This window comes from Burkholderia sp. MSMB1078WGS (genome assembly GCF_001528895.1).
GTDB lineage: Bacteria > Pseudomonadota > Gammaproteobacteria > Burkholderiales > Burkholderiaceae > Burkholderia.
This window is the reverse complement of sequence record NZ_LPDI01000114.1, coordinates 57396-113153: the sequence shown is the minus strand read 5'-3', so window position 1 is coordinate 113153 and position 55758 is coordinate 57396. Positions and strand designations below refer to the sequence as shown.

The following is a 55758-nucleotide window of genomic DNA, read 5'->3' as shown; positions in this document are numbered from 1 at the left end:
GGACGTTCCTGACTTCTGCCTGAAGGACACGCGTACAGAGTTCGATGCAGTCGCCGGAAAGTTCGGCGAGGCGCGCGTCGGGCGGCATGCGTTCCGCATCGATATGGAAAGTCACGTTAGGCATCGCCGCGCTTCTTCGTCAGTTGCATCGTCATCGGTGCGTACAGGTCAAGGCCGGCCGGTACGTCGTCGACGAGCGGGGCGGCGCTCCGGGGGAGTACCGCGAGCCAGCGGCGCGCCGGAAACCGCTCCAGTGCAACGGCCTCCATGGCCAGCGGCTTCAGGCCCAGTTCGATGAGCGGGCGGGGGCCGCTGTCGCTCAGCACGAGCAGTTCGTCGGCGTCGACCGCCGGCGCATGATCGATATCGCCGTAGAGATTGCGGTGCCAGTCGGTGATGTGCTGCTGCCAACGCGCGAAATTGCCGCCGCCTTTCCGTCGATATTCATCGCCAGTCAGCACGTCGAGACCGTCGATCGTGTGAATGGCCAGATAAACGGGGCAGCCGCCGCTTATCGCCCTGAAGCGCTGCGACGTGTGAAAGCCGGCGACCGAGATGAGGGCCGGCAGCTTGTCGTCGCTGTAGAAATCGTTCCATTCGGCTTCGCTGGCGGCGTCGGCGAAGCTGCATTCGACGGTATAGATCATTGGATCGTCCTTCGTGACGAGTGAGCATCCTGCACCTCGAATACGGGATATTCAGTGCAGTGACGTAATGCTAATCTGCTGTTTTTCACACAGATATCGACTTAAAGTCAGCCTTCAGTGACATTTGATCAAGCTGACCGTCGAACGCACCCCGACCGGCGAAACCCACGATGCGACGCAAGATTCCGAGCAATTCCGCGCTCCTGGCCTTCGAGGCGGCGGCCCGACACGGCAGCTTCGCCCGCGCCGCCGACGAGCTGGCGCGCACCGAAGGCGCCGTCAGCCGCCAGATCGGCCGGCTGGAGGCGTTCCTGGGCGTGACGCTGTTCGAGCGCGTCGGCAACCGCGTGCGGCTTGCGCCCAACGGCACGCGATACGCGGTGCAGGTGCGCGAGATTCTGGATCGGCTGGAACGGGACAGCCTGTATCTGATGGGGCAGCCCGTCGAAGGCGCGAGCATCGACATCGCCGCGATCCCGACCTTCGCGACCCGCTGGCTGATCCCGCGGTTGAAGCGCTTTCAGGCGCGCCATCCGAACGTCACCGTGCACATCGCCGAACGGATGGAACCGTTCCTGCTGGCCGGCAGCGGGTTCGACGCCGCCATTCATTTCGACCATCCCGCGTGGGCCGGCATGCATCTGCATCCGCTGCTGGAAGAGGTGCTGGTGCCCGTCTGCAGTCCGGCGCTCATCGAACACGCCGGCGCGAATCCGTCGCTGGATGCGCTGCCGCGCCTTCATCGGCGACAGAATCCGGATGCGTGGCAGGTCTATGCGCAGGAAACCGGCATCGTGCTGACCAATCCGGCGATCGGCCCGCGATACGATCTTCATTCGATGCTGATCGAGGCCGCGCTGGCCGGCCTGGGTGTCGCACTGGTGCCGCGCCTTTACATCGGGACGGAGCTCGAGCAAGGGCGGCTGGTTGCGCCCTGGCCGGACGGCAAGGCGATTACGAAAAACTTTTGCCTCGTGCTTCCCGAGCCGATCGAATTGAGCGCGGCGCCGGTGCGGGCGTTTGCGGAGTGGTTGCTGGACGACGCGCGGGACGCGGCGCGTTGATGCCGTTGCGGTGGATTTCGGCAAGTTTGCGTAACGCAAAGGGAGCGCGGCAAAGGAACCGCATCCGCCGGCACGTCGAACCGCTCCACCACCCCGCTAATCCAGGTACGGCTTCAATACGCCCCCGATCCAGTCCATGAAAGCCCGCACGCGCGGCGAAAGATTGCGCCGATGCGCGACGACGAGCGACGCGGCAAGCGGCTCGGGACGCAAGTCCGGCAACACCTCCACGAGCGCGCCGCTTTCGAGGTGATGCGCGAGGGCCGAATAGCCGGCCTGGATCAGCCCGATGCCCGCCAGCCCCGCCGCGTGATAGGTCTGCACGCTGTTGACCTGCATCGCGCTGGGCAACGGCAACCACGCATAGCCGTCGCCATCCGGATATTCCCATCCGGGATGCCGCGCGCCGAGCGTCAGCGTGTAGTGGATCATCTTGTGCCCCTGGCTGTGCAGATCGGCGAGCGTATGCGGCACGCCATGCCGCGCGAGATAGGCGGGGCTCGCCGCATTCGTCATGCGCAGCCTGCCAAGCGGCCGGGCAATCAGCGTCTCGTCGGCGATCGGGCCCAGCCGGATCACGCAATCGAACCCTTCCCGAACGAGATCGACACGCCGGTCGGTGCTGGACAGCTCCAGCTCCAGATCCGGATGCGCGGCCATCAGTTGCGGCAGCGCCGGCACCACGACGCTGCGCGCCAATTCCGTGGGCATGTCCACGCGCAACCTGCCGCGCAGCGACGCGCCGCGCCCCGAGAACATCGACTGCAATTCCTGCACTTCGGCGAGCAGGTCGGTCGCACGCGCATAGAACGCGCGGCCGTCCTCGGTGAGCTGTACGCGCCTCGTGGTGCGATGCAGGAGTGCGACACCCATGTCCCGTTCGAGCGCACGGATGACCGTGGATACCCGTCCCTTCTGAATGCCGAGGCTTTCGGCGGCACGCGTGAAGCTCGCCATTTCGGCGACACGGGCAAAAATCAAAAGCGCATCAAGGTTCTGCATTGTTCATCCGGAAAGTAACGGAACGTTCAATCTGTCGTCGTTTATAACCCGATTGCGGCTCGGTAGAGTGGCTTCCCACGTCGTCTGAACGACAACCCGAACGAAAGGAAACCATCATGGATCAACTCTCCCCGCCGGCAAAAACGGTCGTCGTCTACCACTCCGGCTACGGCCATACGCAACGGATGGCCGCCGCTGTCGCGGACGGCGCCGGCGCCGCACTCGTCGCGATCGACGCCGACGGCAACCTCGCCGACGACGCGTGGCACACATTGGCCGACGCCGACGCGATCCTGTTCGGCTCGCCGACCTACATGGGCGGCCCGAGCTGGCAGTTCAAGAAGTTCGCGGATGCGTCGTCGAAGGTCTGGTTCGAAAGCGGATGGCAGAACAAGGTCTTCGGCGGCTTCACCAATAGCGCAAGCCTCAACGGCGACAAGCTCAATACACTCGAATACTTCTTCCTGCTGGCCGGACAGCACGGCGGCATCTGGGTCAGCATGGACATCAAGCCGGCCAATCTGAAAGCGTCGGCGCGCGACGACCTGAACCGCATGGGCGCCTACATCGCGCCGATGGCGCAAACGCCGGCCGATGCGTCGCCGGAAGAGATGTCGCCGGGCGACCTCGAAACGGCCCGCCGCTATGGCGCACGCGTCGCGGCGATTGCCGGGCAGTTGCGGGCCGGCACATCACGCTCCAACTGACATTCCGACGTTCGTGCGGGGCGCCACCGGCCGACGCCTCGTATTGTGTCCGGCCGATTCCGAAGGGTGCAACAATGAAATACAAGCAATTGGGCCGCACCGGCCTGTACGTCTCCGAGCTGTGCCTCGGCACGATGACGATGGGCGGCAACGCGGATGCCGGCATGTGGGCGGCGATCGGCGCAGTCGGCCAGGACGACGCGAACCGTCTGATCGCCCGTGCGCTCGACGCCGGCATCAACTTCATCGACACCGCCGATATTTACTCGTTCGGGCAGTCCGAACGCGTGGTCGGGCAGGCGCTGCGCGACCTCGGCGTCCCGCGCCACGAGATCGTGCTGGCGACGAAGACGGCCGGCGTGATGGGTGCGGGCCCCAACGACCAGGGCGCGTCGCGCGGTCACATCATGGATTCGGTGCAGCGAAGCCTGGAACGGCTCCAGGTCAACCATATCGACCTGTACCAGATTCACGCGAGCGACCCCGTCACGCCGATCGAGGAGACGCTGCGCGCGCTCGACGATCTGACGCGACAGGGGCTGGTCCGTTACGTCGGCGTGTCGAACTGGCGGGCGGGCAAGATCGGCAAGGCGCTCGGCCTGAGTGCCGCGCTTCACGCCACGCGCTTCGAGACGCTTCAGGCCTACTACTCGATCGCCGGGCGCGACGTGGAGCGCGAGCTGGTTCCGCTTGCCGTCGACGAGCAAATGGGGCTGCTCGTCTGGTCGCCGCTCGCCGGCGGATTGCTGTCGGGCAAGTTCGGCCCCGGCGCGTCGACCGAAGCAGGTTCGCGGCGCGGTCATTTCGATTTTCCGCCGGTCGATCCGGATCGGGCCTGGCCGTGCGTGGCGGAGATGCGCGCGATCGCCGGCGCGCACGGCGTCTCGGTCGCGCGGATTGCGCTCGCGTGGTTGCTCGCCAGGCCGGCCGTCACCAGCGTCATCATCGGCGCCAAGCGGATCGATCAGCTCGACGACAATCTCGGCGCGGTCGACGTCGTCCTGACCGACGAAGAACTGGCGCGCCTCGATGCCGTGAGCGCGTTGCCGCCGTGCTATCCCGGCTGGATGATCGCGCGTCAGGAAGCGGGCAGGATTCCCGGGCCGTTCACACGCACCACGGCGCAATAGGACCGGCGGCACTTCATCGGCGGTTCGGCACGGGCGGTGCCGAAACCGCCCGTGTCGAGCAAGCCGTGCCTGCGATGCGCGCTTGCATCCGGTAGTCCGGTTTCTTGTACAGCGTTGCGGAACGCGCCTCAACGTCCGGACGATAGACTGACATCGATGTTGTCGGTCATGATGTTCCTCTCTTCAGGTTGCGCGCGCGTCACGCCTCGCGCCGCGAAAATACGTCCTTGAACACGGGCATCGCCGTAAAGACGTTCGGCCATCCCGCGTAGAACGCCAGTTGAGTCAACGTCTCGGATGCTTCGGCCAGCGTGAGCCCGTTGTCCATCGCACGGTTCAGGTGATACGGGATCTGCGCCACCTGGCCGTTGGCGACGAGCGCACTCACCGTCACCAGGCTGCGGTCGCGCGGCGCGAGCCCCGGGCGAAGCCACAAGTCGCGAAACAGCGCGTCGGTCGTGTACTCGACCACGCCCGGCGCGACGGCGCCGAAGTTTTCCGCGACCGTCCGTGCGCGCTGCGCTTCGGCCGCCTCGTTCAGCGGCAGCGGCGTGACGTCCGCCGGTGCGAGCTGATCGGGGCCGATGCCGCGTTCGTCATAGACGTGCTTGACGACAATCGACGCGGCGCTCGCGTTGGCCCATCCCGCGTAAAAGGCCAGGTGCGCGATCGTTTCCGATATTTCCGTGGGCTTCACGCCGTGATCCAGCGCGAGGCGGACCTGCAGCGGCATCTCGACGGTCTGGCCGCGGGCGATCAGCACCGACAGCGTCACGATGCTGCGATCGCGCGGCGACAGGTGCGGCCGCTTCCACAGGCCATCGAACACGGTGTGCGTCGTGTATCGCTCGAAGGCCGGGGCGACCGCTCTCAAATCGGGGGAAGACAAGGGTTCCTGCATGGTGTCGGTCCTTTGCATGTGAGTGCACGCGGCGGCGAGCAGGGCCAGGCCCGTCGCGGTAACGAGCCGCAACGGGCGACGCGTGCGATCGTCACCGTGCGCCGTACTGCGCATCGGTGACGTGTTCGAGGATCGTGCCGCTGTACGCAACCGCGATGTCCGCGCTGGCCGGCATCGAGGCCAACGCAGCGGCAGCGGGCGCGTTCATTGCGGCTCACCGCTGCCGAGGTATTGCTCGTCCGTCACCTTGTCCAGCCAGTCGACGTTCTTGCCATCGAGCGCTTCCTGAATCGCGATATGCGTCATCGCGGTGGTCGACGTCGCGCCGTGCCAGTGCTTGTGGCCGGGCGGACACCAGATCACGTCGCCCGCGCGGATCTCGACGCGCGGCTCGCCGTCGCATTGCGTCCAGCCGCAGCCGGCGGTCACGAGCAGCGTCTGGCCGAGCGGATGCGTGTGCCACGCGGTGCGTGCGCCCGGCTCGAACGTCACGCTGGCGCACGACACGCGCGCCGGCGGCGACGGTGCGTTCAGCGGGTCGATGCGGACCGTGCCGGTGAACCATTCGTCGGGGCCTTTGATCGAGGGCTGCGAGCCCGCGCGCTTCAGTTCCATGATGTCTTCCTCTATCGAAAAAGGTGCCGCATGGATCGCTCCAGCGGTCGGCCATCCCACTTTAATGACTCGCGATTCATGCGACTAGATGGCAAAATCGGCATGGACCTATGCCGTGGTGCATGAATCAATGGAAGACTTCAACGATCTGGTGGCGTTCATGGCCGTCGCGCGCGAGCGCAATTTCACCCGTGCGGCCGCGCAGCTCGGCGTGTCTCAATCGGCGTTGAGCCGAACGGTGCGCGCGCTGGAAGCCCGCATGGGCATTCCGTTGCTGACGCGCACGACGCGCAGCGTGTCGCCGACCGAGGCCGGCGAGAGGTTGCTGGCATCGATCGCCCCGCGCTTTCAGGAAATCGAGGCGGAACTGGAATCGCTGCGCGCGATGACGGACCAGCCAGCCGGCAACGTCCGGATCACCGCGACCGACTATGCGGCGAACGAGTACGTGTGGCCGCGGCTGCAACCGCTGCTACGTCGATATCCGGCGCTCAAGGTCGAGCTGGTGAACGACTATGGACTGACCGACCTCGTCGCCGGCCGCTACGACATCGGCGTGCGGCTCGGCGACCAGGTCGCCAAGGACATGATCGCGCAGCGTATCGGGCCGGACATGACGATGTCGATCATTGGTTCTCCAGATTACCTTGCGTCCCGCCCCACGGCGAAGACGCCCCAGGACCTGACCCGGCACAACTGCATCAATCTTCGGCTGCCGACCAGAAACGCGCTGCTGTCGTGGGAATTGAGCAAGGGGCGCCGCCACTTGCAGGTCCGCGTCGAAGGGCAGTTGACGTTCAACAACGTCTATCAGATGGTCGACGCGGCGCTTGCCGGCTTCGGGCTCGCCTATGTGCCGAAGGATCTGATCGCGCATCACGTCGAAGCCGGACGGCTCGGCTGGGTGCTGGAGGACTGGTTTCCGACGTTCGTCGGGCACCACGTCTATTATCCGAGCCGGCACAAATCGTCGCGAGCCGTGGAACTCGTGGTCGACGCGCTCAGGGCCGGGTATCGACGCGCCACACGATCGGCATGAGCCGTGACGCCGGTATATCGACAGCGCTCCGCCCGTGACGACATCGATCCTGCGTCGCGCATCACTTCGGAAACACGCCTCGGCTCATCGCATCGAGCTGCCGGACGATCTCGGCGCGCAATTCGGCCGATACGTCGACGCTGTCGAGCAATTCCGAAATCCACAACCCGTCGGCCGCGAGCCGGCAAATCATCAGCATCGCGGCCCGCTCGAGCGGCACCGGGTCGGGCCGCGTCCATTCGCGCATCGGCACCGACCATCGCGCGCGCGTGTCCGTCTCGGTGATCATCGACGCGACCAGCACGCGCAGCACGTCGGTACTCGCGGCCGGATTGGCCGCATCGAGCACCGCATGCAGATACGCGCGCGCCGCCGCGCCGTCGCCGTCGGAATCCGCCGCGAGCCGCGCGGCCAGTTGCGCGCCGAACCGCTCGGTCGCCTGCCCGAACAGCGCGTCCAGCAGCCCCTGCTTGTTCGCGAAGTGATATTGCAGCGCGCCTTTCGTCACGCCGGCGCGCTCGGCCACTGCATCGAGCGTCAACGCGGCCACGCCGTGATGCGTCGCGATCTCCGACGCGGCCGCCAGCAATTGCGCGCGCACCTGATCCGGCGCTTTTTTACGCCGCACGCCGGTCGGGGCGGTAGCCGGCGGCGCCGCTGATCCTTCAGAGGCCCGTGCAGCGGGCGTTTCAGCCGGTTCGACGGGCGCGGACACGTCGCGCGGCGCGGGTTCGAGGCGTTTTTTCATGGTGCGGATGGTAGCACCGCACGTCTCGATATAAACATTCCGTCTGGATGGTATGATCCGCCGCATGAACAAATCGGCCCCCTCCCCCTGGTCCACGCTCGACACTGCCATCGCCCGTGGACGCGACGCACTCGTGCGCCTTCAGCAGCCCGACGGCAGTTGGTGTTTCGAACTCGAATCCGACGCGACGATCACCGCGGAATACATCCTGATGATGCATTTCATGGACCGGATCGACGACGTGCGCCAGGAGAAGATGGCGCGCTACCTGCGCGCGAACCAGCGGCTCGACACGCACGGTGCATGGGATCTGTACGTCGACGGCGCGCCGGACGTGTCGTGCAGCGTGAAGGCGTATTTCGCGCTGAAGGCGGCCGGCGACAGCGAACAGGCGCCGCACATGGTCCGCGCGCGCGATGCGATCCTGAAGCTCGGCGGCGCGGCACGCTCGAACGTGTTCACGCGCATCCTGCTCGCGACGTTCGGTCAGGTGCCGTGGCGCGCGACGCCGTTCATGCCGGTCGAATTCGTGCTGTTCCCGAAGTGGGTGCCGATCTCGATGTACAAGGTCGCGTACTGGGCGCGCACGACGATGGTGCCGCTGCTGGTGCTGTGCTCGCTGAAGGCGCGGGCGCGCAATCCGCGCAACGTCTCGATCCGCGAGCTGTTCGTCACGCCGCCGGACGAAGAGCGCCAGTACTTCCCGCCCGCGCGCGGCATGCGTCGGCTGTTCCTCGCACTCGACCGCACGGTCCGCCATATCGAACCGCTGATACCGAAGCGCCTGCGGCAGCGCGCGATCCGGCATGCGCAAGCGTGGTGTGCGGAACGGATGAACGGCGAGGACGGGCTCGGCGGCATTTTCCCGCCGATCGTGTACAGCTACCAGATGATGCAGGTGCTCGGCTACCCGGACGACCATCCACTGCGGCGCGATTGCGAAAACGCGCTGGAGAAGCTGCTGGTCACGCGGCCGGACGGCAGCGTGTATTGCCAGCCGTGCCTGTCGCCGGTGTGGGATACCGCGTGGAGCACGATGGCGCTCGAGCAGGCGCGTGGTGTCGCGGGGCCGGAAACCGGCGAGTCGGCCGGCGCGCTGCGCGAGCTCGATGCACGCATCGCCCACGCATACGACTGGCTGGCCGATCGGCAGGTGAACGACCTGCGCGGCGACTGGGTCGAGAACGTCCCGGCCGACGTCGAGCCGGGCGGATGGGCGTTCCAGTACGCGAACCCGTATTACCCGGACATCGACGACAGCGCGCTCGTCACCGCGATGCTCGATCGGCGCGGCCGTACGCGCCGCCACGCGGACGGCACGAACCCGTATGCATCGCGCGTCGCGCGCGCACTGGACTGGATGCGCGGGCTGCAATCGCGCAACGGCGGCTTCGCAGCGTTCGATGCGGACTGCGACCGCATGTACCTGAACGCGATCCCGTTCGCCGATCACGGCGCGCTGCTCGATCCGCCGACCGAGGACGTATCGGGCCGCGTGCTGCTGTGCTTCGGCGTGACGAAGCGCGCGGAAGACCGCGCGTCGCTCGCGCGCTGCATCGACTACGTGAAGCGCACGCAGCAGCCCGACGGCAGTTGGTGGGGCCGCTGGGGCACGAACTACCTGTACGGCACGTGGAGCGTGCTGGCCGGCCTCGCGCTCGCCGGCGAGGACAAGTCGCAGCCCTATATCGCACGCGCGCTCGACTGGCTGCGCGCACGGCAGCATGCGGACGGTGGCTGGGGCGAGACGAACGACAGCTACATCGACCCGAAGCTGGCCGGCACGAACGGCGGCGAGAGCACGTCGAACTGCACCGCGTGGGCGCTGCTCGCGCAGATGGCGTTCGGCGACTGCGAATCCGATTCGGTGAAACGCGGCATTGCGTATCTGCAGTCGGTGCAGCAGGAAGACGGCTTCTGGTGGCACCGTTCGCACAATGCGCCGGGCTTTCCGCGCATCTTCTACCTGAAGTATCACGGCTATACCGCGTACTTCCCGCTGTGGGCGCTCGCGCGTTACCGGCGGCTGGCGGGCGCCGCCGCGGCGGCGCCGGCGGCCGTCGAAGCGGACGGCACGGCTATCGCTTGAACGACCACGCGCTCGATCGCGCTGCGCGCGTCGAAACCCGGCGGAAACGAGACGAACGATTCGTCGCGCAGGTCGGCCCGCCGCGCGACGCACTTGTGCGCGCGCCGCTGCCCGCGCGGCACGATGCAGCACATCGCGCTTTGCGCGAGCCGCGCGACGGACTCAGCGACTTCGACGTGGTGCGGTCTTGCACGATCGGCCGGATCAGACGAAACCCTCTTCGACCAGCGTGCAGCCGTGGGCCGTGATCTCGTGCCGCTGGCCCGAGCCGCCGACCACGCGGCTCCAGCTCTCGGACACGAGCACCGCGGCATCGCCGTCGGTGCGCAGCGCGTAACCGAATCCGCCGTACATGCCAGGCACCGCGAACCACATGCGCCCGGCTTGCGCGTCGAATTCGAGCAGCGGTTCGAGTTCGGGAAAACGCAGTGCGTCGACCCGCAGGTGCGCGATGCGGCCACCGATCATGTCGTGGAAATGACGCTGGATGGCGCGCAGCGTGCCGTCGGGCACGACGCGCCGCGGCTGCGGCGTCAACAGCGCGACCAGATGCCGATGCCCGCGCGACGCGGCAATGTCGACCGCACGCTCGCCTCGCGCATCGCGCAGCATGCGCCATGCGCCGAGCCGCAGCAATTCCGCGACGACCTCCTGCGGCGCGCCGCCATACGCGGCCTGATGCAGCGGCGCGTATAGCGACGTGCCTTCCGGGCGCGTCGCGTTGACGAGCGCGGGCTGTTGCGCGACACGCTCGATCAGTGTCGCCCATGCGCCGTCGCGCGCCGCATCGGCCAATGCGTGCCTGCTCGCCAGTTGCGCGTCGTCGAGCACGTCGGCGCCCGTGATTCCGTCCCATGCGATGCTCAATCGGTTCTCCTCCGTCGCCCGGTGCGTCGCCCGCCGCGCACGCGATTGCCCGCCCATCATAAGCATTTCCCGACGCGGCGGGCGCGGCGACCTTACCGCCCGTCGCCGAGCGATCCGAGGATCCGGTAGGCGACCTTCACGCGGTCCTCGATCGGCACGCTGCCGTTCGCAAGCATCACGATCGCGATCCGCTTCGCGGGAACGAACGCGACATACGTGCTGAAGCCGCCAGTCGAACCCGTCTTGTTGATCCAGGTCGCAGGGTTTGGCGCAAGCGGCGGCTGGATCGCGCTGGCCGGCACCGCATCGAACAGCATCTTCGGCGCATTGCCCGCGAGCAGCGTGGGCAGCGCGACCGGGTACGGATACTGTTCCCAGATCAAATCCTGCGTCAGCGGGCCTGCGCGGAAGTAGCCGGTATGCGTGCGTTCGATCGCGCGCTGCAGGCGCGGCGCGGTCTGGATCATCCCCATGTTCGCCTGCACGAAGCGCAGCAGGTCGGCCGCCGTGGTCCGCACGCCGTACGCCTGCTGCCACAGCATGCCTTGCGTCATCCGGGTCGGCTTGCCGTCCTTCGTGTAGCCCTGCGCATAGTCGGCCATGCGCGCGTCGGGCACGTCGATGTAGGTATGCGTCATCCCGAGCGCGGGAAAGAGCCGCTGCTCCATCAGCGTCGCGAAATCCTGGTGCATCGCCTTCGCGGTGAGCCAGCCGAGCATGCCGATCGCGACGTTCGAATACTTGCGCTGCGTACCAGGCGCATAGTCGGGCCGCCACGCGTCGAGATAGCGGATCAGGCCCGCGTCGTCGCGAATGCTGTCCGGTACCTGCAGCGGCGTCCCGCCGGGCGTGTGCGTGCCGAGCTGGAGCAGCGTCACGACGCCGAACGGCTTGCCCTGCACCTCGGGCAGATATTTGGCCACGGGGTCCGCGAGCGACAATTCGCCGCCCTCCTGCGCGTCGGCGGCGAGCGTCGCGGTCAGCGTCTTGCTCACCGAACCGATTTCGAACAGCGTGTCGCCGGTCACCGGCTTGCCGGTTTGCTTCGACATCACGCCGTAGTCGAACACGTAGGGCTTGCCGCCGGCGACGATGCCGACCGCCATGCCGGGGATCGCATACTGCTTCATCAGCGGCGCGATATGGCGGGTGACGGTGTCGTGGAGGTCGTCCTGCGTGACGGCGGCCGCACGACCGGCCGCGGCGGTCGCGCATGCGGCGACGAACAGGGTCGCGGCGAAGCGTGTCGCATTGAATCGCATGAGTGCGGTTCCTTTCGATTCCAGATGGTTGCATGGACAACAGATCTGGCCGCGCCGCGCGGAGCGGACGGCGGCCGGCCTGTCGAAGCAGGACTATCCGCTACCGCCCGGCCGCCAACAATCGACGATATGTTGCGCGAGCCGAAAGAAAAACTTATGAGGTACGCGACATGCCGGACGGGGCCGCGACTCCGTCGGCGCCGCATGCCTGTTTTTCAGGAAAACCGGTCGGTTTTGACGGCATCGAATCCGGGCACATGCAGCCGATCGCCCGCGAACGCGTGCTCGCCGAATTCCTGCGCTCGCGCGCCGGCACGCGGCTCGCCCGACAACTGCAACGCGTCACCTGCGCGATGGCGCTCGACATGCGAGAACGCGGCCGACGCACGCCTGCGCGTCGGCGGCCCGTGCGTGCGTCACCCCGGCAGCCGGTCGAGAAACGCCAGCATCGCCGCGTTGAACCGCGCGGGCCGCTGCAGCGGCGCGAAATGGCTCACGCCGGGCAGGATCGTCAGCGTCGCGCCGGGGATCGTTCGCGCGAGGTACGCCGCATGCTCGGGCCGGATGAATTCGTCGTGCTCGCCCTGCACGATCGCAACCGGCACGGCGATCGCCGCGAGATCCTGCGCGCTGTAATTCGGTTGCGTGCGCATCATTTCGCTGACGGCGGCCACGAACGCGTCGAACTGGTCCGGTGTCGCGGACAGTTGCGCATAGTCCTTGCGATGTCGCGCGAAACAACGGTCGATCAGCGGGCTCGGCACCATGTCCTTCGTGCCGCCCGGATCCATGTTGCACGCGAAGAAGAACACGCCGGCCGCGCGTTCCGGTGCGCGGGCAGCCAGCACGAGCGCGATGCATGCGCCGTCGCTCCAGCCGACGAAGCGCGCACGGTCGACCTGCAGCGCATCGAGCACGGCCAGCACGTCGGATGCCATGCGTTCGTACGAATAGGGTCGGTCGTCGCGCGTGCTGCGGCCGTGGCCGCGACTGTCGATCACGATCGCGCGGTAGCCGGCCGCGAGCAGCGCCGGTACCTGGTTGCCCCAGTTGCCGCCATGGCCGAGGCCGCCGTGCAGCAGCACGACCGCCGGCCCCTGGCCGAACGACGCATGCCGGATACGCGCACCGTCGTGGTCGATCCATCCTTCGGCATCGGCCGCCGGCAGCGGCGTGCCGCCGTGCGCGTCGAAGCGAAGGAGTTCGTCGTCGTCGAATTCCGCATTCATCGTTCAGCCGTCCTCGAGAGGGAGACGCGCTTGCGATTGTAATGCGTGCGGCCGACGCCGCCGTCGCCGCTCAGGCCTGCGTCGACACCAGCCCGCCCGACGGCGAGCCGCCGGATTTTTCGAGCGCCGCGGCAAGTTGCGAGATCGCCGTCGCCAGCGCGGCTGAAATCGCGCTGGCTTCCGCACTCAGCGACTGCTGTTCGACGGCCGCGGCCGGGTCGTCCTTCGCACGCTGGGCCGCGGTGGCCATCTGCCGCTCCAACGTCGCGAGCTGCTTTTGCAGCCGCTCGATCAGCGCCTTCAACTGGGCGACTGCCGGGTCTTGCGACGATGCGCCCGCCGTGCCGGGCGCGGCGCCGGTGGCGCCCGTCGACTCCTTCGTGCCGGTGGTGCCGGAAGTGCCGGTCGAACCCGTGGCGCTCGCGGCATCCGTCGCGCCACCGGTGGACGACGTCGCGGCGGGCGGGTTCGCGGTCACGCCGCTGTCCGCGAGCGGGAATTGCGGGGTCGTGGAGAAATCGATCTGCATCGTGTCGGTCCGTGTGTCGTCGGTAAGCGAAATGACAGGGGCGAGAATCGCCTTTCAATTGTTGACGGCATTCGTCACACGAAACTTGAATATCGGGGGTCGGGTGGATTGCCGGATGATGACCGCAATTGATCGCGAAAGGGCCAGATTGGCGGCACGATGGCGCTGGTAAAATCGGCGCTTCGTCGGCGCGGAACGCGCATGTCGGATGTCTATTCCAGACCCGACCGCGTGATATCGCCGGCTTCGACTCCCGGCCGGCATGCAACGTGTGTCGACGCCGCCACCGCGGCTTCCCGGGTCGCCTTTTCCGTCGCTTGCGTGCACGCCTCGCTCACCGCTCGAGCGGCAAACGCCGCGCGGCACGCATTCACTTCATCACGCATTCGAGGAACACACGATGGCCCGCATCGGCGCCTTCTGCATCACGACGTGGCTCGCCGCCGCGATTCTCTACTTCGGCCAGCACTCCGTCGCGATGATCGTGCTCAGCGGTGTCGTGGTATTCGGCGGGTTCGATCTGCTGCGTCCGTGACCGCGCGGCCGTGCTGCCCGGTGCGGCCGTATCGGGCGCTTCATTCCCCGGCATTCTCGTGCACGCGTCGCCGGCTTGCGCGATCGACAACGCTTCGTCGAGCCGCGCGACGATGTTTTCCGCCATCTCGTGGCCGATCGACAAGCCGTGAGTGAACAGCGCCTGCGATCGCCCGTCAGCGCGGCAGCGTCCTCAACGAAGACGGCCCGCCCGTCAGCGCGATCCGCTTGCCCGTATCACGCAGCTTGCCGCCCTCGACTGCATACAGCGCAAGCTGCCGTTCGACGTTGAACTGCACGATCACGTGCCGGCTGTCGGCGGTAAACACGATGCCCTGCGCGGCTTCGCCGCCCGGCGCCTCGCTCACCTTCACGGCCTGCCCGTCGCGGATTTCGAACAGCAGTACCTTGCCGAGCTTGTGGCGGCCCGGGTTGTCGGCCGTCAGGTTCGAGCCGTCCATCGCCTGCACGGCGATCCACTTTCCGTTCGGCGAAATCGCGACGCCTTCCGGCAGCGACGGCACCGTCAAATACTGGACCGTGCGGAACGGCACGCGCGATACGTCGATCAACGCGACCGAATCGGCGTCGCCCGCGAGCGTGCCGGCGTAACCCGGCAGCCCGGCGAGCCCGACGTTGCTGACGACGGCCCAGCGGTTGTCGCTCGACACGTCGATCGTGTACGGCGCAACGCCCGTGCTCAGGCGCGTGCCGCTGTCGGTTACCTTGCCGTCGTCGACGTTCAGCACTGCGATGCCCTGCTCGTCACGCAGCGACACGAGCGCATGCTTGCCGTCGTGCGTGAAGCTGATCCCGGCCAGCCGCTTCTTGCCGATTTTCAGGGTGCCATCGAGCGTCACGTGCGTGCCGTCGATGCGCAGGATCGACACGCTGCCGTCGACGTTGGCGACGAGCGCGAGCCGGCCCGAGCGGTCGATCGCGATCCCTTGCGGATGCGTGCCGAGCTCGACGCGCGTAATCGCGGGCGGCACGGTGTCGAGATTCACGACCTGCAGGAACGTGTCGAGCACGAGCTGCTTCGCGGCCGTGTCATAGCGCGTCGGCGCACCGACGAGCGCGAGCTTCGCGTCGGGCGTGATCGCGACGGCCTGCGGCGGCCCCTGGATGCCGTTCTCGACGTCGACCTGCAGCGCGACCTTCGGCGGGAAGGTGCTCGCGTCGAGCAGCGTCAGCGTATCCGCGGGCGGGGACGGCAGATAGGTGTCGCGACCCTCGACGCGCTGGTACTTGCCGTCGTTGCCGGACACGATCCAGTCGGCGGCGTGTACGGCAACGGCCGTCGTGGCGAGGGCCAGCGCGGCGAGCAGGCGCGCGCTGCGCAGGCGGAAGGGATTCGAATGCATGGCGGTCGGTTCTCCGGATCGGTTGCGGACGCAATGGATTGCCCGACCCTGCTGCCCGACGGGCCGGCGCCATCGCATGATGCCCGAAAGCGCGCGCGCCCGGCATCTTGCGCCCCGTTTCCGTCAGCCCGTCGATCGTGCGACTGCCGACCAACATGAGCGACACGCGCGCACCACGACGACGGCTTTACCAATTGATTCGGCCTTCGAATCAATTTCCATGCACGTCGCGCTTCCCCATCGCACGACCGGCGACGCATCGCCGCGATCGTTCCCCACGGTAGACGCAATTATTTGATTGCTCTATACTCGCCTCAACTTCATCACAAAACGCATGATCTCGTGCGCAACGTGATGTCATTTCGCACTTCGGTGCGCATGCATCCGTTTCGCCACGTCAAAGGGGCCACCGGCCCCAGCGGTCGGCATCGAGCCGCCCGCATCCATGCCGCCTTCGCAAGGCGGCGCCCTGCTCGAACGCGCCTCGCCGTTACGGCGCCGCCGGGCTGAACCTGACAATCAGACGAACGCGTCGTCGCGTTCACCCGACCGCCAGCCGCATCTCGGTGCAGCCGGCAGCACTGTTTCCGTCAGTTCAATCGCGGCCATGCCGGGATCACGAACTTCCATCGCGACGCCATTCGGCGTCATCGCGGCGTGCGCGTGCGCGCGCCGCACCGGATTGAGGAGGCGTATCTTCATGACTCGACGCACTGTCCAACTGGTGGGCAGCCTGGTGGCAATCGTCGCAGCGGGATGGGCATTGGCGCGCGGCATCGGCGCCGAAACGTTCCATCAGCGCTCGGACGATCTCGCCTACTACGCGGGCCAGCACATGCTGCTGGTCGTCTATTCGATGACACTGGCCATTGCCGTGGGCGTGCCGGCCGGCGTGCTGCTGAGCCGGCCGCGATTCCGGCATCAGGCCGAGCGCTTCATGCAGGTCTTCAACATCGGCAACACGATCCCGTCGCTCGCCGTGCTGGCCATCGCGCTCGGCATCTTCGGCATCGGCGACGTGCCCGCGATCGTCGCGCTGTTCCTCGCGTCGCTCCTGCCCGTCACGCGCAATGCGTACGAAGGCATGAAGAACGTGCCGGCCGCGCTGCGCGAAGCCGCCAAGGGCATCGGCATGACCGGCTGGCAGTCGCTGGTCCGCGTGGAACTGCCCCACGCGCTGCCGATCATCGTCGGCGGCGTGCGCACCGCGCTCGCGATCAATGTCGGGACGGCACCGCTCGCGTATCTGATCGGCGCGGACAGTCTCGGCTCGCTGATCTTCCCCGGCATTTACCTCGACAACCAGCCGCTGCTGCTGCTCGGCGCGTCGCTCACCGCGATCCTCGCACTGGTGCTGGACGGCGTCGTCGCGGCCGGCAGCCGTCACTGGCTCGCACGCCACGGAGGCGCCGCATGACGCTTCGACGCATCCTTCGATCGATCGCGCGGCTAGGCATCGCCGGCGCGCTGTGCGTCGCAGCCGGCACTCCGGCATTCGCCGCGAAGCTCGTGCTGGGCGCGAAGAACTTCACCGAGCAATACGTGCTGGCGGAACTCACGTCGCAATACCTGCGCTCGCGCGGCTATGACGTCGAAGTCCGCGCCGGCCTCGGCAGTACGCTCGCACGCAGCGCGCTGGAGAACGGCCAGTTCGACCTGATGTGGGATTACACGGGCACTGCGGCGCTCGTCTACAACAAGATCCAGGACAAGCTGTCGCCCGACGAAATGTACCGGCGCGTCAAGGCGCTCGACGTGCCGCGCGGGCTCGTGTGGCTCGATGCTTCGCCGCTCAACGACACCTACGCGATCGGCCTGCCGAGCCGGCTCGCGCAGGCTACCGGCATCCGGACGGTGTCGCAGCTCGCCGCGCACCTGAAGACCGATCCGGCCGCGAAGCATTACGTATTCGGCATGGACGCGGAATTCGCGAACCGCCCCGACGGCCTGAAGCCGCTGCTCGCCGCCTACGGCATGCAGTTCAGCCGCGCCCAACTGAAACAGATGGATCCGGGGCTCGTCTATACGGCCCTGCACAACGACCAGTTGCAGATCGGGCTCGTCTACACGACCGACGGACGCGTGAAGGGCTTCGGCATCGTGCCGCTCGAGGACGACAGGCACTTCTTCCCGCCGTACAACGCGACGCCCGTGGTCCGCAAGGCCACGCTGGAGCGCAATCCGAAGCTCGCGACGCAACTCAACGCACTGTCGGCCGTGCTCGACAACGACGCGATGCGGGCGATGGCCAAGGCGGTCGACCTCGACGGCCGATCGCCGCGCGACGTCGCCGATGCGTTCCTGCGCGCCCACCCGCTACCTTGAAGGAGGACCGATGAGCGTATTCGACTATCTCGCTTCGAGCTGGCCCGAGCTGCTGCAGCTCACGCTGCAGCACGTATGGCTCGTCGCGATCGCCGTGGGTTGCGCGATCGTCGCCGGCGTACCGCTCGGTATCCTGATCAATCGTCACGACTGGCTGGCCGGGCCGCTGCTCGGCCTCGCCACGCTCGTGCTCACGCTGCCGTCCATCGCGCTGTTCGGCCTGATGATCCCGTTCTTCTCGCGCTTCGGCCAGGGCATCGGCGCCGCGCCCGCGATCACCGCCGTGTTCCTCTACTCGCTGCTGCCGATCATGCGCAACACCTACCTCGCATTGCACAACGTGGATGCGGGGATCAAGGAAGCCGGCACCGGCATCGGCATGACGTCGTGGCAGCGCCTGCGTCTCGTCGACTTGCCGCTGGCGGTGCCCGTGATTCTCGCGGGCGTGCGCACCGCCGTCGTGATGAACATCGGCGTGATGACGATCGCCGCCGTGATCGGCGCGGGCGGCCTCGGCACGCTGATCCTGCGTGCGATCGGGCAGAGCAGCATGATGAAACTACTGGTGGGCGCGGTGCTCGTGAGCCTGCTCGCGATCGTCGCCGACCGGCTGCTGCAGATGCTGCAACGTGCATTGACACCGAAGGGAGTGCAGAAGACATGATCGAACTCGACAAACTGACCAAGACCTTCACACGCAAGGACGGCCAGGCCGTGCGCGCGGTCGACTCCGTGAGCCTGTCGGTGCCCGAAGGGGAAATCTGCGTGTTCCTCGGCCCGTCGGGCTGCGGCAAGACCACCACGCTCAAGATGATCAACCGGTTGATCCCCGCGACGTCGGGCCGCGTGCTCATCAACGGCGAGGATACGGCGCAACTGGACGAAGTCGACCTGCGGCGCCACATCGGCTACGTGATCCAGCAGATCGGGCTGTTCCCGAACATGACGATCGAGGAGAACATCACCGTCGTGCCGCGCCTGCTCGGCTGGGACAAGAAGCGCTGCGCCGAACGCGCGCGCGACCTGATGTCGATGGTCGCGCTCGATCCGAAGCTGTACCTGAAACGCTATCCGCGCGAGTTGTCGGGCGGGCAGCAGCAGCGCATCGGCGTGATTCGCGCGCTGGCCGCCGATCCGCCCGTGCTGCTGATGGACGAGCCGTTCGGCGCGGTCGATCCGATCAATCGCGAATCGATCCAGAACGAGTTCTTCCAGATGCAGCGGCAACTGAACAAGACCGTGATCATGGTGAGCCACGACATCGACGAAGCGATCAAGCTGGGCGATCGCATCGCCGTGTTCCGGCGCGGCCAGCTCGTTCAGTACGATCACCCCGACACGCTGCTCGCCCGCCCGCGCGACGAGTTCGTCGCGCAGTTCGTCGGTCAGGACAGCACGCTCAAGCGCCTGCTGCTCGTGAAGGCTGGCGACGCCGCGACGCAGCCCGAAACGGCGCGCGTCGATACACCGCTCGCCCACGCGCTGGCGGTGATGGACGAAACCGACTGCCGCTACCTGACCGTGCTCGACGACGCGGGCCGGGCGCTCGGCTACGTGACGCGCCGCGCGGCACGCACCGACGGCGGCGTGTGCGGCGAACGCGTGACGCCGTTCCCGGCCGGCGTCGCGGCGGACGACAACCTGCGCATCGTGCTGTCGAAGATGTACCAGTACAGTGTGTCGTGGATGCCGGTGCTCGACGCCGACGGGGCATGGCTCGGCGAGATCACGCAGGATTCGATCGCCGCATACCTGAGCTCTGGCCGGTCGCGCCGGCAAACCGGCCAGCCGCCGGGCAGTCCGGCCGATGCGGCGGCCGCGGTCGCCACGCCCTGAGTCGCGCCCGGGCCGGCGCTTCGTCGCACCGGTCTCGGGAAACGAACCGAATCGATGCCGCCCGTTGCAGAAAACGACGATCGTGTTCGTTCGGATCGTGCGTCGAAAAATCGGTAGCCCGAAACGAATCGGGAATTGAATTGAATCGACACGAGCGATCGGCTGTCGTACGGCCCGACGCACGCCGATCGGGAAACCCCATGCCGGCGTGCCGAACCGGCAAACGTCAGCGCAGCGGCGCACGGATCTTTCCGTCGACCTTCAACGTGCGCCGCTCGCGCGCGGCCTCGTATTCGACCGTCTGCCCAGGCGCGAGCGCGCCGTAGGACCGGCCGTTCACATAGACGACGCCGTCGCGCAACTCGATCTTGTCGCCGTCGACGGTCGCAGTGGCCCGGTCGCCCTGCAACACCGCGCCCGAACAGCCGGCGGTCGAGAAGCTGCGAACCGACGCGCCCGGCATCGCGGCGCCCCCTTCACCCCGAGCCGCCGAATGCGCGGCGCTGCACGGCGGCGCATCCATGGTGTCGGCCGCGTTGAGCGGCGCCGGCCCGATACCGCCCCCGGCAAGCAACGCGATCGTCATCGGTAACAGCTTGTTCATGGTGATCTCCGTGGTCCGCAGTCGTCGATCGACGATCGGTCGACGCCCTGCTTGCGGGTGGCCCGCTCCGCCCAGTATGCGGCCGCTTCTCCACGCCCGGCCATCCGCTTCGATACCAGTCGCCCCCGTCCCGGTTCGTCGCCCGCATCTCACCCGCGCGACCGTCGACCGCACGGAAGCCCCACCCCGAAAAAAACGGCGCCCTCTCAAAATCCGCCTTGCCAAGGTTGCGACCCGCAACTATTATTGATTGCGATACGCAACTTTCAGGAGCCGTTCATGGACCTCATCGACGCGCCGGCCAAGCCGCGCGACGCGACCATCCTCGAGCTGCGCGACTTCTCGCGCAAACTGGTGCGCGAGCTCGGCTTCATGCGGGCGACGCTGGCCGACAGCGACTGGGCGCCGTCGGCCGTGCACGCGATCCTCGAGATCGGGATGGCACCCGGCATCAACGCGAAGGATCTCGGCGCCATCCTGCGGCTCGACAAATCGAACACGAGCCGGCAACTCGCGCGACTCGAAGCGGCCGGGATCGTGGAGCGGCGCGTGTCGAGCGAGGATGCGCGCGCGATCGAGCTGTACCTCACCGCCGAAGGCAAAAAGCTTCGTAAACGAATCGACACGTTCGCGACCGACCAGGTGTCGAATGCGCTGCGCCGCATGATGCCGGCCGACCAGCAGGCGCTGCTGCGTTCGCTCGCGCTGTATGCCGATGCACTCGCCCAGGACAACGCGGTCAGGGCGCCCGTCGCGCCCGCCGACGCGCCGTCGATTCGCGAGGGCTACCAGCCGGGCTGCATCGGCGACATCGCCAGCCTGCATGCACGCTTCTACGCGGAACACTGGGGTTTCGGCGCCTTCTTCGAACAACGCGTGGCGACCGAGCTGGCCGCGTTCGCGGGCGCGCTGCCGGCCGACGGCAAGGCGCTGTGGCTGTGCCAGGAAGACGGCCGCACGCTCGCGTCGCTCGCGATCGACGGGGACCCGGCGACGGGCGTCGCGCACCTGCGCTGGTTCATCGTCAACGACGCGTTGCGCGGCTCGGGCGTTGGACGCCAGTTGATGACGCTGGCGATGCGCTTCGTCGACGATCACCGGTTTCGCGAGACCTATCTGTGCACTTTCAAGGGGCTCGATGCCGCGCGCCATCTGTACGAGTCGTTCGGTTTTGCGCTGACGAGCGAGTGCCCGGGTACGCAGTGGGGGACCGAGGTGATCGAGCAGCGCTTCAGCCGGCCCGGGCCGTCCGGCCGTTGAGATCGGCGGCCAGCCGTCGCGTCGCCTGTCGCCGTCGTTCCCGCACCGCGTGACAGGTTCGGCCCGCGAATTGCAGGAAAAAAACCGGAAACATCCGCGCAGCGATTTATCCGACGGGGCCGCCCGGCAGGCCGGTCACCGCACACGCGCGTCCCGACGAAAGCAATCGCGGCGATCCCGTGAACTACCGGCCTGCTTGCGCCTGCTCCGCCGCAAACGTATCGCCGACGAACCGGATCACGTCGTCGAGCGACGACGTGCACACCGCGTCCGCGGCAAGCGAGCGAAACGCACCGTCCGGCCCGAAGCAGACGAGCGGCTTGCGCCAGCGCTGCGCGAGCGCAATCTCCTCGGCCGTACCGTGCCCGCCGGGCAGCGCGACGATCAGGTCGCTACTCAGCACGTTCACGTAGTTGCGGTTGATCGTGTTTGGCGCCGCGCCCGGCTCACGGCGCGGCAGCGGCGTGAGGACCGGAATGTCGACGAACGGATGCGGATAGCCGTCGAGCGGCACGAAGCCCGCGACCGGATCGGCCTGCGTCGGCAGGATGCCGATCGATCGGCCGGCCCGGCCAGGCACGCCTGCGAACGCGCGCGCGACCGCCAGCATCACGCCCTGCCCGCCGCCCGTCAGCAGGTTGAACCCGGCCTGCGCGAGCCACGCGCCGAGCGGCTCCGAAAACGCGAGCCACGGCTCCTTGCCCGAACCCATCACGCCGATCGTCCTGTTGTTCCGTTGCATCGTGGTTTCCGGTGAAATCGTGGCGGCGCGTGCTCGCACCGCGCTCATTCGAGCTCGACGCCCTTGAGCTCGGGGATCAGGAACAGCGTCGCGACCATGTCGAGCACGTAGAGGCCGGCGAGCAGCGCGATGGCCGTCTGGAACGAGTAGTGCGCGGCGAGCGTGCCGACCGCGACCGGACCGAAGCCGCCGACCGCGCGGCCGATGTTCCACAGCACGTTCTGCGCGGTCGCGCGTGCGGCCGTCGGATAGCCTTCCGACATCAGTGTCCCGTAGCCGCCCACCATCCCGTTGACGAACATGCCCATCAGCGCGCCGGCCCACAGCATCGCCGTCGGGTCCGACAGCCGCGCATACGCGACGACCGTCACGACCGAGCCGAGCTGATACAGCAGGAACGTCGGCTTGCGGCCGATGCGGTCGGCCAGTTGGCCGAACACCCAGACGCCGATCATCATCCCGACGACGGTCGCCGCCGTCCACAGCCCCGATTTCGTCAGCGAAAAACCCATCTGCTTCGACAGGAAGGTCGGCAGCCAGATCACGATTCCGTAGTAGCCGAAATTCTGGACCGAACACAGGATCACGATGCCGAGGCTCGTGCGCGCGGTGCGGCCGTCGGCGACGAGCATGCGGAACGCGTTGGGCTTCGGCTGCGTCGCGCGCTGCACGAACGCTTCCGGCTCGTGCAGCTTGTTGCGCATCACCCAGGCGAGCAGCGCGGGCAGCACGCCGACCGCGAACATGCCGCGCCAGCCGATGTGGAGTAGCAGAAACGGCGTCAGCAGCGCGGCCAGCAGCACGCCGGCCTGCCAGCCGAGCGCGACGTAGCACGACACGCGGGCGCGCTTGCCGGCCGGCCACGCTTCGGCCGCGAGCGCCATGCCGATCCCGAACTCGCCGCCGAGGCCGATGCCCGCGATGGTGCGATAGACGAGCAGATCCTCGAAGCCTTGCGCGAATGCGCACAGGCCGGTGAAGATCGCGAACAGCAGGATCGTCCAGGTCAGCACGCGCACGCGCCCGTAGCGGTCGCTCAGCGCGCCGAACACGATGCCGCCCGCGACCGCGCCGATCAGCGTCCACGTGACCAGCGCGCCGGCCTGCCCGGGCGTCAGGTGCAGCGCCGCCGCGATCGCCGGCAGCATGAAGCCGAGGATCAGCAGGTCGAAGCCGTCCATTGCATAGCCGATCGCCGACCCGGCCAGCGCTTTCCACGCGTACGCGCCGACCGGCTCCACGCGCGGGGCCGACGGGCCGCCGAGCGCCGAAGATTTCATGTTTGCTGCCATGGTGTCCTGCCACGAATGTCCGGCGACATTCTAAGGCCTGTGCCCGCGAACGACGGAGGCGACGCGTCCTGCCCGCGCTGGCCGGACGGCTGGCGGGAAAACGGCGGAAAACGCGTGGAAAAAGAGAAAAGGGAAAGGAAAAACGTGGATCCGGTGCGGCGGCGAGGCCGGCGATGTCGCGATCAGGCCGGACACCGGATGAAAGACGGCCGGCCGGCGGGGGATTGCCGTCCGGCCCGCGTGCGCGAACCGGACGGCGCCGAATGGCCTTGCGGCGTGGCGGGCTTCAGCCCTGATCGTCCCCCGGCCACCAGGTCTTGGCCCCGCGGTCGACGGCGAGCGCTTCGAGATCCTTGCCATCGAGCCATTTCGGCCGTGGGCCGCGCCCCGACCATGAGCGGCCGGTAGACGGATCGTAGTACTTGGCAGGCGCCTTGCGCTTGCGCTGAACGATGTAGCCGAGCGCGCTCAGCACTTCCTGCTGCGAAATTCCCAACAGCTCGACCTGTTCCTTGAAAGCCGCGAGCGCAGCTTGCTTCTCCTTCTGCTTTGCCTCTGACAGCTTGATGTTCAGGTCCCGAAGTTGTGCTTCGAGTTCCTGCAGGGCCTGGGTCATGTATTCATCCTCTTTGGGCATGTTTTTGCAAAAAGCTCCGAAGGCCGAACCTACCACGAAGTTTCACCGATCGGGGCTGTCAAATAGGTGAATCGTCCACCTGAGCCGGCATGATTTGCGCGATGCGCACGAAACGACGTCGTGCGTCACCGACAGACAGGACCAGGCCGGCAGCGGGCGGCACGCCGCGCTCGCATGCACGGGCGAGCGGTGGCGGCAAATGATTCGCCGCTCCATGGCACGGGCGCGGCATGGCGCGAATGATAGCAGTGCGCGGCGTCGCGATGCAGAAGTTGCCGACCGGAATCGACGCGGGCCCGACGGTTCAGCGGTCCGCGCCGCCGGCCTCCCATGCGATCCGGTCGAACAGCGCGCGCAACTTCGCGCCGCGCGCCGCATTCAGCGCCGTCGCATGCGCGACGCGCCCGGCCAGATGCGCACGAAAATCCGCATGCGCGTCGCGATTCTGCGACGCCGGGCCGCGCCGGATGCAGTTGGTCAGGATGGCCTTCAGGCGATCGAACGTGTCGCGCGGCAGGTTCGGATGACGATTGACGACCACGCCGGCCAGTTGCTGCCGCGTGCCGCGCCGCATCACACGGGTCTTGCGCAATTGCAGCGCGAAGCCTTCCTCGAGTGCGATCGCGGCGACCCGGACTTGCAACCGCCCGATGTCGCGCGCGAGCGCGCCGCCGCCGGAAAACGCGAGGTCGTCCGCATAGCGCGTGTAGGTCGCATCGAGCGAACGCGCGAGCGCGGCAAGCCGCATGTCGAACCGGAATGCGCACAGGTTCGCGAGCGCCGGCGACGTCGGCGCACCCTGCGGCAGATGCCGTTCGCGATAGCGCTGGCGGCCGATCCAGTCGAACCGGTCGCGCAAGTCCGGCGCGAGCAGCCGCGCCGACGGCACGCGATTGGTGCACAGCCCGGTGAGCGTACGCGCGACTTCGGCCGGATACCCGAGCGTCGCGAACAGCGCATGGACGCGCGCGGCGCGCACCGACACGAAGAAATCCGCGAGATCGAAGCGCACGACGACATCGCGATCCGCATGCGGCGCCGCGAACGACACGATCCCGTGCCCCTTGCGAAAACCGTGTACCGCGCCGTGCGGCGCAATGCGATCGAGCAGCCCGTGCAAGATGCGGCGTTGCGCTTCGCGCAGCCGCCCCTTCGGGATTTCGACGAGGCGGCATCCGCCGCTGCGCTTGTCGACCGCGACGTACGTGTAGTGATGCAGCGGCGAGGCGCTGCCGCGCGCGTCGACGCGCCAATGATCGGACAGCCAGTCGAGTTCCGGCGTGCTCACCCCGAGCCAGCCGGCGAGATCGCCGGGCGTGGGCCATTGCGGCACGTCGCAGCCGGCGAGCGGTGCCGGCAACGGTCGCTGCACCAGCGGCCGCCGCACGATGCGGATCATCACCGGCCGACGGTCGCCATACCATGCGCGCACGAACGCGGGCGCCTCGGCCAGGACCGCCGCGAGCACGTCGGTGTCGGTATCGGCCCAGTGCGTGCCGAAGCGGACGAGCGCGAGGTTCGCGCATTCGTGCGCCCACGACGGCGCTTCGCCGAGCACGGCGGCCAGCCGGGCGACGACGCCGTCGCGTTCGGGCGGACCGGCGAGCATCGCCTCGGCAATCGTGCGGGTGGTGTCGCGCAGGAATGAATGCATGGATGGAGATGGGCGGGACGATGAGTCAACGTGGCCGGTACTGCGAGGGGCCGCGTTGCGCGACGCGCAACGGATCCCCTTGCGACGCATCGGAGTATCGATCTGATCCACGGGGTAGCCCCGTAGTCCTGGAACATCGGCTGCCTGTTCCGGGCGTGTGCTTGACCCACCGCCCCGCGTCGGCGACTTTAACGGCCGGCGCCGCCAGATGTCAAATCGAGCCGGACGATGCGCGATGCGCGGCGGCGTCGCGCTTATGCGCGCCGGCAACCCGCGCAGTGTATCGCCTTTCGATGCAGATACGGCAGGGCTCCATCACGACCCATGCGACTGCATCGGCCATCGCCCGCTGAAGCGGCATACGGTCCGCTCCGCCCAAGCCCGCCCTGTTTCCCTACATCGTGCCCGCCAGATGAAACCGCGACGCCGGATGCCACAGCCTGACCGACGTGGCGACCTGCTCGCCGACCCACGTACGGCGTCGCAGCAACAAGCACGGTTCACCGATTTCCATCACGAGATGCCGACGCACCTGCGCATTGGGCTTCTCCGCGTAGATCCGGAACTCCGCACGCTGGATCGGTGCCAGGCGCACCATGTAATGATTCGGCGTCTCGATCGTGAAGTCCTGCTCCAGATACGCGGGAAACAACGCCGGATTGACGTAGCGATCCTCGAACTGGATCGGTTCGCCCTCCTCGTAATGCACGATACGAGAATGAAACACGGGCCCGGCGCGCAGGCCGAGCGCATCGATCGCGTCCGGATCGACGCTGCGCTCGATCAGCAGGACGCGCGCACTGTGCCGATGGCCCCGCTCGGCGATCTCGTCCGCGATGTTGCGAATCTCCAGCACCGTCGATTCGTAATGCCGGCGCTCGACGAACGTGCCGGCCCCCTGGATGCGCGTCAGCACGCGCTCGGCCGTCAGTTCGCGCAGCGCGCGCGACACCGTCATCCGGGCCACGCCGAATTCCTTGACCAGCTCGGCCTCGGTCGGGATCGCGGCGCCGGGCTTCCAGTCGCCCTTCGCGATCCGCTCGACGACGTAGCGCTTGATCTGCTGATAGGCCGGCAACGCCCGCGCCGGTACGGTGTCGGCCGACGTCAACGCCTGCCGTGCGGAAAGTTTGCGTTCCGTTTCGCTCATGCGCCCTCGACCGAATGAATGTTGGGTGATCGGCCCGTCCTCGACCGTCGTCACTGCAACGGCGGCGGCACACCGGCGACGATGCCGGCCGCGATCGCGATATCGTCCGCGAGCGGCCGGTCGTCGTGATACGCCGGCACGCGTGCGCGCACGTGCCGCCACAGCGCGTCGGTCGGTGCGGCCCGCCCCGTTTCGTCCGGCTGCAGGTCGTACGCCTGCGCGGCGGCCAGCAGCTCGATCGCGAGCACGCGCGTCGTATTCTCGATGATGTCGAGCGCCTTCAGCGCGGCCGGCGTCGCATGGCACAGGTGATCTTCCTGCAGCCCCGACGTGATGCCGCCGTCGAGGCTCGCCGGCGCGGCAAGCCGCTGATTCTGCGCGACCAGCGCGACCGCCGTGTACTGCGCGATCATGAAACCCGAACAACTGCCTCCCGGCGCGGCAAGGAACGCCGGCAGCCCGCTGACGAGCGGATTCACGAGCCGGTCGAGACGCCGCTCGGCGATCGCCGCGACCTGGGCCATCGCCGCCGCGAGGCTGTCCATCGCGAGCGCGATGCCCGCGCCCACCGCATGCGCCTGCGAATGCACGGCCGGCGCCTCTCGCGTGCCGGCAACGATCGGATTGTCGGTGACGGACGCGAGTTCGCGATCGACCACCTCTGCCGTGACGTCGAACACGTCGCGCGCCGCGCCGTGCACGTGCGGAATCGTGCGCAGGCTGAGCGGATCCTGCGTATGCCGGCCGCTCGCCGCGGCAAGCATGCCGCTGTCCGCCAGCAGCGCACGCAAACGCGCGCCGACCTGCCCGATACCGGGCGAAATCCGCAACGCGAGCGAAGCGGGATCGAATGCGGCGAGTTGCCCGCCCAGGTTCTCGAAGCTCATCGCCGCGATCCAGTCGGCCCAGTCGAGCAACCGCTCGGCGCGGGCCAGCGCCAACGCCGCCAGCCCCGTGACGCACGGCGTCCCGTTGACCAGGCTCAACCCTTCCTTCGCGCCGAGGACCAGCGGTTCGCGGCCGATGCGCCGCAGCGCCTCGTCGCCGCGCACGCGTTCGCCGCGATGGCGCGCATGGCCGTGCCCGACGCACACGAGTGCCACGTGCGCCATGTGGGTCAGATACCCGACCGAGCCGTGCGCCGGCACTTCGGGGAGGCAATCGTGCTCGAGCAGCGCGACGAGCTGTTCGACGACGTCGGCGCGGACGCCCGAATGCCCGTGCGCATAGTTGTTGATCGCGGCCGCGATGATCGCGCGCGTTTCGGCTGCGCCGAGCGGCATGCCGACGCCCACCGCGTGGCTCATCAGGATGTTGTGCGACAGCATGCTCTGCTGTGCCGGCGACACGATCACGTCGCATAGCGCGCCGACGCCGGTATTGACGCCGTATGCGCGAATCCCGCGCGCGACGATCTCGTCGACGAGTTCGCGAGCGGCGGCGACGCGCGCGCGCGCATCGTCGGCCAACGCCAGCGGCTCGCCGGCCGCCACGGCCGCAACCTGTCGCCAGTCGAGCGGCTGCGCCGCACGGAATACGGTCATGGCAGCCTCAGTTCGCGGTGCGGTCGTGGTGGCTCGACACGAATTGCCGGAAGCGCTCGGAGGTCTGCCCGCCGAACACTTCGTCGGGCGTCCCGTCCGTATCGACCTCGCCCTGATGCAGGAACATCACGCGGTTCGACACGTGGCGCGCAAAACCCATTTCATGCGTGACGACCAGCATCGTGCGCCCCTCCTCCGCCAGCGAGCGCATCACGCGCAGCACCTCGCCGACCAGCTCGGGGTCGAGCGCCGACGTCGGTTCGTCGAACAGCATCACCTTCGGATGCATCGCCAGCGCGCGGGCAATGGCGACCCGTTGCTGCTGGCCGCCCGACAGGTGCGCGGGATAGTGGCCGCGCTTGTCCGCGAGACCGACGCGTGCGAGCAGCGCCTCGGCTTCCTCCACCGCCTCCGCGCGACTGCGCTTCTGCACGCGCAGCGGCCCCTCGACGAGGTTGTCGAGCACCGTCATGTGGGACCACAGGTTGAAGTTCTGAAACACCATCCCGAGCTGCGAGCGGATCCGGTCGACCTGGCGCCGGTCGCTCGGATGCAGCTTGCCGTCGCGCGCGCGCTTCATCGCCAGCGCTTCGCCCGCGAGCGCGACGGAGCCGTCGTCGGGCGTCTCGAGCAGGTTCAGGCAGCGCAGGAACGTGCTCTTGCCCGAGCCGCTCGCGCCGAGGATCGAGATGACGTCACCCTCGTGCGCGTCGAGCGAAATGCCCTTCAACACATGATGATCGCCGAACGACTTGTGGATGTTTCTGACCGACAGCGCAACGGGAGCAGGGGTGTTCATCGGATTCTCTCTGAAAGGACGGGGACGCTCAGGATGCGGCGCGCCGGGGATTGGGCGTCGCCGCGGCGGGCGCACCGGACGGCTTCGGCGCACGCAGGTGCGCGGAGAGTCGCCATTCGAGCGCGCCGAGCAGGCGCACGACGATGAAGTTCAGGCACAGATAGATGATGGCCGCGCAGACGAACACCTCGGTCGTCCGATAGGTTTGCTGAATGATCTGCTGCGCCACGCCCGTCACCTCCCACACCGTGACGAGGCTCGCGAGCGCGGTCGACTTGACGAGCAGCACGGCCTCGGTCGAGTACGCCGGCAGGCACTGGCGCAGCGCGATCGGGCCAATCACGCGCCGCAGCAGCGAGAAGCCCGACAGGCCGATGGAATACCCGGCCTCGATCTGCCCGACTGGTACGGCCATCAACCCGCCGCGCAGGATTTCGGCCGTGTAGCCGGCGGTGCACAGCGCAAGCGACAGCACCGCGCATACGTACGGCTCGCGCAGCACCGGCCACATGAAGCTCTCGCGGATCACGCCGAACTGGCCGAGCCCGTAATACACGAGGAACATCTGGATCAGCAGCGGCGAGCCGCGAAACACGAGGATGTAGGCGCGCGCGAAGCGGTTCGGCAGCCAGTGCGGCGACACGCGCATCGTGACGATCACGAGCGACAGCAGGCCGCCGAGCACGAGCGAGGCGAAGAACAGGCCGAGCGTGGTCGGCACGGCCGCGAGCAGCTGGCGCAGCGTATCGACGAGAAAATCGAAATCGATGGACATGCCCGTTCTCCGTCAGTTGCGCGCGAAATTGCGGCGGAACGACCGGCCGACGATCGCTTCCGCCCGGTTGAACACGCGGTTCGACAAGCCCGTCATCAGCAGATACAACGCACCGCCCGCGACGAAGAATACGAAGTACTGGTGAGTCGAACTGGCGGCGATCTGGCTCGTGCGGAGCAACTCGGCAAGACCGGTGACCGAGATCAATGCGGAGTCCTTCAGGCTCAGTTGCCACACGTTGCCGATACCGGGCAGCGCGAAGCGCAGCACCTGCGGAACCAGGATGCGCCGCAACACCATCGCGCGCGGCATGCCGATCGAGCGTGCCGCTTCGAGCTCGCCTTTCGATACGGCGAGCACCGCCGCGCGATAGACCTCGGCCTGATAGGCGCCCGAGATCATCCCGACCGCAAGCGCGCCGATCACGAACGGCGGCACGCCGATGAACCCTTCCGCGCCGAACCATTGGCCGACGGTCGTCACGAGCGTCGAGCCGCCGAAGTAGAACAGATAGATGACGAGCAGTTCGGGCACGCCGCGAAATACCGTCGTATACAGATCGCCGAGCAGGCGGGCGGTGCGATAGCGCGACAGCTTCGCGGCCGCGATCGCGGCACCGATCACCGCGCCGACCGCGAGCGCGGCAAGCGTCAGCGCGACCGTCATCAGCGCGGCGAGCAGCAGCACGCCACCCCAGCCTTCAGTACCGAAGCCGAGCATTTCAAGAATCGCCATGCGTGCCTCCCGGCATGCGTTGAGTGAAACCGCTGGATGCGTGCCGCCGCGCGTCGTTCGACGAACTTACGCGGCGGCGGCCGAACGCGCGCTTACGGCGTGACGTCGGTCTTGAACCACTTGTCGGCGAGCTTCTTCACCGTGCCGTCCGCAAGCGCCGCGGCGATCGCCGTATCGAATTTGGTCTTCAGGTCGGCATCCTGCTTGCGGAACGCGAGCCCCTCGCCCGGCCCCCAGATCGGGCCGCCGAGCTTTGGCCCCGCGAGCACGATCGATGCGTTGTCCTTCTTCGCGTTGTTCGCCGCGTAGTACGTGACGTCGTCGAACGACGCATCGATGCGCCCGGCGACCAGATCGAGATCGCGTTCCGGCGACGTCTTGTACACGCGAATCGACGCGATGTCCTTGAAGCTGTCGTTGATGAATTTCGTATAGACGGTGCCCGACTGGATACCGATCGTCTTGCCCTTCAATTGCTTGCGCAGCGTGTCGACGGTGGGCTTGTCCGCGTTGGCGTCACCCGTCAGCTTGACGATCGGCGCGCCGGGCGCCGCCTTCGGCAGGATCTTCGTATCGGTGACGGCGAACGTCGCCGGCGTCGCCGCATACGGTCGCGAGAAGAGCAGAATCTTTTCGCGCTCCGGCGTGATGGAAATCGCATCCATCAGGATATCGAACTTGCCGGCCTGCAAGCCGGGAATCATCCCGTCCCAGTCCTGCGCGACCATGTTGCACTGCACCTTGATGCGCTCGCACACGTTGGCGAGCAGTTCCGGTTCGAAACCGCCCAGCTTGCCGCCCGGCAGCGTGAGGTTCCACGGCGCGTAGCCGCCTTCTAGCGCGACCGTCACCGTCTTCCATTCCTTTGCCTGCACCGGTGCGGCAAGCGTTGCCGCCGCAGCCGCGATGACGCCGATCGTCCTGATTGCCCATTTGATGCGCTTGCCGTTCACGAGGTTTCTCCTTGCGTTGAAGTTCGCCATCCCTTCGGTGCCAGCAAGCCGCCTCAGGAATTTGTCTATACAAGCATGCAAGAAGAAAAACAGCGAGACAAGCAGCGATCAATAAAAACACGGAAAACGCGGGAAATCCCCTAATTAAAGGGTTCTGACGTGCATCGTTGCAGGGAATTTCAGCACATGTTTGGTGCAATTCGGCAGGCCAAATTTCAAGGATGACTAGACAAATTCGGAATTCGATCGCCAGGTGGGTCATGTCGTTTGCGTTTCACGCACGCGTCGATGTCCGCCGGTTCGTCCGGGACGGATGGCTGCATCCCCCCAAGCCGCCTCATCGCGACGTTCTCGTCGAGGTGGCGCATCGACAACTGCACGATCGTGCAGTCGTCGTGAGGCGTGACGATCGCGTCGTCGCCGTGGCGGGCGATTTCGGTGCCGCCTTCGCAATCACTTCGAGCCTCGTGAACGGCTGCGAGAATCGAAAATGCATCGAGCGCGCGACGACCGGCTCCGTGATCTCGATGGACTTCCGCCGCGCCGGCGCGGCTTGCGTCACGAACGCCGCGACATCGCCGCGCGCGACGGCGCCCGCCTGCAGCACGAAGCGCGCGGCGCTGTCGAGCATGGCCTGGCTCCCGAGCGGGCGGCAAGCGGCTGTACGATCCTCGGCGAACGGGCACGTCGATCTCGGCGAGGCGCCGCGAGCCGCGCAGGGTGTCGATCCTACGGCGACTGCGGCGCATCGCGCAGCACGGTTCGCAGCGCAGTATCGAACGGCGTCGCGTAATCGATCCCGAGCGCGCGCACGCGCGCGGCGTCCAGATGGCAGTCGTACGGGCGCGGCGTCGCGTCGGTCGGCTGATCGATCGGCACGAGCGACGCGGCGATGCCGAGCGCGCCGGCGATGCGCTGCGCGATCTCGTACTTCGTCATCGGCTCCTCGCTCGACCAGTGTCGAATGCCCGTGACGGTTTCACCCGCGAGATGACGCAGCGTCAGGTCGCGGATGACCTGCGCGACGTCGGGCGTATAGGTCGGGTAACGAATCGCCCAGGCGTCCATGCCGACCGCATCGGCGCCCGGTCGCGCCGACGCGACGACGGCCGGCACGAGGCTCGTGACGGCCGATTCGCTCCAGTCGGCGATCGGGCCGAAGAGCAACGGCAGGCGCAGCACGCACGACAGTGGCGACGCGGCGAGGAGCGCGGCCTCCCCCTCCAGCTTGGTGCGGCCGTAGATGTTCAGCGGATTCGGGATGGCGTCTTCGCGGTAGGGGGCGGCCCGGCCGTCGAAGACGTAGTCGGTCGAGATGCCGAGCGTCCATGCGCCATATCGCGCGGCGAGCGCACCGATGCGGGCCGGTGCGGTGACGTTGATTGCGCGGGCCGCGGCCGGGTCGCGTTCGCAGACGTCGGGGCGGCGTTCGGCGGCGCAGAGAATCACCACTGCGGGCCGGTGGATTTCAAAAACGCGCTCGAGCGACGGCTGGTCGAGAACATCGAGTTCGGCGATGTTTGCGGATGGCAATGCGAGCAGCTTCGCGCCGGCGGTTTGCGGGTTCCGGATGGTGGCGAGCAGCGTCAGCGACGGTTCGCGGAACAAAGACGCGGCGACCGCGCGGCCCAGCAGGCCGGAGGCGCCGATGAGGAGGATGGTTTTGCGTACCGGGGATTGGTTTGACATGGTGGCGATGAATCACGGAAACGTATGGATTATCGGCCCTATTGGATGACATGAACGGCTCGCATCCGGTCGGGAACCGGATCGACCTCCGTTCTTCGCCCCGTTCGTCGTCCATTTCGCGCCGACCGACGGCTTCGCGCAGTGCGTGATCCGCGACGCGGATTCCGGCCGCGAACGGGTGCGTCGCGCACCGTGCTTCGGCACACGCACCGGCACCCGCAAAAAACAAAACCCGGCACGCGTGCGCGCACCGGGCTCCCGATACCGAACGGAAACGCCGTCCCGCGTTACTTCCGGTCAACGGAATACCGCCCCGGCCCGATCAACGCGAGCAACAACAGCCCGCCGATGATGCTCACGTTCTTGTAGAAGTTGATCATCGCCATGTACTGCTCCATCCCCTGCAGCGCCCAGTAGCGATGGCCGATCAGCGCGGTCGCGAGCGTATAGGCGGCGAACACCAGTGCGAGCGGACGCGTATAGAAGCCGATCGCGATCAGCACGCCGCCCACCAGTTCGACCGCCACCGCGATCGCGGCCGCCAGCTCGGGCGCCGGGTTCCCCGTCGACGCCATATACGCGACCGTGCCCGAGAAACCGTTCAGCTTCTGCCAGCCGAACAGCACGAACAGAATCATCATCAGTACGCGAGCCGCCAGCAGCAGCTCGTCCTTCTTCGACTCCAGCGAAACGTAACGCATAGCAATCACCCTTGAATTGACGGTTTGATGCATCCGGTGCCGCGGCGCGCCCAATCGGCACGCCATGCCGGCACGGACCACTCTTCGCGCAATCGGACGGCAAGCCACGTGGCCTGCCGCCGAAGCATCCGTCCGGTCACGCCGCGAGTGGCGGCGAGCTCCGGATCGGTTCTGGCGAAGCACGGGTGCAGTCTACTGTCCTGCCACAAATCATCAATCCGTCTAAATATGATTCGCCGTCTCAAATTAGTTGACAATCAAGGAACGCCGATCCGTTATCCGACGCCTGGGCGGCCATGCAAGCCACCGGCCTCCCTGTTTCGGCAACGCGAAAGGTGTTCGTTTCTTTACGTTACGGGAATCAGTTGATATTTTTGAATCGAATCAAAACGCATCATCGAATTGGCACATTGCGCCATTTACTCACCAGCACCCATCAGCACGTAACGCCCCGATACAATCTTTCTGGTTACTCACCCTCTTTATCCGCGCCACTCAGTATCATTTTTCGAGTCATGAACATGGCGTCGAAATGGACTTTTCGATCGAAACGCGTCCGTCTTCACGCTGCCCATCCGCCTGCCATTTAGAGAAATCAACGAAAGGCATGTCATCGAATCTTTACGCTTCCGCACTTTTCTCTCTACCGAAAATCCTTTAACAAATACAACAAATATCATGCACGAATAGGAAACATCACACATTTCCATCACCCAACCACGCTTTCCCCAGGAATCACTACAACAAATTACTAACCAATACCGATTTAAGAATACGATAGCGCACCGATTCGTTCGTCCGTTTTCCCGACACTTCCGCGATCCACGCCCCGCGCCATACGAGAAAGCGGGATGCACGCGAATCGCCACGCGACCACCCCGATCGCCGCGGGCCGGCTCGACCGCCGTTCGCCACTGAATCGTCTTTCAACCGGAGTTCACCCATGCCAACGACCACGCCCGTCAACAGCGGCGCGAACGCGAACAGCCTGATGCAACAGGCGGCGCAATCGATCATCAACGGCTCGACCGGCAATCCGGCGATGGACGTCGGCTCGCTCGTCAAGACGCTCGTGAACGCGAAGACGGCCGGGCGCGCCGCGGCGCTTGCCGCTTCGCAAACGACCGGCAACACGCGGATCTCTGCATTCGGCGCGTTGTCGTCGGCACTCGGCGCGCTGGAGGCAGGCCTGACGCCGCTGAAGAATGGCGCACTGCAGTCGACGTTCAACGCCGTCGCGAGCGGCAAGGGCCTGACCGCGACGGCCGGCGCGGGCGCGGTCGCCGGCACCTACACCGTCGGCGTCACGCAGATCGCGACCGCGCAGGCGCTGTCGTCCGCCGGCTTCAACGGCAGCAAGGCGCTCGGCACCGGCACGCTGACGCTGTCGCTCGGCAGCCAGTCGTTCAAGGTCGAAATCGGCAGCGCCAACAACACGCTGGCGGGCATCGCGGCGGCAATCAACGGCGCGGCCGGCAACCCGGGAATCAGTGCGACGGTCATCAACGGCACGGACGGTGCGCACCTCGTGCTCGCGTCGTCGAAGACGGGCGCGGCGAACGCGATCAGCGTCGCGGTCGGCAACGTGTCCAACGACGGCGGCCTGTCGAATCTCGGCGTCACGTCGACGGTCGCCCCGTCCGGCGGCGCATCGACGATCGATTCGGCGAACGGCGCGGCCGCCTGGCGGCAGAGCGCCGTCGCGCAGGACGCGAAGTTCACGCTCAACGGGATCGCATCGACCAGCGCGAGCAACGCCGTGTCGGGCGTGCTGACCGGCATCACGCTGAACCTGTCGGCGGCCGCGGTCGGCGCAACCGATACGCAGACGCTGACGATCGGCACCGACACGAAGTCGCAGGCCGCGACGATCGCGAATTTCGTGAGTCTGTACAACACGGTCGTCAAGACGATGGGCGCGCTGTCGAGCTACACGCCAGGCGCAAGCTCGCAGGGCGCGCTGATCGGCGATTCGACGCTGAACACGATCCGCAACGCGCTGGCGTCGATCGTCGCGCGCGGGGTGGACAGCGGCGGCGCCGCCGAGAAGGGCAACGGACACGCGAACCTGTTGTCGATCGGCATCAAGCTCGAGCGGGACGGCACGCTGAACGTCGACGGCGCGAAGCTCGACAGCGCGCTGTCCGCCAACCCGTCCGGGGTCGCGCACCTGTTCAATCCGGAGAACGGGATCGGCACGCGCCTGGCCGATCAGATCACGCAGTTCACGAAGAAGAACGGGATGATCGACGTGCGCACGACCGCACTGAGCGCCGATCTGAAACGTGTCGCGCAACAGCAGTCGGATCTGTCCGACTATGCCGCGCAACTGACCAGGCAGTATCAGGCGCAGTTCACCGCACTCAACACCCTGATGACCCGGATGAACACTCATTCGCAATACCTGACGCGATTGTTTGGCGGTGCGAACAGTAGCGGCACGCTGTCCAGGAAGTGAGCGGGTCGCGCGGTGCGCGTGGCCCTGAGACATCGTTCATGCCCGGCAGCGCGCCAGCGCCCGCCGGCTTCGCATCGTCGCGGCCGGCAACCGGCCCGCAGTCGTCCTTGAAACAGGCACGCGTCAGCCGAGACCTTCGACGCGGTCGGCAAACAAATCGATTGCACGCGATACCTGACGCCCGAAATAGCCGGGGCGTTCGTGCTCGTACGCGCGCAGCAGCGACGTGCATTCGCGCTCGGCCCAGCGCCACACCGGGCCCTGTTTTGCGAATACCGGATGGTCGTGCAACTCGGCAGGCACCGTGTGCTCGTCTTCCCAGCCCCAGAAATAAGCCTGGTAGGCACGGGTGAACGGCATGCCCAGCTGGTTCGCAACGGTCTCGTCGTGGCGCAGCGTGAAGTCGACGATCTCCTTGCGTGTGCGCCCGCCCACGTCGTCGTGGCGCGCTTCGACCCAGCAGTGATACCGCGCGAGCTGCGACAGATGCCGCGCGGTGCGGCGCCGCGCGCGCGTCGTGCATAGCGCATACAGGTTGCCGCCGCCGAAGTCCATCACCTCGCCGCCCGCGAACGGCCGATAAGGCTTCCCGGTCAGCAGCGTCAGCACCTGTGCGCCGACGATCGCATAGTCGGCGCAGCGCATGTAGCCGCTGCGCGTCGTCGCCTCCGACACGCTCCGATGGACGACCTCGTCGATCACGGCGTGCAGCATGGCATCAACCGGCGCCGTCAGGATCGGCGGCTGGCTTGTCGTCACGTGTTGCATGGGCGAATGCGGCTTCAGCGGTTCGTCGGTAAAGATCACTCCGCGGCATGGTATTACGAACCGCTATGACGAATGACCGCGGAATTGCGCAGATTTGTGCGCTTTTCTCGCCGTATGCGAGAACATGTCGACGGTCCGTCAGACATCGTCAATGCGACGCGCGGCAGGATGGTCGGACGAGCGTCGGCACCGCGCTCGCGAATCGCGGGCGGTTAGAGTTCGTGACGTAGCGAATGGCCGCCGAGTGATGGCCGGAGAGCGGCGGCACGTGTTGCCGCCATCGACGGATCAGGAGCTGCGACGATTTCGCCGCAATCGCATGCATCGCGCAACGTGGATTGTTTCAGCAGGTAATCAGTGAGCCGGCCGCACGCACGGTACGCGATGCGATCACGCGCCGCACCGCGCTGCCGGCGCGGCGCGGCGCGCGTCCTCCGTCACGACGCAGCGATCCGCCGGCGGAAATGTTCGGTGCCGGCCACGATCTTGTCGAGCACAGCGTCGAGCGCCCAGAAGCGTTCGCGCACGTCGTAGTCGATCGCACGGCATTTGATCGATCCGAACGTGCCGATCCGCTGGTGATAGAGCTTCGCGAGCGCCGGGTAGCCCAGCGCCTCCGATACCGCCGAGACGACCAGGAACGTCGACAGTTCGTCGGCGAGCGCCGGATTCGACTCGCCTCGCGTACGCAGCCACCGATAGAGATCGGGATGGAAGTTCGTGAACACACCGTTGAAACCGGCGGACCCGGCCTTCATCGCATCCCACGCAATCGCGGCGTTCGCGTTCAGGATCTTCAGCGGCGACCCCGCGGCAAGCGCGACGCGCCGCCTCACCGTGGCGAGATCGCAACTCACATCCTTGAGCATCACGAACCGGCCGGTGTCGATGCACGCGCGCAGCTCGTCATCCGACAAAAGCCGCCGGTAAGGCGCCGGGCATTCGTACAGGCCGAGCGGGAGATCCGACGGCAGTCGCGCGAGCAGCCTGTGAAGATGATCGAGCAACGCGGCGCTGCCCTTGCGTTGCGGATCGAGACGATTGGTCACGAGCACGACGCCCTGCGCGCCCGATTCGGCCGCCGCGCACAGTTCGACGACCTGCGCGTCGATATCGTCGCTGATATGACCCGACGCGACGACCGGTACGCGCCCGGCCACCCGCTCGACCACGAAGCGCGCGAGTTCCGCGCGTTCGGCCAGGCTCAGGAATTGCATCTCGCTCGATTGCGCGACCGCGAACAACGCATCCGAGCCGTGCGCCAGATACCATTCGATGAGCCGCTCGAGCCCCGCGTAGTCGATCGAGCCGGCGTCGTCGAACGGCGTCAGCATCACCGGCACGATCCCCTCGACGGTCACGTTCGATTGCTGCGAGTGTTGCATCGGTTTCTCCTTCCTTCAGTGAATGCGAATGCAGGCTGAACGGTTACGCCGGCAACGGTCCGGGTGCGGCGTTCGTGGCCTGTTCGGGAATCGGCTTGCGCACGAGCAGCAGGTAGGCCATCGCGCCGGCGAACGCGATCGCCGCCGCGGTGAGCAGCGCGGGCACGAACGACCACTTCTGCGCAATGACGCCGGTCAGGATCGGGGCAAGCGCGCCGCCGATGAAGCCGCCGAAATTCTGGATGGCGCCGAGCGACGCGATGCGGCTCGGCGGCGCGGCCGCCGTCGCGAGCGCCCACGAGCACGCCGACGCCGCGTTGGCGAGAAAGATCACCACCGAAATGCATGCGAGCGCAACCGTATTGCTCTGCACGAGCGCGGCCGGAATCGTGAACGCGACCATCCCGAGCATCGCGGCCACCACCGCATTGCGCCGGCTCACGACCGGCGACCGGCTGCGGCGCGTGACGAAATCCGACAGCCAGCCGGCGGCCAGCGAACCTACGAACCCGCACAGGAACGGCACCGATGCGGCAAACCCCGTGCGGATCAGGCTCATGTGCCGCTCCATCGTCAGGTAACCGGGCAACCAGGTCAGGTAGACCCAGTTCAGGTACACGGATCCGAAGAAGCCGATCAGCATCCCCCACGTCGTGCCGTGCGAGAACAGGCTGCGCCAGTCTGCGAAGGTCAGCTTCGGCGCCGCGACGACGCTTTGCGCATCGGCATCGAGGTAACCGCGCTCGGCGGCGGACAGTTGCGCGCGCACCGGATCGCGATACAGCGCGAACCACACGACGGCGACAACGAGGCCGAGTGCCCCGGTCACGATGAACGCCCAGCGCCAGTGGAACGACGCAACGAGCACCGACAGCAGCAGCGGCGCAAGCGCGGTACCGAGAGGCGACGCGGCATTGAAAATGCCCGTCGGCGTGCCGCGCGCGCGCAGCGGAAACCAGTTGCTCACCACGCGCGCGGCCGACGGGAATTGCGGCGCCTCGCCGATGCCGAGCACGATGCGCGCGACGATGAACCAGCCGAAAGTGGACACGATGCCGCCGGCCGCCTGCGCGAACGACCAGACGATCAGCCCGATGCCGAGCAGCCGGCGCGGGCCGATGCGGTCGACCAGCCCGCCGACCGGAAACTGGCACAGCGCATAGCTCCATGAGAATGCCGACAGCAGCAGCCCCATCTGCGCGAGCGACAGGCCGAGATCGCCGCGGATCGCCGAACTCGCGACGGCCAGCGTGCCGCGATCGAGATAGTTGACGATCCCGCTCGCCATCAACAGCGCGAGCGCGATGCGTTGACCGCGCCGAATCCGTGGCGGCGCGTGCGGAACAGGTTGGTTGTCGTTCATGTCGATTGTCTCCATGTCACTGTCTCGGCCGGGTTCGGCCGTTCCGTCGTGTGCGGAATTCAGGTATCCATACGGTTTACTTCGTCGAGCGTCGGAATCGACGTCTGCGCGCCGTGACGCGTGACGCTGATCGCGGCCGCACGCTGGCCGAAGCCGATCGCGTCGTCCATCGACGCGCCGCCGGCCCGCGCGGCCGCGAACCCGCCGACGAACGTGTCGCCGGCCGCGGTCGTATCGACGGCCACCACCGCCATCGCACGATGACGGCCGCTTCCTGCGCTACCGCGCCAGCAGACGCCGCGCGCGCCGAGCGTGACCAGCACGTTGCCGACGCCTTTCGCGCACAGCGCATCGGCGGCGCGCGCGGCCGATGCATCGTCGCCCACGGCGATGCCGGTCAGCGACTCGGCCTCGGTTTCGTTGACGACGAGATAGTCGACCCGCGCCAGCAGCGCATCGAAGAGCGGCTGCGCGGGTGCGGGATTGAGCAACACCGGCGTGTGGTGCGCGCTGGCGCAGGCAATCGCGCGCGCCACGCTGGCGACCGGTATTTCGAGCTGGCACACGAGCAGCGCGGCTCCGACGATCGCGTCACGCGCCGCGTCGATCCGGTCGGCGTCGACGCACGCATTCGCGCCGGGCACGACGACGATGCTGTTCGCGCCGCCGTCGTCGACCGTGATCGTCGCGACGCCGGTCGTCGTGCCGCCGATCCGGTGCAGGTGCGTCACGTCGATGCGCTCTGCCGCCAGCGCGCCGTGCAGGCGCGTACCGAACGCGTCGTCGCCGACGCAGCCGATCATCGCGACCGATGCGCCGAGGCGCGCGGCCGCGACCGCCTGGTTCGCGCCCTTGCCGCCGTGAACGGTCTCGAACGTCGTACCGAGCAGCGTCTCGCCCGGCACCGGCAGGCGCGGCGTGCGCGTGACGAGATCGATGTTGACGCTGCCGACGACGGCGATACGCGGTGACCGGAGTCCGTTCATTGCTTGATGTAATCGCTTACATTTGCGGTCGACAAAATGACCGGAAAGGTCGTCGTCTCGGAAAATTTCGCCATACGGATCGGGCAGGTGTCTGACATAATAAGAAGCGGTAGCAAGATAGCGCTTACATTCTCGCAGGCTCGCTCGAGAATGCAAGCGGGGCCATCACGAATCGAGGGTAAACAATGACGCTTTTGACGGCACACGGTAGCGACGGGGCCGCCACGCACGGAGACGGCCGATGAGCACGCCTCGGGCACGCCGCGGCAGCGGCCGCTCGGTGCTCGGCGACGTCGCGAAACTGGCCGGCGTATCGACCGCGACCGTCTCGCGCGTGTACAACGATCCCGGCAAGGTGTCGGCCGACGTGCAGCAGCGCGTGCGCGACGCGGCGCTCGCACTGAACTGGATCCCGAATGCGGCCGGCCGCGCACTCGCATCCACGCGCACCCACATCACGGGCGCGATCATTCCGACCCTCGACGACCAGGTGTTCGCGTCGCAGGTCGCCGGCATGCAGACGGTCATGGCCGAGCACGGCATCACGCTGTTCCTCGGCTGCTCGAACTACGACCCCGCGCAAGCGCTCGCGCAGGTGCGCGCGATGCTGTCGCGCGGCGTGGAAGCCGTATCGCTGGTCGGCGAAGCGTATCCGCCGGAATTGTTCGAACTCCTTGCGATGCATCGCGTGCCGTACGTCGTCACGTATGCGTACCGCGACGACAGCCCGCATTGCTGCATCGGCTTCGACAACCGCGCGGCGTTCGCCCGGCTCACCACGCACCTGCTCGACCTCGGCCACCGCGATTTCGCGATCGTCATGCAGCCGTCGACGGACAACGACCGCGTGCAGGCCCGGCTGCGCGGCATTCACGACACGCTGGCCGCGCACGGGCTCGCGGTGCGCCCCGTGCATCAGCACGAAGGCGCGGCCACGATCGCGTTCGGGAGAGCGAGCCTGCGCGCGATCGTCGGCAGCGATGCGGCGACGCGGCCGACCGCCGTGATCTGCGGCAACGACGCGCTCGCGCTCGGCGCGTTGCTCGAAGCGCAGGCGCTCGGCATCGACGTGCCAGCGCAGCTGTCGATCACCGGCTTCGACGACGTCGCGCTCGCGCGCGAGATCCGGCCGTCGCTGACGACGATGTGGGTCGACACCGACGCGATCGGCCGCCAGGCCGCGCGCGCGTTGCTCGACGCGCTCGAGAACGGCGCCACGGGGCCCGGCCATGCCGTCCTGCCCGAGCTGCGCATACGGGAATCGGCGGCGCCGCCCGCGCGGACGCAGGCGCACGCGACGCGCAAGAAATAGCGGGCCAGCGCCCCGCTTACTGCATCGACGATCCCGATGAACACGATCGCCCGAGCGCCGTCACGCCTGGTCGGCCCGTCGTCTTTCATCGACCGGAGCCGGATGCGCCGCGCGGCGACCTGCCCCACGCGTGTCGCAATCGCATCCGCCGCATCGGCCATGCACACGGCGCCTTCGCGCGCGGGACGAGACGAGCCGGCAATGACGTCAGCCGTCGAACGGCACCAGCTCGTAACTCGTGCTCCGCCCGCCGGACGCCGAGCGACGCAACATGCCCTGCTCGACGAGCTCCGTGATATCGCGCAGCGCCGTGTCTTGCGAGCATTTCGCAAGGGCGGCCCACTTGGTGGTCGTCAGCTTCCCTTCGAAGCCGTCGAGCAGGCGATTCATGGCCTTGACCTGGCGTTCGTTCATCGCGACGCCCGCGCATCGCTGCCAGAAGCGCGCCTTGATCAGCACCGCATCGAGTGTCGTGTGCGCATGATCGATGGCCCGGCCCAGCGTGTTCAGAAACCACGCGAGCCACTCCGTGACGTCGAGCGAACCGCGCTGCGTACGCTCCAGCACGTCGTAATACGCGTTGCGCTCGCGCTGGATCTGCGCGGACACGCTGTAGAAACGCTGCGGGCTGCGGTCCGCGCGTGCCAGAACCAGATCGCCGAGCGCGCGCGCGATGCGACCGTTGCCGTCGTCGAACGGGTGCAGCGTAACGAACCACAGGTGGGCCAGGCCGGCCCGGATCAGCAAGGGCTCGGCCGGCGGCGCGTTGAACCACGCGAGAAAGCGCCCGATTTCGTGCGTCAGGCGTGTGGCCGGCGGCGCCTCGAAATGCACGTGCTGCCGGCCGATCGGCCCGGAGACCACCTGCATCGGCCCGCTCGCGTCCGAGCGCCACCCGCCGACCGTGATCCGCGACAGCCCCGAATAGCCGGTCGGGAACAGGGCGGCATGCCACCCGAACAACCGCGCTTCGGTGACCGGTGCGGCCGCATGGGTCGTCGCATCCAGCACCATGTCGACAACGCCTTCGACGTGGCGATCGACCGGCGCGAGCGCGCCGATGTCGACGCCGAGCCGGCGCGCAATCGACGACCGGACCGACGCGACATTCAGGTTCTCGCCTTCGATCGCGCTGGTCTTGACGACGTCATCCGTCAGCGCGGCCAGGCTCGCTTCGTCGCGCAACGCCAGGCCGAGGTCCGCCAATCGCCCGGCCAGCATGCCTTGCGCACGGCTGACGTCGGCGAGCGGCGTGGCGAGGGTCGGAAGATCGAAGCGCCATGCCGGCCAGTCGGCCGATTCCCAGATAAAGGTGTAATCTCCGCTCATGATGCGGAGATTATCCACCGATACGCCGCATGCCTCAACAATCTCCGCAAATTCTGCGGAGATTAATCATCTCATTCACCGCAAAGCGGCCGGCTACCGTACCCGGCCCGCCCCGCTCGCGTCCGTCGGCGCCGGCTGCCCGAGCCGCTCCGCGAGAAACCCGATGAACGTGCGCAGCGTGACGAACCCCTCCCGGTGCTGCGGAAACACGGCATTGAGCGTGATCGGCGGCGGAGCGTACGCGTCGAGCACCGGCACGAGCGCACCGCTGTCGAGCGCCGCGCCGACGATGAAGTGCGGCAGCAGCGCGATACCGAGCCCCGCGATCGCGGCGTCGCGCACCACTTCGCCGTTGTTCGCGACGAGCGGCCCCTGCACGTCGAACGTGCGCGCCGCGCCGTCGACGCGAAATTCCCAGCCCACCCGCCGCTCGCGCCCGTACAGCACGCACGTATGGCCGGCCAGATCGGTCGGCGTCTGCGGCGCGCCATGCCGCTTCAGGTAGGCAGGGCTCGCGCACGCGATCATCCGCCACGCGCCGAGCGGTCGCGCGATCAGCGTCGAGTCCTCGAGCGAGCCGATCCGCAGCACGAGGTCGAAGCCCTCGCCGATCAGGTCGACGCGCCGGTCGGTCAGGTCGAGGTTCAGCCGCACGGCCGGGTGCGCGGACAGGAATTCGGCGATCAGCGGCGACACGTGCGTGATCCCGAACGACAGCGGCGCGCTGATCTTCAGCGAGCCATGCAGCTCGGTGCTGCGCACCGACATCGCCTGCTCGGCGTCGGCGATCTCCGCGAGGATGCGCTGCGCGCGCACATAAAACTCCTGCCCCGATTCGGTCACCGCGAGATTGCGGGTATTGCGATGCAGCAGCCGCACGCCGAGCGACGCCTCCAGCGCCATCGTGCGCCGACTGACGAACTGCTTGGACAGCATCAGCTGGTCGGCCGCCGCGGTGAAGCTGCCTGCGTCGACGGTCGCGACGAAGATCCTCAGGTCGTTGAGTTCCATATTGTCCACTCCAGAGCGACAGTCATTATCTCTACAGCGATTTATTTGTCAAATCGATTGACCTAAGATTCATCTCAACGAACGGCCGGGCCCACTTCCGAGGTCCGGCGACTTGAGGAAAAAATCATGATCGACATCCGTGCAGCAAACCAACGTGGCCGTGCGGAGCATGGCTGGCTCAGCTCCCGTCATACGTTTTCGTTCGCCAATTACTACGATCCGAAGCAAGTCGGCTTCTCCGATCTGCTCGTGATCAACGACGACCGCGTCGCCCCGGGCCGCGGCTTCGGCACGCACCCGCACCGCGACATGGAAATCCTGTCGTACGTGCTCGAAGGCGCGCTCGAACACAAGGACTCGATGGGCACCGGTTCGGTGATCGTGCCGGGCGACGTGCAACTGATGAGCGCGGGCACGGGCGTGCGCCACAGCGAGTTCAACCACTCGCCGGACACGCCGGTCCACTTCCTGCAGATCTGGGTCGGGCCGGCCGAAAAGGGTGCCGAGCCGCGTTATCAGCAGACGAATGTCGCGGCCGACGACAAGCGCGGCAAGCTCGCACTCGTCGTGTCGCCGAACGGCGATGCCGGTTCGCTGAAGATCCGGCAGGACACGCGGATTTACGCGGGCCTGTTCGACGGCGACGAAAGCACTACGCTGGAACTCGATCCGAACCGCTTTGCTTACGTGCATGTGGCGCGCGGCAGCGTGACGGTCAACGGCGTGACGCTCGGCGAAGGCGACGGCGCGCGCATCCGCGGCGAACAGGCGCTGACGATCGCGGACGGCAAGGATGCCGAAGTGCTGGTGTTCGACCTGCGTCCGGTCGAAGTGACGGCCGAATGGGCGTGACGCCCGTTCGGGAAACCGGGCTCCGCTGACCGCGGGGCCCCTTTAATCGGAGATTCGCAACATGGCCAAGGTTCTCGTTCTTTACTACTCGTCCTACGGGCACGTCGAAACGATGGCGCAGCACATCGTGGAGGGCGCGAAATCGGTGCCCGGCGTCGAGGTCACGCTCAAGCGCGTGCCGGAAACGATCCCCGTCGACCAGGCCCGCGCGATCGGCGTGAAGGTCGACCAGGCCGCGCCGGTCGCCACGGTGGACGAACTCGCCGACTACGATGCGATCATCTTCGGCACGCCGACCCGCTTCGGCAACATGGCCGGCCAGATGCGCACGTTCCTCGACCAGACCGGCGGCCTGTGGATGAAAGGCGCACTCGTCGGCAAGATCGGCAGCGTGTTCGCGTCGACCGGCACCCAGCACGGCGGCCAGGAAACGACGATCACGTCGTTCCACACGACGCTGCTGCATCACGGGATGGTGATCGTGGGCGTCCCGTATGCGTGCAGCGGGCTCGTCAACATGAACGAAATCACCGGCGGCACGCCGTACGGCGCGACCACGCTCGCGGGCGCGGACGGCAGCCGCCAGCCGAGCGCGAACGAGCTCGACATCGCGCGCTACCAGGGCAAGCACGTCGCGGAACTCGCGAGCAAGCTCGCGTCGTAACGCTGCGGCTCCGCGGCCCCGCAGTTCCGCACATGAACGAACGGCGCCGGGTCGACCGGCGCCGTTCGTCTTGTGCAACGCGTTCGACCGTTACTGGCCCGAAGCCGGTGCGGCCGGCGCCGCCTTCGTCGCGGGCGCCTTCTGCACGGCGTTCTGCGGATAGTTGCTCTGGTCGTTGGTCAACCGGTAGCCGCTGCCGGTGCCGATCGCCTTCAGGTCCGACGCGTGCCGCGCGCGGGCCGCCTTGCGCGCCGCCTTCTTCTGCGCCTTGTCGAGCTGCTTTTGCGCCGGCGCGGACGCCGGGTCCTGCGCGTATGCCGTCGGCGCGACGGTCAACAACAGACCGAACGACGCCGCTACCGCTACTGCCACCGAAACCACGCGAGACTGCTTCATGGCCGATCTCCTTGTCGATTGTTGAGTGTGGGTCGGACACCGGCGTGCACGCGACGGCTTGCGACAACGGCGCCGATGCAACGTTAGCCGATCGCTGCGCAAATGTCCTTGGGCGTTCCTGAATTCTCCTGATAACGCCGACGATACATGCGCGCCGTGAGCGCCATCCTGTCGGCCTGTCATCCGCACCATCGGGGAAACCGATACCCCGGCGGCCGCGCGCTCAGATCCAGCGCGACAGCACCGGCAGCAGGATCGGCACGACGAACGCCGTCAGCACGCCGTTCAACCCCATCCCGAGCCCGGCAAACGCACCGGCTTCCTCGCTGACCTGGAACGCACGCGCGGTGCCGATGCCGTGCGACGCGACGCCGAGCGCGAAGCCGCGCACGGCCGGCTCGTCGACCCGCAGCAGATTGAGGATCCCACGCGCGCACACCGCGCCGAAAATCCCGGTCGAGATCACGAGCACGGCCGTGAGCGACGGAATGCCGCCGATCTCGGCGGCGACGGCCATCGCGATCGGCGTCGTCGCCGATTTCGGCGCAAGCGATGCGATCGTCTGGTGCGACGCCCCGAACAGCGCGGCGATACCGACCGCCGACACGATCGCGGTCAGCGAACCCGCGAGCAGGCCGACGAGCAACGGCAGCGCGGTACGCCGCAGCTTCGACCACTGGCGGTACAGCGGCAGCGCGAGCGCGACGGTCGCGGGGCCGAGCAGGAAATGGACGAACTGCGCGCCTTCGAAATACGTCGGATACGGCGTATGCGTGAGCGTCAGCAGCACGACGATCACCGCGACCGCGATCAGCACCGGATTCGCGAGCGGGTTGAAGCGTGCCCGCGCATAGACGGCCTGGGCGAACAGATACGCGACCAGCGTGATGGTCAGGCCGAGCAGCGGGCTCGCGGCGAGATAGACCCAGATCGCGCCGAGCTTCGGGAAGGCCGTCATTGCGCGCCCTCCGCAGTGCCGCCCGCGCGGCGCTGGCGTCGCAGCAACGCACGCGTGACGAGCGCCGTCACCGCGATCGCGAGCGTGGTGCTGACGGCCAGCGCGACGACGACCGCGACCGCGTCGCCGCGCACGCGGTCGGCCGACGCCATGATGCCGACGCCGGCCGGCACGAACAGCAGCGACAGGTGACGCAGCAGCTCGAGCGCGGTCGGCTCGATCGCATCGGCCACCTGCGGGCGCAGCATCACGAAGCCGAACAGCAGCAGCATGCCGATCACCGGGCCCGGCACCGGCAGGCCGAACAAATAGGACACCCCTTCCCCGAGACACTGGAAGATCAGCAAGACCGCGAACGCCTGCAACATGAACCGCTTCTCCCGAACGTGGCCGCGCTGCCGTGCAGCCGCACGGCCGATGAGCCGGCGGCTTGCGACGCCGGCGTGAACGATACGCGCGATCGTACCAACAATGCCGGCGGCCGGGCGCGATCGTGCGATTGCGCGCTCGCCATTCGACCGTTTCTCTCGGCGCACGGCCGGGCATGAACGAAACGCCCTCATGCAAGAACGGCGGGCATGTGCCCGCCGTCCTGCCGTTCAGGTTCGATCGATTTCGATCGCGTTACTTCAGCCGCGTCGCGATTTCATTGGCCATCGCCTTGATCGCGGCCTTCGTCGGTGCATCGTCGGCCAACGCGTTCAGCAAACCGAAATCGTGGATCGTGCCGTCGTAGCGCGTGGTCGTCGCGTCCACGCCGGCCGCGTCGAGCTTGCGACCGTACGCTTCGCCTTCGTCACGCAACACGTCGAACTGCGCGACCTGGATCAGCGCGGGCGGCAACCCCTTCAACTGCGCGAGGCTCGCGCGCAGCGGCGACGCGTAGATCTCGTTGCGTTGCGCTTCGTTCTTCGTATAGGCGTCCCAGAACCACTTCATCATCGGCCGCGTCAGGAAGTGGCCCTGCTGATACGCGCGGTACGAACCGGTATTGAAGTCGTGATCCGTGACCGGCCACATCAGCCCCTGGAAACGGATCGCGGGGCCGCCCTTGTCCTTTGCCATCAGCGCGACGACGGCCGACATGTTCCCGCCGACGCTGTTGCCGACCACCGCGAGGCGGCTGCCGTCGACGCCGATCTCCGCGCCGTGCGCGGCCACCCATTTGGTCGCCGCATACGCCTGGTTGATCGCGACCGGGTAACGCGCTTCCGGCGACGGCGTGTAGTTCACGAACACCGCGACGGCGCCCGACTGCACGACGAGATCGCGCACGAGGCGCTCGTGCGTCGGGAAATCGCCGAGCACCCAACCGCCGCCGTGGATGAACACGAATACCGGCAGCGTGCCCGTCGCGCCTAGCGGACGCACGATCGTGACCGGCACCGACAGGCCGTCCTGCTCGATCGTGCGGTTCGACACGTCGATGCCGGACAGATCGACCTTCGCGCCATTCTGCGCGTCAACGAGCACCTGGCGCGCCTTCGCGGGGCTCAGCGTTTCGAGGCCCGGGCCCTTCTGGCCGTTCAGCGCGGCGAGGAACGCGCTCGTCTTCGCATCGGGACGGACGGTGTCGGCGCCGGCGGCGAACGCGGCAGGTGCGGTGGACAACGCGGCTGCAACGGCGGCGGCGATCAGCAGCGGCTTGACGATCTTCATGGTGCGACTCCTTGGTTGATTCTACGAATGGCGATGAATGTTTTGCAGTACGATCGATCAGACGAGCGTGAGCGTGACGTCGATATTGCCGCGCGTCGCGTTCGAGTACGGGCAGACGACGTGCGCGCGGTCGATCAGCGTTTGCGCGATGTCACGATCGAGGCCGGGCAGCGAGATCTTCAGTTCCACTTCGATGCCGAACCCGTTCGGGATCGCGCCGATACCGACGCTGCCTTCGATCGCGGCGTCCGCGGGCATCGCGATCTTGTCGCGCGCCGCGACGAACTTCATCGCGCCGATGAAACACGCGCTGTAGCCGGCGGCGAACAGTTGCTCGGGGTTCGCGCCCGCACCGCCCGCGCCGCCGAGCTCGCGCGGCGTGGTCAGCTTCAGGTCGAGACCGCTTTCGGGCACCGTCGCACGGCCGTCGCGGCCGCCGGTGGCTTTTGCATGAGCGCGGTACAGCACTTTTTCGATCGACATGACAGACTCCTTTTCAGCAAATGAATGAAACAGCCTTCGAACCGGGGACCGCGTGCCGGCGGCTTCTCCGCCGGCATCGCATCAATTTATCTACTCATAGATAGACAAATTTCCCCAAAAAATGCAGATGGTCGATCCATCTGCGCGAGCCATCTATCTACTACATGATAGATAGCGAGATTCATTAAAAGGGCGGCGAACCGCCCCACTGCTTGCGCCGCCCGTCAGGGCCGCGTTTTCCAGACGGCCTCGACGTCCTCGAGACGCGCCCGCGTGTGAAACAGCCGGCTGGCCAGCACGCTGCCCTGAAACGCCGCGTACAACGTGCGCGCCGCCGTGTCGGGCTCGCCGCTGAACTGCAGCGTGCCTTCCTTCGCGCCTTGCGCGAGCAATTCCGCCAGCCAGCGTTCGTTGGCCGTGAAGAATGCCTGCACGGCCTGCCGCACGTTCTCCGGCAACGTTTCGATGTCGGCCGCGAGCATCCCGCAGAGGCAGATCAGATTGCCGTCACCGAGCGTGCGACCGAACATCTTCGTGTACAGGCTCAGCTTCACGTCGGCCGGCAAGGCCGCATCGATCGCCCGCACGGCCGCGAGGACTTCGTCGCTGTACGCCGCCACCGCTTCCAGCACGAGATCGTCCTTCGACGGGAAGTAGTAGTGGATGCTCGACGTCTTCACGCCCACCAGGTCGGACAGGTCTCGATAGCTGAAGCCGTTGTAACCGCGCTGCATCATCAGCGTGATCGCGTGGTCGAGAATCTGTTCGCGGACGGTCGGTTTCGTTTCCATGGATCGAACTGTATCTACTCATAGATAGATAGTCAAGCGGTTTTTTTAGGGGCGCGATGCCCATTCCTGAGAACCCGATGCGCGAGTACGGCGCCGTTCGCGCGGCCGGCGGCGGCTTACAACCCGCCTGCAGCGCGGTCGAATCAATGCGACACTTCGAGCCGGGCCACGCGATCGCGGCGTAACGTCCGTTCGGCCGAAAGGAACGTATCGGCACACGATGCCCGCATCGCATCCGGTCCGGCACCATCGGCCCGCCCGTCACGTCGGGCCGCATCAGGAGAACAAGTCGATGTATTCGTGGTTTGAACGGCGCCTGCCGACTTTCCCGCTCGAAGATCCCGTCACGCCGCCGAAGGGATTCTTCTCGTTCGTCTGGGCGTGCACGAAAGGCGCGCGCGGCTGGATCCTGCTGATCGCGCTGACGTCGGCCGCGCTAGCCGCGTACGAAGCCGCGCTGTTCGCGATGATGGGGCACGTGGTCGACTGGCTGTCGTCGTCGACACCGACCGAATTCGGCGGTCGTCACTTCGCCACGCTCGCCGGTTTCGCGGCGATCCTCGTCGGCAGCGCGCTGCTGATCGCGCTGCATACGATGGTCAAGCACCAGGTGCTCGCGATCAACTTCCCGATGCGGCTGCGCTGGCTGTTTCACCGGCTGATGCTCGACCAGAGCCTGTCGTTCTACGCGAACGAGTTCGCGGGCCGCGTGACGACCAAGATCATGCAGACCGCGCTCGCGGTGCGCGACGCGCTGTTCATGTCGGTCGACGTCGTGATCGGCGTCACGGCCTACCTGATCGGCATTCTCGTGCTCGCCGCCAGCTTCGACTGGCGGCTGATGATTCCCCTCGCGCTGTGGGCACTCGGCTACGGCGCGGCGTGCGCGTATTTCGTGCCGCGCCTGGGCGCGGTCGGCAGCCGGCAAGCCGACGCGCGCGCGCTGATGACGGGCCGCATCACCGACGCGTATTCGAACATCACGACCGTGAAGCTGTTCTCGCATACGCGGCGCGAAGCCGACCACGCGCGGCGCGCGATGGAAGCGTTCAAGGCGACCGGCGACGCGCAGATGCGGCTCGTCAGCGCGTTCGAGATCGTCAACCACCTGCTGTCGACGCTGCTGCTGGTCGGCTCGGCCGGGCTCGCACTCGCGTTGTGGATGCACGGCGAGGCGAGCGCGGGCGTGGTCGCGGCCGTGATCGCGATGGCGCTGCGCCTGTCGAGCTACTCGCACTGGATCATGTGGGAAATGACCGAGCTGTTCGAGAATGTCGGCACGATCCAGGACGGCATCAACACGTTGACGAAGGTGCGCAGCGTGGTCGATGCGCCCGATGCGAAGCCGCTCGCGGTGCAGCGCGGCGAAATCGTGTTCGACAACGTGCAGTTCGCACACGAGGACAACGATCGTGCGGTATTCGACGGGCTGAACCTGACGATCCGGCCCGGCGAGCGGATCGGATTGATCGGTCGCTCGGGCGCCGGCAAGTCGACGCTCGTGAACCTGCTGCTGCGCTTCTACGACGTCGGCGGCGGCACGATCCGGATCGACGGGCAGGACATCGCACACGTGACGCAAGACAGCCTGCGCGGCGCGATCGGGATGGTCACGCAGGATACGTCGCTGCTGCACCGGACGATGCGCGAAAACCTGCTGTACGGCCGCCCCGACGCAACCGAACGCGAAATGCAGGATGCGGCCGTGCGCGCGGAAGCGGCCGAGTTCATCGGCCGGCTGCGCGACCGCCATGGCCGCAGCGGCTACGACGTCGAAGTCGGCGAGCGCGGCGTGAAGCTGTCGGGCGGCCAGCGGCAGCGCGTCGCGATCGCGCGCGTGATGCTCAAGGACGCGCCGATCCTCGTGCTCGACGAAGCGACCAGCGCGCTCGACTCCGAGGTCGAAGTCGCGATCCAGCGCAGCCTCGACAGTCTGATGCGCGGCAAGACGGTGATCGCGATCGCGCACCGGCTGTCGACGATCGCCGCGATGGACCGGCTGATCGTGCTCGACGAAGGCCGCATCGTCGAGGAAGGCACGCACCAGCAGTTGCTGCAGGCAGGTGGCATTTACGCGGCGCTGTGGGCGCACCAGAGCGGCGGGTTCCTCGGCGAAACGGCGGAAGCGGAAGACGTGGTGCAATAGACCGGCCCAAGGAGCTCCCATGACCACGCGACCGGATATCGCGACCGCGCTCGATGCGCCCGATTCGGTGCTCGAGGAAGACGAGCAGCGCTTCGTGCATCAGATTCGCGAGCACGGATGGTTCCGTACGGAAGTATTTGCAGAAGGCGACGCGCCGGGTTTCTCGTTCACGACCGGACTGTGGGTCAACCACGGTTTCCCCGAAATCATCGTTTTCTCGTTGCCGCCACGCATCGTCCATGACGTGCTGTGGGACGTCTACCGGAAGGTCGCGGCCGGCACGCCGCCGCCAATCGGTGAAGTCACGGCCGCCGTCTACGGCAACGCGAACGCGCTGCTGATGCCGGTCGAGAAGAAACACTACGAAGCCCATCTCGGCTGGAACCGCTGGTTCTACGGCAACGACGACTTCCCGTGCGTGCAGTTGCTGTGGCCCGACCGCAACGGAATTTTTCCGTGGCAGCCAGAGGCGGACGACGCATTGAACGCGGCGCAGCCGCGCCTGTTCGCACCGGGCGACGCGCACCACTGATCTGGCGCGCCGGATCGCGCGGCACGTGTGCGATGCACACGCTATCCGCGAGCCGCTCGTCGATCCGTTGCGCGCGCATCCATCGCCGCGCCGCCTCATAACGATCCGACAATTTATTGGTTCCCTTGACGCCGTGCCGTCCGTATCGTGCACCGACTCGTCAGACCAATCGACCAACGGGGGAATCCAACCATGAAACAGATCCGGTCATTCGCACTGCTCGCGCTGCCGGCCGCGCTCGCCGCCGCGGGCGCCCACGCACAAAGCAGCGTCACGCTGTACGGTATCGCCGACGCGGGCATCGCGTACGTCCACAACGCGCAGAACGCGAACGGCAGCAACGCGGCGAGCCTCGTGAAGTTCAGCAGCGGCAACCTGTCGGGCAGCCGCTGGGGGCTGCGCGGCGTCGAGGATCTCGGCAGCGGCCTGTCCGCACTGTTCCAGCTCGAGAACGGCTTCAACATCGGCACCGGCGCGCTCGGCCAGGGCCAGCGCGAATTCGGCCGCAAGGCCGTCGTCGGCCTCGCGAGCAGCACGTACGGCACCGTGACGCTCGGCCGCCAGTACGACCCGGTCGTGGATCTCGTGCAGGGCCTCACGCAAGACAACTACTTCGGCGGCGTATTTGCGACGCCGGGCGATCTCGACAACTACGACAACAGCCTGCGCGTCAGCAACTCGGTGAAATACACGAGCCCGCTGATCTCCGGCTTCCAGTTCGCGGCCCTGTACGGCTTCGGCGGCGTCGCGGGCGCGACCGGCAGCGGCCGTACGTACAGCTTCGGCGCGAGCTACGCGAGCGGCCCGCTGTCGCTCGGCGCCGGCTACTTCTACGCGAACGGCGGCACGACGGTTGCGGGTGGCGTGCGCACGTGGTCGAGCAGTTCGGACACGCTGTTCAATACCGTGATCAACCAGGGCTTCTCGAGTGCGAAGTCGATCCAGATCGTGCGCGTGGCCGGCCAGTACGTGGCCGGGCCGGCGACCTTCGGCCTCGCGTATTCGAATACGCAGTACGGCGCGGACACGCTATCGGCATTCAGCCAGAACGCGAAGTTCAACAACGGTTCGGCATTCTTCAACTGGCAGTTCACGCCGGCATTGCGCACGGGCGTCGGCTACAACTACACGTCGCTGACGGGCCCGGCTTCCGCGCACTACAACCAGGTCAACCTCGGCGCGGATTACGCCCTGTCGAAGCGCACCGACCTGTATGCGCTGTTCGGCTATCAGAAGGCGAGCGGCAACACGCTCAACGCGAGCGGGGCGACCGTGAAGGCGGCCGCATCGGTCGGCTCGTACGGCGTGAACGCCGGCACCGATACACAGGAACTCGCGATCGTCGGCATTCGCCACAAGTTCTGATCGTCACGTCGCAGGACGATCGCCGCCGGTCATTCCAGGGATCACAAGACGGACGAGGGTGGCAGTGCCCGCGGCGATCGATGCCGGGATCAGCGTGTAGCGTGACGTCCGGCAACGCAGTAGACAACTGCGGCCGTGATCCCGAATACCAGATGTGCGATCAGCGTGATCGCGCCGCGAACCGGGATGAACCACGGAAAGATCGCCGTGAAGCCGTACAGGTTCACGCCGTACAGCAGGAGCCCGAACGCGCCGCCCGCGAACACGGCGGCCACGCACGACAGCCCGTGGACCAGCCGTACCAGCGCGCCCGCATAGACGAGCGAAAGCGCCGCGTGCACGAGCGTCGCCACGCCCATGACCAGCGGATCGAAGCCGCCGGACGTATCGAGCACGCTTCGCCCCATCACGATCGCAGCCGTGAGGCGCGCGTCGCGCAACAGATTCCGGACGGCGTCATCGCCGGCGATTGCCCAGAGCAGCAACTCGACGACGGTCGATCCGACCGCTGCGCCGAACGCCGCCCAGAGCATCGGGATCACACTCGCTTGTTTCAATGGTCGTCCTCGTGGCGGCCCCGTCGATGCGTCGAACGAGCCGCCGTGCAGCGCGGTTTACGACGCCCCTTCGCAGTCCGACCAGTACGCAAACGGGTCGCGATGTTTCGGATAGTGCTCGTCGAGCCATTTCAGCAGCGTCGCCCGGGCATTGTCCATGTCGGCCTTCAACGACGACGTCGTCAGCTCATGCACTTCGACGGACTTTTCCCGATCGACCACGAAGCAGTTCCAGTCGGGGCCGTCGAGATCCGGATCGTCGGATGCCTTCGACGACTTCGTCCAGCCGAAACGCTTGCGCGCATCGATGTAGTAGCGCG

Annotated in this window: 58 protein-coding genes and 1 pseudogene (2 of these 59 running past the window's edge); 18 read left to right on the top strand and 41 right to left on the bottom strand. The window is 67.0% G+C overall.

The genetic code is table 11. The features are described from left to right. Together WT24_RS31090 and WT24_RS31085 are read right to left on the bottom strand one after the other, a co-directional pair. A protein-coding gene (locus tag WT24_RS31090) for a hypothetical protein (protein ID WP_034208937.1) crosses the window boundary here: on the bottom strand, positions 1-124 show its start. Its footprint begins 203 nt before the window's first position; the window shows 124 of its 327 coding nt (coding positions 1-124); the start codon lies at positions 122-124; its stop codon lies off the left edge, out of view. Then, the gene (locus tag WT24_RS31085; protein ID WP_060037071.1) at positions 117-647 is read right to left on the bottom strand and encodes a hypothetical protein; all 531 of its coding nucleotides are present in this window, start codon (positions 645-647) and stop codon (positions 117-119) included. Before WT24_RS31085 ends, WT24_RS31090 begins: the two co-directional genes overlap by 8 nt. Before the next feature lie 170 nt (positions 648-817). Here WT24_RS31085 and WT24_RS31080 point away from each other — a divergent pair, with 170 nt between their 5' ends. Continuing rightward, positions 818-1711 (top strand): LysR substrate-binding domain-containing protein, encoded by an 894-nt coding sequence (locus WT24_RS31080; RefSeq protein WP_060037069.1) that lies wholly within the window; start codon positions 818-820, stop codon positions 1709-1711. Positions 1712-1807: 96 nt separating this feature from the next. Here the strand turns inward: WT24_RS31080 and WT24_RS31075 are convergent, their stop codons facing one another. Further along, a complete protein-coding gene (locus tag WT24_RS31075) occupies positions 1808-2713 on the bottom strand; it encodes a LysR family transcriptional regulator (RefSeq protein WP_059781872.1) in 906 nt (301 codons plus the stop codon). Between the two features lie 116 nt (positions 2714-2829). Between WT24_RS31075 and WT24_RS31070 the strand changes: the two genes are divergently transcribed. Then, a complete protein-coding gene (locus WT24_RS31070) occupies positions 2830-3420 on the top strand; it encodes a flavodoxin family protein (RefSeq protein ID WP_060037066.1) in 591 nt (196 codons plus the stop codon). Between the two features lie 74 nt (positions 3421-3494). Then, positions 3495-4550 (top strand): aldo/keto reductase, encoded by a 1056-nt coding sequence (locus WT24_RS31065; RefSeq protein ID WP_059498724.1) that lies wholly within the window; start codon positions 3495-3497, stop codon positions 4548-4550. 199 nt (positions 4551-4749) lie between these two features. Here the strand turns inward: WT24_RS31065 and WT24_RS31060 are convergent, their stop codons facing one another. Both WT24_RS31060 and WT24_RS31055 read right to left on the bottom strand, forming a co-directional pair. Then, positions 4750-5451, bottom strand: coding sequence for a carboxymuconolactone decarboxylase family protein (locus tag WT24_RS31060; protein WP_373557253.1), 702 nt, complete (start codon positions 5449-5451; stop codon positions 4750-4752). 204 nt (positions 5452-5655) lie between these two features. After that, the gene (locus WT24_RS31055) at positions 5656-6066 is read right to left on the bottom strand and encodes a cupin domain-containing protein (protein WP_059790155.1); all 411 of its coding nucleotides are present in this window, start codon (positions 6064-6066) and stop codon (positions 5656-5658) included. A 130-nt stretch (positions 6067-6196) separates the two neighbouring features. Here WT24_RS31055 and WT24_RS31050 point away from each other — a divergent pair, with 130 nt between their 5' ends. Then, complete coding sequence (locus tag WT24_RS31050) at positions 6197-7105, top strand: LysR family transcriptional regulator (RefSeq protein ID WP_060037062.1); 909 nt, start codon at positions 6197-6199, stop codon at positions 7103-7105. A gap of 61 nt (positions 7106-7166) precedes the next feature. On the opposite strand, the gene WT24_RS31045 is transcribed toward WT24_RS31050, so the two are convergent. Beyond that, positions 7167-7853 carry a TetR/AcrR family transcriptional regulator gene (locus WT24_RS31045; protein ID WP_060037060.1) on the bottom strand — a complete coding sequence of 229 codons (687 nt, stop codon included), beginning with the start codon at positions 7851-7853 and terminating at the stop codon, positions 7167-7169. 52 nt (positions 7854-7905) lie between these two features. Between WT24_RS31045 and shc the strand changes: the two genes are divergently transcribed. Beyond that, positions 7906-9942, top strand: a complete 2037-nt coding sequence (gene shc, locus WT24_RS31040; RefSeq protein WP_060037058.1) for a squalene--hopene cyclase — start codon at positions 7906-7908, stop codon at positions 9940-9942. Here shc and WT24_RS35540 read toward each other — a convergent pair. From WT24_RS35540 to WT24_RS31015, 5 genes and pseudogenes are all read right to left on the bottom strand, one after another. Continuing rightward, positions 9936-10094: pseudogene (locus tag WT24_RS35540) on the bottom strand (LysR family transcriptional regulator); the annotation flags it as partial. The gene shc and the pseudogene WT24_RS35540 overlap by 7 nt on opposite strands. Positions 10095-10146: 52 nt before the next feature. Then, positions 10147-10809 carry an ankyrin repeat domain-containing protein gene (locus WT24_RS31030; protein WP_060037135.1) on the bottom strand — a complete coding sequence of 221 codons (663 nt, stop codon included), beginning with the start codon at positions 10807-10809 and terminating at the stop codon, positions 10147-10149. Positions 10810-10901: 92 nt separating this feature from the next. Then, positions 10902-12071, bottom strand: a complete 1170-nt coding sequence (ampC, locus tag WT24_RS31025; RefSeq protein WP_060037054.1) for a class C beta-lactamase — start codon at positions 12069-12071, stop codon at positions 10902-10904. A 416-nt stretch (positions 12072-12487) separates the two neighbouring features. Beyond that, a complete protein-coding gene (locus tag WT24_RS31020) occupies positions 12488-13300 on the bottom strand; it encodes an alpha/beta fold hydrolase (protein WP_059790164.1) in 813 nt (270 codons plus the stop codon). 70 nt (positions 13301-13370) lie between these two features. Next, positions 13371-13829, bottom strand: a complete 459-nt coding sequence (locus tag WT24_RS31015) for a hypothetical protein (protein WP_059498729.1) — start codon at positions 13827-13829, stop codon at positions 13371-13373. A gap of 400 nt (positions 13830-14229) precedes the next feature. On the opposite strand from WT24_RS31015, the gene WT24_RS35535 reads away from it, so the two are divergent. Further along, the gene (locus WT24_RS35535; protein WP_006767081.1) at positions 14230-14364 is read left to right on the top strand and encodes a hypothetical protein; all 135 of its coding nucleotides are present in this window, start codon (positions 14230-14232) and stop codon (positions 14362-14364) included. A gap of 175 nt (positions 14365-14539) precedes the next feature. Here the strand turns inward: WT24_RS35535 and WT24_RS31010 are convergent, their stop codons facing one another. Together WT24_RS31010 and WT24_RS31005 are read right to left on the bottom strand one after the other, a co-directional pair. Beyond that, positions 14540-15727: a YncE family protein gene (locus WT24_RS31010; protein ID WP_060037052.1), complete on the bottom strand. Its 1188-nt coding sequence runs from the start codon at positions 15725-15727 to the stop codon at positions 14540-14542. Positions 15728-16246: 519 nt separating this feature from the next. Further along, on the bottom strand, positions 16247-16441 hold the full coding sequence (locus WT24_RS31005) for a hypothetical protein (protein ID WP_257127588.1): 195 nt from the start codon (positions 16439-16441) through the stop codon (positions 16247-16249). Here WT24_RS31005 and WT24_RS31000 point away from each other — a divergent pair. From WT24_RS31000 to WT24_RS30985, 4 genes are read left to right on the top strand one after another with little or no spacing between them, the layout of a single operon-like run. Beyond that, complete coding sequence (locus tag WT24_RS31000; protein WP_060037050.1) at positions 16428-17144, top strand: ABC transporter permease; 717 nt, start codon at positions 16428-16430, stop codon at positions 17142-17144. The genes WT24_RS31005 and WT24_RS31000 overlap by 14 nt on opposite strands. Next, complete coding sequence (locus tag WT24_RS30995) at positions 17141-18052, top strand: glycine betaine ABC transporter substrate-binding protein (RefSeq protein WP_060037048.1); 912 nt, start codon at positions 17141-17143, stop codon at positions 18050-18052. The genes WT24_RS31000 and WT24_RS30995 overlap by 4 nt, the downstream gene beginning before the upstream one ends. A gap of 10 nt (positions 18053-18062) precedes the next feature. Further along, on the top strand, positions 18063-18716 hold the full coding sequence (locus WT24_RS30990; RefSeq protein ID WP_034208907.1) for an ABC transporter permease: 654 nt from the start codon (positions 18063-18065) through the stop codon (positions 18714-18716). Then, positions 18713-19888 carry an ABC transporter ATP-binding protein gene (locus WT24_RS30985; protein ID WP_059498734.1) on the top strand — a complete coding sequence of 392 codons (1176 nt, stop codon included), beginning with the start codon at positions 18713-18715 and terminating at the stop codon, positions 19886-19888. Before WT24_RS30990 ends, WT24_RS30985 begins: the two co-directional genes overlap by 4 nt. Positions 19889-20114: 226 nt before the next feature. Here WT24_RS30985 and WT24_RS30980 read toward each other — a convergent pair whose 3' ends face one another. After that, on the bottom strand, positions 20115-20474 hold the full coding sequence (locus WT24_RS30980; RefSeq protein WP_257127587.1) for a sugar ABC transporter ATPase: 360 nt from the start codon (positions 20472-20474) through the stop codon (positions 20115-20117). A gap of 297 nt (positions 20475-20771) precedes the next feature. On the opposite strand from WT24_RS30980, the gene WT24_RS30975 reads away from it, so the two are divergent. Then, entirely contained in the window at positions 20772-21752 is a 981-nt protein-coding gene (locus tag WT24_RS30975) for a helix-turn-helix domain-containing GNAT family N-acetyltransferase (RefSeq protein ID WP_060037044.1), read from the top strand. Between the two features lie 184 nt (positions 21753-21936). On the opposite strand, the gene WT24_RS30970 is transcribed toward WT24_RS30975, so the two are convergent. The 13 genes from WT24_RS30970 to WT24_RS30910 all read right to left on the bottom strand — a co-directional run bounded on the left by WT24_RS30970 (position 21937) and on the right by WT24_RS30910 (position 34423). Continuing rightward, entirely contained in the window at positions 21937-22542 is a 606-nt protein-coding gene (locus tag WT24_RS30970) for a hypothetical protein (RefSeq protein ID WP_060037043.1), read from the bottom strand. Further along, positions 22539-23786: an MFS transporter gene (locus tag WT24_RS30965; RefSeq protein WP_060037040.1), complete on the bottom strand. Its 1248-nt coding sequence runs from the start codon at positions 23784-23786 to the stop codon at positions 22539-22541. The genes WT24_RS30970 and WT24_RS30965 overlap by 4 nt, the downstream gene beginning before the upstream one ends. Positions 23787-24072: 286 nt before the next feature. Next, positions 24073-24402 carry an H-NS family nucleoid-associated regulatory protein gene (locus WT24_RS30960; protein ID WP_034208901.1) on the bottom strand — a complete coding sequence of 110 codons (330 nt, stop codon included), beginning with the start codon at positions 24400-24402 and terminating at the stop codon, positions 24073-24075. Between the two features lie 325 nt (positions 24403-24727). Continuing rightward, positions 24728-26077 carry a reverse transcriptase family protein gene (locus WT24_RS30955; RefSeq protein WP_060037038.1) on the bottom strand — a complete coding sequence of 450 codons (1350 nt, stop codon included), beginning with the start codon at positions 26075-26077 and terminating at the stop codon, positions 24728-24730. A 394-nt stretch (positions 26078-26471) separates the two neighbouring features. Further along, complete coding sequence (hutC, locus tag WT24_RS30950) at positions 26472-27227, bottom strand: histidine utilization repressor (RefSeq protein WP_060037036.1); 756 nt, start codon at positions 27225-27227, stop codon at positions 26472-26474. Positions 27228-27277: 50 nt separating this feature from the next. Beyond that, on the bottom strand, positions 27278-28771 hold the full coding sequence (hutH, locus tag WT24_RS30945) for a histidine ammonia-lyase (RefSeq protein ID WP_060037034.1): 1494 nt from the start codon (positions 28769-28771) through the stop codon (positions 27278-27280). Positions 28772-28778: 7 nt separating this feature from the next. After that, a complete protein-coding gene (locus WT24_RS30940; RefSeq protein WP_059498742.1) occupies positions 28779-29570 on the bottom strand; it encodes an ABC transporter ATP-binding protein in 792 nt (263 codons plus the stop codon). Between the two features lie 28 nt (positions 29571-29598). Continuing rightward, on the bottom strand, positions 29599-30345 hold the full coding sequence (locus WT24_RS30935; RefSeq protein WP_034208896.1) for an ABC transporter permease: 747 nt from the start codon (positions 30343-30345) through the stop codon (positions 29599-29601). A 12-nt stretch (positions 30346-30357) separates the two neighbouring features. Next, positions 30358-31080, bottom strand: coding sequence for an ABC transporter permease (locus WT24_RS30930; RefSeq protein WP_059790192.1), 723 nt, complete (start codon positions 31078-31080; stop codon positions 30358-30360). A 92-nt stretch (positions 31081-31172) separates the two neighbouring features. Beyond that, positions 31173-32033 carry a transporter substrate-binding domain-containing protein gene (locus WT24_RS30925; protein WP_050016577.1) on the bottom strand — a complete coding sequence of 287 codons (861 nt, stop codon included), beginning with the start codon at positions 32031-32033 and terminating at the stop codon, positions 31173-31175. Positions 32034-32370: 337 nt separating this feature from the next. Further along, positions 32371-32664, bottom strand: coding sequence for a hypothetical protein (locus WT24_RS30920; RefSeq protein WP_060037032.1), 294 nt, complete (start codon positions 32662-32664; stop codon positions 32371-32373). Positions 32665-32762: 98 nt separating this feature from the next. Then, complete coding sequence (locus WT24_RS30915; protein WP_060037030.1) at positions 32763-33722, bottom strand: SDR family oxidoreductase; 960 nt, start codon at positions 33720-33722, stop codon at positions 32763-32765. Positions 33723-34009: 287 nt separating this feature from the next. After that, positions 34010-34423, bottom strand: a complete 414-nt coding sequence (locus WT24_RS30910; RefSeq protein WP_059498746.1) for a DoxX family protein — start codon at positions 34421-34423, stop codon at positions 34010-34012. Positions 34424-35366: 943 nt separating this feature from the next. Here WT24_RS30910 and fliD point away from each other — a divergent pair. Further along, positions 35367-36881, top strand: a complete 1515-nt coding sequence (fliD, locus tag WT24_RS30905) for a flagellar filament capping protein FliD (protein WP_060037028.1) — start codon at positions 35367-35369, stop codon at positions 36879-36881. Between the two features lie 123 nt (positions 36882-37004). On the opposite strand, the gene WT24_RS30900 is transcribed toward fliD, so the two are convergent. The 4 genes from WT24_RS30900 to rbsK form a co-directional block, all read right to left on the bottom strand. Continuing rightward, positions 37005-37649, bottom strand: a complete 645-nt coding sequence (locus tag WT24_RS30900; RefSeq protein ID WP_060037134.1) for a hypothetical protein — start codon at positions 37647-37649, stop codon at positions 37005-37007. A gap of 437 nt (positions 37650-38086) precedes the next feature. Then, positions 38087-39034, bottom strand: a complete 948-nt coding sequence (locus WT24_RS30895; RefSeq protein ID WP_059790201.1) for a dihydrodipicolinate synthase family protein — start codon at positions 39032-39034, stop codon at positions 38087-38089. Between the two features lie 43 nt (positions 39035-39077). After that, positions 39078-40397 (bottom strand): MFS transporter, encoded by a 1320-nt coding sequence (locus WT24_RS30890; protein ID WP_060037026.1) that lies wholly within the window; start codon positions 40395-40397, stop codon positions 39078-39080. Positions 40398-40456: 59 nt separating this feature from the next. Continuing rightward, positions 40457-41383: a ribokinase gene (gene rbsK, locus WT24_RS30885; RefSeq protein ID WP_059498750.1), complete on the bottom strand. Its 927-nt coding sequence runs from the start codon at positions 41381-41383 to the stop codon at positions 40457-40459. Between the two features lie 241 nt (positions 41384-41624). Here rbsK and WT24_RS30880 point away from each other — a divergent pair, with 241 nt between their 5' ends. Beyond that, positions 41625-42695: a LacI family DNA-binding transcriptional regulator gene (locus tag WT24_RS30880; protein WP_060037024.1), complete on the top strand. Its 1071-nt coding sequence runs from the start codon at positions 41625-41627 to the stop codon at positions 42693-42695. A 207-nt stretch (positions 42696-42902) separates the two neighbouring features. Here the strand turns inward: WT24_RS30880 and WT24_RS30875 are convergent, their stop codons facing one another. Both WT24_RS30875 and WT24_RS30870 read right to left on the bottom strand, forming a co-directional pair. Continuing rightward, positions 42903-44024 carry a Fic family protein gene (locus tag WT24_RS30875; RefSeq protein WP_218921584.1) on the bottom strand — a complete coding sequence of 374 codons (1122 nt, stop codon included), beginning with the start codon at positions 44022-44024 and terminating at the stop codon, positions 42903-42905. Between the two features lie 93 nt (positions 44025-44117). Beyond that, a complete protein-coding gene (locus tag WT24_RS30870; protein ID WP_059826875.1) occupies positions 44118-45035 on the bottom strand; it encodes a LysR family transcriptional regulator in 918 nt (305 codons plus the stop codon). A gap of 126 nt (positions 45036-45161) precedes the next feature. Here WT24_RS30870 and WT24_RS30865 point away from each other — a divergent pair, with 126 nt between their 5' ends. Beyond that, positions 45162-45887 carry a pirin family protein gene (locus WT24_RS30865; RefSeq protein ID WP_059498753.1) on the top strand — a complete coding sequence of 242 codons (726 nt, stop codon included), beginning with the start codon at positions 45162-45164 and terminating at the stop codon, positions 45885-45887. Between the two features lie 61 nt (positions 45888-45948). Further along, on the top strand, positions 45949-46551 hold the full coding sequence (gene wrbA / locus WT24_RS30860; RefSeq protein WP_012337108.1) for an NAD(P)H:quinone oxidoreductase: 603 nt from the start codon (positions 45949-45951) through the stop codon (positions 46549-46551). Between the two features lie 90 nt (positions 46552-46641). Here wrbA and WT24_RS30855 read toward each other — a convergent pair whose 3' ends face one another. The 6 genes from WT24_RS30855 to WT24_RS30830 all read right to left on the bottom strand — a co-directional run bounded on the left by WT24_RS30855 (position 46642) and on the right by WT24_RS30830 (position 50838). Beyond that, complete coding sequence (locus tag WT24_RS30855) at positions 46642-46947, bottom strand: hypothetical protein (RefSeq protein WP_059498754.1); 306 nt, start codon at positions 46945-46947, stop codon at positions 46642-46644. A 223-nt stretch (positions 46948-47170) separates the two neighbouring features. Beyond that, complete coding sequence (locus WT24_RS30850) at positions 47171-47905, bottom strand: LrgB family protein (protein WP_034208881.1); 735 nt, start codon at positions 47903-47905, stop codon at positions 47171-47173. Then, positions 47902-48273: a CidA/LrgA family protein gene (locus WT24_RS30845; RefSeq protein ID WP_060037130.1), complete on the bottom strand. Its 372-nt coding sequence runs from the start codon at positions 48271-48273 to the stop codon at positions 47902-47904. The genes WT24_RS30850 and WT24_RS30845 overlap by 4 nt, the downstream gene beginning before the upstream one ends. A 256-nt stretch (positions 48274-48529) precedes the next feature. Next, a complete protein-coding gene (locus WT24_RS30840) occupies positions 48530-49564 on the bottom strand; it encodes an alpha/beta hydrolase (protein WP_060037022.1) in 1035 nt (344 codons plus the stop codon). Between the two features lie 57 nt (positions 49565-49621). Further along, positions 49622-50047, bottom strand: coding sequence for an organic hydroperoxide resistance protein (locus WT24_RS30835; RefSeq protein ID WP_034208878.1), 426 nt, complete (start codon positions 50045-50047; stop codon positions 49622-49624). 224 nt (positions 50048-50271) lie between these two features. Then, a complete protein-coding gene (locus WT24_RS30830) occupies positions 50272-50838 on the bottom strand; it encodes a TetR/AcrR family transcriptional regulator (RefSeq protein WP_059498758.1) in 567 nt (188 codons plus the stop codon). 292 nt (positions 50839-51130) lie between these two features. On the opposite strand from WT24_RS30830, the gene WT24_RS30825 reads away from it, so the two are divergent. The 3 genes from WT24_RS30825 to WT24_RS30815 all read left to right on the top strand — a co-directional run bounded on the left by WT24_RS30825 (position 51131) and on the right by WT24_RS30815 (position 54881). Continuing rightward, the gene (locus tag WT24_RS30825; protein ID WP_059498817.1) at positions 51131-52984 is read left to right on the top strand and encodes an ABC transporter ATP-binding protein; all 1854 of its coding nucleotides are present in this window, start codon (positions 51131-51133) and stop codon (positions 52982-52984) included. A 19-nt stretch (positions 52985-53003) separates the two neighbouring features. Further along, on the top strand, positions 53004-53516 hold the full coding sequence (locus tag WT24_RS30820) for a DUF4262 domain-containing protein (RefSeq protein WP_060037020.1): 513 nt from the start codon (positions 53004-53006) through the stop codon (positions 53514-53516). 192 nt (positions 53517-53708) lie between these two features. Beyond that, complete coding sequence (locus WT24_RS30815; RefSeq protein WP_060037017.1) at positions 53709-54881, top strand: porin; 1173 nt, start codon at positions 53709-53711, stop codon at positions 54879-54881. A gap of 89 nt (positions 54882-54970) precedes the next feature. On the opposite strand, the gene WT24_RS30810 is transcribed toward WT24_RS30815, so the two are convergent. Both WT24_RS30810 and WT24_RS30805 read right to left on the bottom strand, forming a co-directional pair. Next, positions 54971-55438, bottom strand: a complete 468-nt coding sequence (locus WT24_RS30810) for a hypothetical protein (protein WP_060037015.1) — start codon at positions 55436-55438, stop codon at positions 54971-54973. A 57-nt stretch (positions 55439-55495) separates the two neighbouring features. After that, positions 55496-55758 carry the 3' portion of a hypothetical protein gene (locus WT24_RS30805; RefSeq protein WP_059498761.1) on the bottom strand. 406 nt of this gene lie beyond the right edge of the window, so the window shows 263 of its 669 coding nt (coding positions 407-669); the start codon falls outside the window, past its right edge; it ends in the stop codon at positions 55496-55498.

Coding starts and splice junctions, on each gene's coding strand:
- WT24_RS31085 (WP_060037071.1), bottom strand. CDS start 647: ATGATCTATACCGTCGAATGCAGCTTCGCCGACGCCGCCAGCGAAGCC.
- WT24_RS31080 (WP_060037069.1), top strand. CDS start 818: ATGCGACGCAAGATTCCGAGCAATTCCGCGCTCCTGGCCTTCGAGGCG.
- WT24_RS31075 (WP_059781872.1), bottom strand. CDS start 2,713: ATGCAGAACCTTGATGCGCTTTTGATTTTTGCCCGTGTCGCCGAAATG.
- WT24_RS31070 (WP_060037066.1), top strand. CDS start 2,830: ATGGATCAACTCTCCCCGCCGGCAAAAACGGTCGTCGTCTACCACTCC.
- WT24_RS31065 (WP_059498724.1), top strand. CDS start 3,495: ATGAAATACAAGCAATTGGGCCGCACCGGCCTGTACGTCTCCGAGCTG.
- WT24_RS31060 (WP_373557253.1), bottom strand. CDS start 5,451: ATGCAGGAACCCTTGTCTTCCCCCGATTTGAGAGCGGTCGCCCCGGCC.
- WT24_RS31055 (WP_059790155.1), bottom strand. CDS start 6,066: ATGGAACTGAAGCGCGCGGGCTCGCAGCCCTCGATCAAAGGCCCCGAC.
- WT24_RS31050 (WP_060037062.1), top strand. CDS start 6,197: ATGGAAGACTTCAACGATCTGGTGGCGTTCATGGCCGTCGCGCGCGAG.
- WT24_RS31045 (WP_060037060.1), bottom strand. CDS start 7,853: ATGAAAAAACGCCTCGAACCCGCGCCGCGCGACGTGTCCGCGCCCGTC.
- shc (WP_060037058.1), top strand. CDS start 7,906: ATGATCCGCCGCATGAACAAATCGGCCCCCTCCCCCTGGTCCACGCTC.
- ampC (WP_060037054.1), bottom strand. CDS start 12,071: ATGCGATTCAATGCGACACGCTTCGCCGCGACCCTGTTCGTCGCCGCA.
- WT24_RS31020 (WP_059790164.1), bottom strand. CDS start 13,300: ATGAATGCGGAATTCGACGACGACGAACTCCTTCGCTTCGACGCGCAC.
- WT24_RS31015 (WP_059498729.1), bottom strand. CDS start 13,829: ATGCAGATCGATTTCTCCACGACCCCGCAATTCCCGCTCGCGGACAGC.
- WT24_RS35535 (WP_006767081.1), top strand. CDS start 14,230: ATGGCCCGCATCGGCGCCTTCTGCATCACGACGTGGCTCGCCGCCGCG.
- WT24_RS31010 (WP_060037052.1), bottom strand. CDS start 15,727: ATGCATTCGAATCCCTTCCGCCTGCGCAGCGCGCGCCTGCTCGCCGCG.
- WT24_RS31000 (WP_060037050.1), top strand. CDS start 16,428: ATGACTCGACGCACTGTCCAACTGGTGGGCAGCCTGGTGGCAATCGTC.
- WT24_RS30995 (WP_060037048.1), top strand. CDS start 17,141: ATGACGCTTCGACGCATCCTTCGATCGATCGCGCGGCTAGGCATCGCC.
- WT24_RS30990 (WP_034208907.1), top strand. CDS start 18,063: ATGAGCGTATTCGACTATCTCGCTTCGAGCTGGCCCGAGCTGCTGCAG.
- WT24_RS30985 (WP_059498734.1), top strand. CDS start 18,713: ATGATCGAACTCGACAAACTGACCAAGACCTTCACACGCAAGGACGGC.
- WT24_RS30980 (WP_257127587.1), bottom strand. CDS start 20,474: ATGACGATCGCGTTGCTTGCCGGGGGCGGTATCGGGCCGGCGCCGCTC.
- WT24_RS30975 (WP_060037044.1), top strand. CDS start 20,772: ATGGACCTCATCGACGCGCCGGCCAAGCCGCGCGACGCGACCATCCTC.
- WT24_RS30970 (WP_060037043.1), bottom strand. CDS start 22,542: ATGAGCGCGGTGCGAGCACGCGCCGCCACGATTTCACCGGAAACCACG.
- WT24_RS30965 (WP_060037040.1), bottom strand. CDS start 23,786: ATGGCAGCAAACATGAAATCTTCGGCGCTCGGCGGCCCGTCGGCCCCG.
- WT24_RS30960 (WP_034208901.1), bottom strand. CDS start 24,402: ATGACCCAGGCCCTGCAGGAACTCGAAGCACAACTTCGGGACCTGAAC.
- WT24_RS30955 (WP_060037038.1), bottom strand. CDS start 26,077: ATGCATTCATTCCTGCGCGACACCACCCGCACGATTGCCGAGGCGATG.
- hutC (WP_060037036.1), bottom strand. CDS start 27,227: ATGAGCGAAACGGAACGCAAACTTTCCGCACGGCAGGCGTTGACGTCG.
- hutH (WP_060037034.1), bottom strand. CDS start 28,771: ATGACCGTATTCCGTGCGGCGCAGCCGCTCGACTGGCGACAGGTTGCG.
- WT24_RS30940 (WP_059498742.1), bottom strand. CDS start 29,570: ATGAACACCCCTGCTCCCGTTGCGCTGTCGGTCAGAAACATCCACAAG.
- WT24_RS30935 (WP_034208896.1), bottom strand. CDS start 30,345: ATGTCCATCGATTTCGATTTTCTCGTCGATACGCTGCGCCAGCTGCTC.
- WT24_RS30930 (WP_059790192.1), bottom strand. CDS start 31,080: ATGGCGATTCTTGAAATGCTCGGCTTCGGTACTGAAGGCTGGGGTGGC.
- WT24_RS30920 (WP_060037032.1), bottom strand. CDS start 32,664: ATGCTCGACAGCGCCGCGCGCTTCGTGCTGCAGGCGGGCGCCGTCGCG.
- WT24_RS30915 (WP_060037030.1), bottom strand. CDS start 33,722: ATGTCAAACCAATCCCCGGTACGCAAAACCATCCTCCTCATCGGCGCC.
- WT24_RS30910 (WP_059498746.1), bottom strand. CDS start 34,423: ATGCGTTACGTTTCGCTGGAGTCGAAGAAGGACGAGCTGCTGCTGGCG.
- fliD (WP_060037028.1), top strand. CDS start 35,367: ATGCCAACGACCACGCCCGTCAACAGCGGCGCGAACGCGAACAGCCTG.
- WT24_RS30900 (WP_060037134.1), bottom strand. CDS start 37,649: ATGCAACACGTGACGACAAGCCAGCCGCCGATCCTGACGGCGCCGGTT.
- WT24_RS30895 (WP_059790201.1), bottom strand. CDS start 39,034: ATGCAACACTCGCAGCAATCGAACGTGACCGTCGAGGGGATCGTGCCG.
- WT24_RS30890 (WP_060037026.1), bottom strand. CDS start 40,397: ATGAACGACAACCAACCTGTTCCGCACGCGCCGCCACGGATTCGGCGC.
- rbsK (WP_059498750.1), bottom strand. CDS start 41,383: ATGAACGGACTCCGGTCACCGCGTATCGCCGTCGTCGGCAGCGTCAAC.
- WT24_RS30880 (WP_060037024.1), top strand. CDS start 41,625: ATGAGCACGCCTCGGGCACGCCGCGGCAGCGGCCGCTCGGTGCTCGGC.
- WT24_RS30875 (WP_218921584.1), bottom strand. CDS start 44,024: ATGAGCGGAGATTACACCTTTATCTGGGAATCGGCCGACTGGCCGGCA.
- WT24_RS30870 (WP_059826875.1), bottom strand. CDS start 45,035: ATGGAACTCAACGACCTGAGGATCTTCGTCGCGACCGTCGACGCAGGC.
- WT24_RS30865 (WP_059498753.1), top strand. CDS start 45,162: ATGATCGACATCCGTGCAGCAAACCAACGTGGCCGTGCGGAGCATGGC.
- wrbA (WP_012337108.1), top strand. CDS start 45,949: ATGGCCAAGGTTCTCGTTCTTTACTACTCGTCCTACGGGCACGTCGAA.
- WT24_RS30855 (WP_059498754.1), bottom strand. CDS start 46,947: ATGAAGCAGTCTCGCGTGGTTTCGGTGGCAGTAGCGGTAGCGGCGTCG.
- WT24_RS30850 (WP_034208881.1), bottom strand. CDS start 47,905: ATGACGGCCTTCCCGAAGCTCGGCGCGATCTGGGTCTATCTCGCCGCG.
- WT24_RS30845 (WP_060037130.1), bottom strand. CDS start 48,273: ATGTTGCAGGCGTTCGCGGTCTTGCTGATCTTCCAGTGTCTCGGGGAA.
- WT24_RS30840 (WP_060037022.1), bottom strand. CDS start 49,564: ATGAAGATCGTCAAGCCGCTGCTGATCGCCGCCGCCGTTGCAGCCGCG.
- WT24_RS30835 (WP_034208878.1), bottom strand. CDS start 50,047: ATGTCGATCGAAAAAGTGCTGTACCGCGCTCATGCAAAAGCCACCGGC.
- WT24_RS30830 (WP_059498758.1), bottom strand. CDS start 50,838: ATGGAAACGAAACCGACCGTCCGCGAACAGATTCTCGACCACGCGATC.
- WT24_RS30825 (WP_059498817.1), top strand. CDS start 51,131: ATGTATTCGTGGTTTGAACGGCGCCTGCCGACTTTCCCGCTCGAAGAT.
- WT24_RS30820 (WP_060037020.1), top strand. CDS start 53,004: ATGACCACGCGACCGGATATCGCGACCGCGCTCGATGCGCCCGATTCG.
- WT24_RS30815 (WP_060037017.1), top strand. CDS start 53,709: ATGAAACAGATCCGGTCATTCGCACTGCTCGCGCTGCCGGCCGCGCTC.